This window comes from Rhodococcus sp. BP-261, from assembly GCF_019835205.1.
Taxonomy (GTDB): domain Bacteria; phylum Actinomycetota; class Actinomycetes; order Mycobacteriales; family Mycobacteriaceae; genus Rhodococcoides; species Rhodococcoides kyotonensis_B.
Genome location: NZ_JABUCO010000004.1, coordinates 285,911 through 343,581, shown reverse-complemented (window position 1 = coordinate 343,581; position 57,671 = coordinate 285,911). Strand labels below are relative to the sequence as shown.

Annotated in this window: 50 protein-coding genes and 3 tRNA genes (2 of these 53 running past the window's edge); 17 read left to right on the top strand and 36 right to left on the bottom strand. The window is 64.7% G+C overall.

Annotation, left to right across the window (positions count from 1 at the left end; all coding sequences use genetic code 11):
* Nucleotides 1-1,240, top strand: the 3' portion of a protein-coding gene (locus tag HQ354_RS07340) for an acyl-CoA carboxylase subunit beta (RefSeq protein WP_068430012.1). The gene continues 305 nt to the left of window position 1, outside the view; 1,240 of the gene's 1,545 nt are visible here — the last part of the coding sequence; the start codon falls outside the window, past its left edge; the stop codon is at nt 1,238-1,240.
* 150 nt (nt 1,241-1,390) lie between these two features.
* Here HQ354_RS07340 and HQ354_RS07335 read toward each other — a convergent pair whose 3' ends face one another.
* The 7 genes from HQ354_RS07335 to HQ354_RS07305 all read right to left on the bottom strand — a co-directional run bounded on the left by HQ354_RS07335 (nt 1,391) and on the right by HQ354_RS07305 (nt 15,287).
* Nucleotides 1,391-2,506 (bottom strand): hypothetical protein, encoded by a 1,116-nt coding sequence (locus HQ354_RS07335; RefSeq protein ID WP_222634345.1) that lies wholly within the window; start codon nt 2,504-2,506, stop codon nt 1,391-1,393.
* Between the two features lie 150 nt (nt 2,507-2,656).
* Nucleotides 2,657-5,968, bottom strand: coding sequence for an arabinosyltransferase domain-containing protein (locus tag HQ354_RS07330; RefSeq protein WP_167678840.1), 3,312 nt, complete (start codon nt 5,966-5,968; stop codon nt 2,657-2,659).
* A 72-nt stretch (nt 5,969-6,040) separates the two neighbouring features.
* Nucleotides 6,041-9,253 (bottom strand): arabinosyltransferase domain-containing protein, encoded by a 3,213-nt coding sequence (locus HQ354_RS07325; RefSeq protein WP_167678842.1) that lies wholly within the window; start codon nt 9,251-9,253, stop codon nt 6,041-6,043.
* A 48-nt stretch (nt 9,254-9,301) separates the two neighbouring features.
* A complete protein-coding gene (locus HQ354_RS07320; protein WP_167678844.1) occupies nt 9,302-11,086 on the bottom strand; it encodes a glycosyl transferase in 1,785 nt (594 codons plus the stop codon).
* Nucleotides 11,087-11,121: 35 nt separating this feature from the next.
* Nucleotides 11,122-13,074 (bottom strand): galactan 5-O-arabinofuranosyltransferase, encoded by a 1,953-nt coding sequence (locus HQ354_RS07315; RefSeq protein WP_222634346.1) that lies wholly within the window; start codon nt 13,072-13,074, stop codon nt 11,122-11,124.
* Nucleotides 13,075-13,839 (bottom strand): decaprenylphospho-beta-D-erythro-pentofuranosid-2-ulose 2-reductase, encoded by a 765-nt coding sequence (locus HQ354_RS07310; RefSeq protein WP_114331132.1) that lies wholly within the window; start codon nt 13,837-13,839, stop codon nt 13,075-13,077.
* The gene (locus HQ354_RS07305; protein ID WP_068430031.1) at nt 13,836-15,287 is read right to left on the bottom strand and encodes an FAD-binding oxidoreductase; all 1,452 of its coding nucleotides are present in this window, start codon (nt 15,285-15,287) and stop codon (nt 13,836-13,838) included. Before HQ354_RS07305 ends, HQ354_RS07310 begins: the two co-directional genes overlap by 4 nt.
* A 74-nt stretch (nt 15,288-15,361) precedes the next feature.
* Between HQ354_RS07305 and HQ354_RS07300 the strand changes: the two genes are divergently transcribed.
* On the top strand, nt 15,362-15,847 hold the full coding sequence (locus tag HQ354_RS07300; RefSeq protein ID WP_084423913.1) for a GtrA family protein: 486 nt from the start codon (nt 15,362-15,364) through the stop codon (nt 15,845-15,847).
* Nucleotides 15,848-16,009: 162 nt separating this feature from the next.
* Here HQ354_RS07300 and HQ354_RS07295 read toward each other — a convergent pair whose 3' ends face one another.
* Genes HQ354_RS07295 through HQ354_RS07275 form a run of 6 tightly spaced genes read right to left on the bottom strand, consistent with a single transcriptional unit; the run spans nt 16,010 to nt 19,845 of the window.
* Nucleotides 16,010-16,597 carry a dTDP-4-dehydrorhamnose 3,5-epimerase family protein gene (locus HQ354_RS07295; protein ID WP_167679321.1) on the bottom strand — a complete coding sequence of 196 codons (588 nt, stop codon included), beginning with the start codon at nt 16,595-16,597 and terminating at the stop codon, nt 16,010-16,012.
* 3 nt (nt 16,598-16,600) lie between these two features.
* Nucleotides 16,601-17,470, bottom strand: coding sequence for a glucose-1-phosphate thymidylyltransferase RfbA (gene rfbA, locus HQ354_RS07290; protein WP_222634347.1), 870 nt, complete (start codon nt 17,468-17,470; stop codon nt 16,601-16,603).
* A gap of 44 nt (nt 17,471-17,514) precedes the next feature.
* Nucleotides 17,515-17,880, bottom strand: a complete 366-nt coding sequence (locus HQ354_RS07285; RefSeq protein WP_308115138.1) for a hypothetical protein — start codon at nt 17,878-17,880, stop codon at nt 17,515-17,517.
* Nucleotides 17,865-18,110: a hypothetical protein gene (locus HQ354_RS25510; protein ID WP_261768525.1), complete on the bottom strand. Its 246-nt coding sequence runs from the start codon at nt 18,108-18,110 to the stop codon at nt 17,865-17,867. Before HQ354_RS25510 ends, HQ354_RS07285 begins: the two co-directional genes overlap by 16 nt.
* 18 nt (nt 18,111-18,128) lie before the next feature.
* Entirely contained in the window at nt 18,129-19,073 is a 945-nt protein-coding gene (locus HQ354_RS07280) for a hypothetical protein (RefSeq protein WP_261768524.1), read from the bottom strand.
* Between the two features lies 1 nt (nt 19,074).
* On the bottom strand, nt 19,075-19,845 hold the full coding sequence (locus HQ354_RS07275; protein WP_261768523.1) for a hypothetical protein: 771 nt from the start codon (nt 19,843-19,845) through the stop codon (nt 19,075-19,077).
* A gap of 77 nt (nt 19,846-19,922) precedes the next feature.
* Here HQ354_RS07275 and rfbB point away from each other — a divergent pair, with 77 nt between their 5' ends.
* On the top strand, nt 19,923-20,927 hold the full coding sequence (rfbB, locus tag HQ354_RS07270) for a dTDP-glucose 4,6-dehydratase (protein ID WP_222634348.1): 1,005 nt from the start codon (nt 19,923-19,925) through the stop codon (nt 20,925-20,927).
* On the opposite strand, the gene HQ354_RS07265 is transcribed toward rfbB, so the two are convergent.
* From HQ354_RS07265 to HQ354_RS07245, 5 genes are read right to left on the bottom strand one after another with little or no spacing between them, the layout of a single operon-like run.
* A complete protein-coding gene (locus HQ354_RS07265) occupies nt 20,924-21,754 on the bottom strand; it encodes a glycosyltransferase family A protein (protein WP_222634349.1) in 831 nt (276 codons plus the stop codon). The genes rfbB and HQ354_RS07265 overlap by 4 nt on opposite strands.
* On the bottom strand, nt 21,751-22,173 hold the full coding sequence (locus HQ354_RS07260) for a GtrA family protein (RefSeq protein ID WP_222634430.1): 423 nt from the start codon (nt 22,171-22,173) through the stop codon (nt 21,751-21,753). Before HQ354_RS07260 ends, HQ354_RS07265 begins: the two co-directional genes overlap by 4 nt.
* A 17-nt stretch (nt 22,174-22,190) precedes the next feature.
* Nucleotides 22,191-23,123 carry an NAD(P)-dependent oxidoreductase gene (locus HQ354_RS07255; RefSeq protein ID WP_222634350.1) on the bottom strand — a complete coding sequence of 311 codons (933 nt, stop codon included), beginning with the start codon at nt 23,121-23,123 and terminating at the stop codon, nt 22,191-22,193.
* A complete protein-coding gene (locus HQ354_RS07250; RefSeq protein ID WP_207890836.1) occupies nt 23,120-24,151 on the bottom strand; it encodes a glycosyltransferase in 1,032 nt (343 codons plus the stop codon). The genes HQ354_RS07255 and HQ354_RS07250 overlap by 4 nt, the downstream gene beginning before the upstream one ends.
* Before the next feature lie 14 nt (nt 24,152-24,165).
* The gene (locus HQ354_RS07245) at nt 24,166-26,457 is read right to left on the bottom strand and encodes a hypothetical protein (protein ID WP_222634351.1); all 2,292 of its coding nucleotides are present in this window, start codon (nt 26,455-26,457) and stop codon (nt 24,166-24,168) included.
* A 185-nt stretch (nt 26,458-26,642) separates the two neighbouring features.
* Between HQ354_RS07245 and HQ354_RS07240 the strand changes: the two genes are divergently transcribed.
* Complete coding sequence (locus tag HQ354_RS07240; protein WP_222634352.1) at nt 26,643-28,514, top strand: glycosyltransferase; 1,872 nt, start codon at nt 26,643-26,645, stop codon at nt 28,512-28,514.
* A 38-nt stretch (nt 28,515-28,552) separates the two neighbouring features.
* On the opposite strand, the gene HQ354_RS07235 is transcribed toward HQ354_RS07240, so the two are convergent.
* The 5 genes from HQ354_RS07235 to HQ354_RS07215 form a co-directional block, all read right to left on the bottom strand.
* Nucleotides 28,553-29,425: a TylF/MycF/NovP-related O-methyltransferase gene (locus HQ354_RS07235; protein ID WP_068423342.1), complete on the bottom strand. Its 873-nt coding sequence runs from the start codon at nt 29,423-29,425 to the stop codon at nt 28,553-28,555.
* 84 nt (nt 29,426-29,509) lie between these two features.
* Entirely contained in the window at nt 29,510-30,424 is a 915-nt protein-coding gene (locus HQ354_RS07230) for a glycosyltransferase (RefSeq protein WP_371828790.1), read from the bottom strand.
* Nucleotides 30,417-31,220 carry an ABC transporter ATP-binding protein gene (locus tag HQ354_RS07225; protein WP_068423344.1) on the bottom strand — a complete coding sequence of 268 codons (804 nt, stop codon included), beginning with the start codon at nt 31,218-31,220 and terminating at the stop codon, nt 30,417-30,419. The genes HQ354_RS07230 and HQ354_RS07225 overlap by 8 nt, the downstream gene beginning before the upstream one ends.
* A 9-nt stretch (nt 31,221-31,229) precedes the next feature.
* The gene (locus HQ354_RS07220; RefSeq protein ID WP_068423346.1) at nt 31,230-32,105 is read right to left on the bottom strand and encodes an ABC transporter permease; all 876 of its coding nucleotides are present in this window, start codon (nt 32,103-32,105) and stop codon (nt 31,230-31,232) included.
* Nucleotides 32,106-32,155: 50 nt separating this feature from the next.
* Nucleotides 32,156-32,740, bottom strand: coding sequence for a bacterial proteasome activator family protein (locus tag HQ354_RS07215; protein ID WP_068423348.1), 585 nt, complete (start codon nt 32,738-32,740; stop codon nt 32,156-32,158).
* A 168-nt stretch (nt 32,741-32,908) separates the two neighbouring features.
* On the opposite strand from HQ354_RS07215, the gene HQ354_RS07210 reads away from it, so the two are divergent.
* Nucleotides 32,909-34,111 carry a cysteine desulfurase-like protein gene (locus tag HQ354_RS07210; RefSeq protein WP_222634353.1) on the top strand — a complete coding sequence of 401 codons (1,203 nt, stop codon included), beginning with the start codon at nt 32,909-32,911 and terminating at the stop codon, nt 34,109-34,111.
* A gap of 55 nt (nt 34,112-34,166) precedes the next feature.
* Here the strand turns inward: HQ354_RS07210 and HQ354_RS07205 are convergent, their stop codons facing one another.
* Entirely contained in the window at nt 34,167-35,138 is a 972-nt protein-coding gene (locus HQ354_RS07205; RefSeq protein ID WP_068423351.1) for an NAD(P)H-quinone oxidoreductase, read from the bottom strand.
* Between the two features lie 83 nt (nt 35,139-35,221).
* Entirely contained in the window at nt 35,222-36,256 is a 1,035-nt protein-coding gene (mgrA, locus tag HQ354_RS07200) for an L-glyceraldehyde 3-phosphate reductase (RefSeq protein WP_222634354.1), read from the bottom strand.
* Between the two features lie 84 nt (nt 36,257-36,340).
* On the opposite strand from mgrA, the gene HQ354_RS07195 reads away from it, so the two are divergent.
* Both HQ354_RS07195 and HQ354_RS07190 read left to right on the top strand, forming a co-directional pair.
* On the top strand, nt 36,341-36,838 hold the full coding sequence (locus tag HQ354_RS07195) for a MarR family winged helix-turn-helix transcriptional regulator (RefSeq protein WP_371828791.1): 498 nt from the start codon (nt 36,341-36,343) through the stop codon (nt 36,836-36,838).
* A 52-nt stretch (nt 36,839-36,890) separates the two neighbouring features.
* Nucleotides 36,891-36,977, top strand: a tRNA-Ser gene (locus tag HQ354_RS07190).
* A gap of 21 nt (nt 36,978-36,998) precedes the next feature.
* Here the strand turns inward: HQ354_RS07190 and HQ354_RS07185 are convergent.
* Nucleotides 36,999-37,925, bottom strand: coding sequence for a pseudouridine synthase (locus tag HQ354_RS07185; protein WP_308115137.1), 927 nt, complete (start codon nt 37,923-37,925; stop codon nt 36,999-37,001).
* 75 nt (nt 37,926-38,000) lie between these two features.
* Nucleotides 38,001-38,333 (bottom strand): excalibur calcium-binding domain-containing protein, encoded by a 333-nt coding sequence (locus tag HQ354_RS07180; RefSeq protein ID WP_222634355.1) that lies wholly within the window; start codon nt 38,331-38,333, stop codon nt 38,001-38,003.
* A 124-nt stretch (nt 38,334-38,457) separates the two neighbouring features.
* Here HQ354_RS07180 and HQ354_RS07175 point away from each other — a divergent pair, with 124 nt between their 5' ends.
* From HQ354_RS07175 to HQ354_RS07160, 4 genes are all read left to right on the top strand, one after another.
* On the top strand, nt 38,458-38,661 hold the full coding sequence (locus HQ354_RS07175; protein ID WP_068423357.1) for a DUF3072 domain-containing protein: 204 nt from the start codon (nt 38,458-38,460) through the stop codon (nt 38,659-38,661).
* Nucleotides 38,662-38,723: 62 nt separating this feature from the next.
* Nucleotides 38,724-40,106, top strand: coding sequence for a DUF2252 domain-containing protein (locus HQ354_RS07170; protein WP_068423359.1), 1,383 nt, complete (start codon nt 38,724-38,726; stop codon nt 40,104-40,106).
* A gap of 2 nt (nt 40,107-40,108) precedes the next feature.
* On the top strand, nt 40,109-40,726 hold the full coding sequence (locus tag HQ354_RS07165) for a hypothetical protein (protein WP_068423361.1): 618 nt from the start codon (nt 40,109-40,111) through the stop codon (nt 40,724-40,726).
* A gap of 140 nt (nt 40,727-40,866) precedes the next feature.
* Nucleotides 40,867-41,901, top strand: coding sequence for an alpha/beta hydrolase family protein (locus tag HQ354_RS07160; protein WP_222634432.1), 1,035 nt, complete (start codon nt 40,867-40,869; stop codon nt 41,899-41,901).
* Here the strand turns inward: HQ354_RS07160 and hisC are convergent.
* A complete protein-coding gene (gene hisC / locus HQ354_RS07155; protein ID WP_068423468.1) occupies nt 41,898-42,959 on the bottom strand; it encodes a histidinol-phosphate transaminase in 1,062 nt (353 codons plus the stop codon). The genes HQ354_RS07160 and hisC overlap by 4 nt on opposite strands.
* A gap of 91 nt (nt 42,960-43,050) precedes the next feature.
* Here hisC and HQ354_RS07150 point away from each other — a divergent pair, with 91 nt between their 5' ends.
* The 3 genes from HQ354_RS07150 (at nt 43,051) to HQ354_RS07140 (ending at nt 44,117) form a co-directional block, all read left to right on the top strand.
* Nucleotides 43,051-43,800, top strand: coding sequence for a dienelactone hydrolase family protein (locus HQ354_RS07150; RefSeq protein ID WP_068423362.1), 750 nt, complete (start codon nt 43,051-43,053; stop codon nt 43,798-43,800).
* A gap of 91 nt (nt 43,801-43,891) precedes the next feature.
* A tRNA-Ser gene (locus HQ354_RS07145) sits at nt 43,892-43,981 on the top strand.
* Between the two features lie 63 nt (nt 43,982-44,044).
* Nucleotides 44,045-44,117, top strand: a tRNA-Arg gene (locus HQ354_RS07140).
* Nucleotides 44,118-45,792: 1,675 nt separating this feature from the next.
* On the opposite strand, the gene HQ354_RS25875 is transcribed toward HQ354_RS07140, so the two are convergent.
* Genes HQ354_RS25875 through HQ354_RS07115 form a run of 6 tightly spaced genes read right to left on the bottom strand, consistent with a single transcriptional unit; the run spans nt 45,793 to nt 50,467 of the window.
* The gene (locus HQ354_RS25875) at nt 45,793-46,401 is read right to left on the bottom strand and encodes a hypothetical protein (RefSeq protein ID WP_374107307.1); all 609 of its coding nucleotides are present in this window, start codon (nt 46,399-46,401) and stop codon (nt 45,793-45,795) included.
* Complete coding sequence (locus HQ354_RS25870; RefSeq protein ID WP_308115136.1) at nt 46,286-46,987, bottom strand: NAD(P)-binding protein; 702 nt, start codon at nt 46,985-46,987, stop codon at nt 46,286-46,288. The genes HQ354_RS25875 and HQ354_RS25870 overlap by 116 nt, the downstream gene beginning before the upstream one ends.
* Nucleotides 46,984-47,733 carry an ABC transporter ATP-binding protein gene (locus tag HQ354_RS07130; RefSeq protein ID WP_068423365.1) on the bottom strand — a complete coding sequence of 250 codons (750 nt, stop codon included), beginning with the start codon at nt 47,731-47,733 and terminating at the stop codon, nt 46,984-46,986. The genes HQ354_RS25870 and HQ354_RS07130 overlap by 4 nt, the downstream gene beginning before the upstream one ends.
* A 33-nt stretch (nt 47,734-47,766) precedes the next feature.
* Nucleotides 47,767-48,561, bottom strand: coding sequence for an ABC transporter permease (locus tag HQ354_RS07125; RefSeq protein ID WP_068423366.1), 795 nt, complete (start codon nt 48,559-48,561; stop codon nt 47,767-47,769).
* Nucleotides 48,558-49,397: an ABC transporter permease gene (locus tag HQ354_RS07120; RefSeq protein ID WP_084423619.1), complete on the bottom strand. Its 840-nt coding sequence runs from the start codon at nt 49,395-49,397 to the stop codon at nt 48,558-48,560. Before HQ354_RS07120 ends, HQ354_RS07125 begins: the two co-directional genes overlap by 4 nt.
* On the bottom strand, nt 49,394-50,467 hold the full coding sequence (locus tag HQ354_RS07115; RefSeq protein WP_068423367.1) for an ABC transporter substrate-binding protein: 1,074 nt from the start codon (nt 50,465-50,467) through the stop codon (nt 49,394-49,396). The genes HQ354_RS07120 and HQ354_RS07115 overlap by 4 nt, the downstream gene beginning before the upstream one ends.
* A gap of 109 nt (nt 50,468-50,576) precedes the next feature.
* Between HQ354_RS07115 and HQ354_RS07110 the strand changes: the two genes are divergently transcribed.
* Complete coding sequence (locus HQ354_RS07110) at nt 50,577-52,313, top strand: GAF domain-containing protein (protein ID WP_068423368.1); 1,737 nt, start codon at nt 50,577-50,579, stop codon at nt 52,311-52,313.
* A gap of 8 nt (nt 52,314-52,321) precedes the next feature.
* Here HQ354_RS07110 and HQ354_RS07105 read toward each other — a convergent pair whose 3' ends face one another.
* Nucleotides 52,322-53,224 carry a LysR family transcriptional regulator gene (locus HQ354_RS07105; protein WP_068423369.1) on the bottom strand — a complete coding sequence of 301 codons (903 nt, stop codon included), beginning with the start codon at nt 53,222-53,224 and terminating at the stop codon, nt 52,322-52,324.
* A 49-nt stretch (nt 53,225-53,273) separates the two neighbouring features.
* Nucleotides 53,274-54,983, bottom strand: a complete 1,710-nt coding sequence (locus HQ354_RS07100) for a helix-turn-helix domain-containing protein (RefSeq protein WP_167674242.1) — start codon at nt 54,981-54,983, stop codon at nt 53,274-53,276.
* Between the two features lie 285 nt (nt 54,984-55,268).
* Between HQ354_RS07100 and HQ354_RS07095 the strand changes: the two genes are divergently transcribed.
* Both HQ354_RS07095 and HQ354_RS07090 read left to right on the top strand, forming a co-directional pair.
* Complete coding sequence (locus tag HQ354_RS07095) at nt 55,269-56,747, top strand: aldehyde dehydrogenase (RefSeq protein WP_261768551.1); 1,479 nt, start codon at nt 55,269-55,271, stop codon at nt 56,745-56,747.
* A 38-nt stretch (nt 56,748-56,785) separates the two neighbouring features.
* Nucleotides 56,786-57,671, top strand: partial view of an MFS transporter gene (locus HQ354_RS07090; protein WP_222634358.1) — the 5' portion only. Its footprint extends 497 nt past the window's final position; the window shows 886 of its 1,383 coding nt (coding positions 1-886); it begins with the start codon at nt 56,786-56,788; the stop codon falls past the right edge of the window.

Here is a 57,671-nt window from a genome sequence, read left to right as displayed (position 1 = left end):
GTTCGGCCGCAAGGTCGCCGGGCTGATGGACTTCGCGATCAAGGTCGGCTGCCCCGTCGTCGGCATCAACGACTCCGGTGGCGCGCGCGTGCAGGACGCCGTCACGTCACTCGCGTGGTACGCCGAGCTGGGCCGTCGTCACGAGCCGTTGTCGGGCATGTGCCCGCAGATCTCGGTCATCCTGGGCAAGTGCGCAGGCGGTGCCGTCTACGCGCCGATCAACACCGACATCGTCGTCGCCACCGAAGAGGCGTACATGTTCGTCACCGGACCGGACATCATCAAGTCCGTCACCGGTGAGGACGTCAGCCTCGACGAACTCGGCAGTGCACGCAAGCAGGCGCAGTACGGCAACGTGCACCACGTCGCGCGTGACGAGAAGGCCGCGTTCGACTGGGTGCGTAACTACCTGAGCTACATGCCGTCGAGCTGCCAGGAAGATCCGCCCGTCGTGAACCCGGGTCTCGAGCCCGAGATCACCGAGTCCGATCTGTCGCTCGACCGGATCATGCCCGACGCCGACAACGCCGGCTACGACATGCACGACATCATCCTGCGCCTGTTCGACGACGGCGAGTTCCACGAACTGTCGTCGGAAATCGCGCCGAATGTCATCACCGGTCTGACGCGGGTGGACGGCAAGTCCGTCGGTGTCGTCGCCAATCAGCCGATGTACCTGTCGGGTGCGCTCGACGCCGACAGTGCCGACAAGGCAGCGCGTTTCGTGCGCATCTGCAACGCGTACAACATTCCGCTGGTGTTCCTCGTCGACACACCCGGCTTCCTGCCCGGCGTCGACCAGGAGAAGGTCGGCGTCATCAAGCGCGGTGGCCGATTCCTGTTCTCGTACATCGAAGCATCCGTCCCGAAGATCACCGTCGTGGTCCGCAAGGCATACGGCGGCGGCTACGCGGTGATGGGCTGCAAGCAGCTCGGTGCCGACATAAACTTCGCCTGGCCGACGGCCCGTATCGCGGTCATGGGCGCCGAGGGTGCCGTCAACATCATCGGACGCAAGCAGCTCGCCGCGGCAGGCGAGAACGCCCCCGCCGTGCGTCAGCAGCTCATCAACTTCTACAACGAGCACGTCGCCACCCCCTGGGTCGCGGCCGAGCGTGGCTACATCGACGCCGTCATCGAGCCGTCGCAGACCCGCCTCGAGCTCCGTAAGGCGTTGAAGCTGTTGACGGAGAAGAAGGTGTTCAAGAACCCGCGGAAGCATCACCTGTTTCCGATCTAGTGTCCCGGCCTTTTCGGCATCGATGGCCCGCAGCATCCGATAGACGGTTGCCGCGGGCCATTCATGTTGGTGGCCGACTCGGGCCTGTTGGCATCGATGGCCCGCAGCATCCGTTGGACGGTTGCCGCGGGCCAACGATGCGGTCGGTGGTCAGGGCTTCACGACGATCCGCGGTCTTGGCCGGCTCCGCGCGAGTTCGTAGTGAGACCTCAAGTCCGCCAACACTTTCTCAGGGTTGTCACGAATCTCGCTGGGCAGTGTGGACAGCAGGAGAAGACCTTGATTCTGTATATGCGTTCGCCGTTCCATAGTCTTCGCGTGGTCGGGAGGGGAGAGGTGGTGAGCGTAGGAGTCGACTTCCCACACCCAACCGACCTCGTCGAGGAAGTTGTCGAAGCATCCGATGAACACGCCGGATTCGGTGTACACGTTGCAGTTGTGCAGCATCGGTGGGAGCCCGCTGCGGGCGTAGAGCTTCTGTGCTTCGGCTTCCGCGACCGAATGCGCGTCGTCGCGTAACTCGTTCACTACTCGTCGGCTTATAGCGCCGTATTGTCTTGGCCCATCGCGCAGTTCGCGGTCGATGTCGGCGATCGTGACTTCGCCGCGTTGGAGAACCTCGGCAAACAACTGAGTGCACAACTTGTCGCTGGTCACTGCACGCGTTGTGTCGACCAGGCACCGAACCAATGGCGCGACGCGGAGGCTACCTTTGATGGTCGGGTCGGGTAATCGGCCCGTGCGCTCCACGCGCACAAAAGATTTGGAGGCGCGTCGTAGGTCCGACGGGATCAGCACATGCACCTCGCTGGGCGTGGCGCCCGTCCCGTAACCGTGCGCGCCGAGGCCGACGCGACCGGTGATCATGCTCGTAGGACCGCAGTACTCCAGTGCGGCGATCGACCGCTGAAGAGGCGTCGGGTACCCGTTGTGCAGTAGATAGACGCTCGGCAGCGCGTGCTGCCAAGGCCCGCCGGGCGCGCACCGGGCGGTGAGGGTGCTGTCAGAGACCTTCGCTTCCCGAAGCATTGCCCGGGTGACGACGCCGTGAGTGCTGAGATCGTGCAGTTGAGACGGTGACCATTTCGGTTTCTTCATGCGCTCACCCTCGACGTTCGCGCCGACATGAAGATCGGTATCCCGCAGGTCGCGAATTGGGTTGTGGATAGCGGAGTCCTGTGGACAACTATGGTCGTGTCGGCGATGGGCGAGGACAGTCGACGCGCCGTTGTGGTGCCGATCTGGTGCGGTCGCACCGGTTGGCATCGATGGCCCGCCACAGTCGTTAGACGGTTGCCACGGACCATCGATGCCGAAAAGGTGCGCTGAAGCAACGGCATCGATGGCCCGCCACAACCGTTAGACAGTTGCCGTGGTCCATCGATGCCGGAAGGGCTCAGCGGGAACCCGCAGAACCTACCTGTCGAACACGCGCAGGTTCCCGGGCGTCCAGAAGCCCGATCTCGTGGCTTCGGCGGTGTCGATGGTCGCCGGGACGGCCTGGGGGTAGTACGGGTCGTAACGCTCCAAGGAGCCCCAGTCGCGCGCCCAGTCCCGGTTGAGGTAGGTGGGCACGGTCACGGGCTGGGCGAGGAGTTCGCTCCATCCCAGCGGGCCACCGTTGTCCGCGGACTGCCAGGTGTCGGTGGAGCTGACGGCCAGCGGGCGGTCGGGGAGGATGCGGTATCCGGGCACCTCGGCGACGCCGTACTGGTGGTCGAAGGGACGCTGGCACGGGAACTGCAGTCCGACGGCCCAGTCGAGCAGCACGGGCTGTTCGCTGCCGATGACGGAGTTCAGCGTCTCCAGCTGCGGAACGCGCGGCGGGGTGAACGCGAACCATTGGTCACCGGTCAGGTTCGGGTCGTTGGCGACGATGCGAACGGCGTCGGCGTCGCCCGGCAGATCGGCGATCGGGATGCGCAGGTTGCGCCACGACGGGGCGGGGCCGATGTCGCGGGGCAGGTAGGTGCCCTTGACGTCGACGGTGCCGTCGGGCTGGCGAGTGCCGTATTCGACGAGCAGCGACTGGCCGTAGGTCATCGCGCCGGTGTCGTCGTACGACAGGATGCGGCCTGCGGCCGAGATGACGATCAGCGGTGCAGAGTCCGAACGCTCCGGCAGCGCATACCAACTCGACGTAGCCGACGCAGGCTCCTGGATGCCCGGCTGGTAGGAGCCGAGGACCGGGGTGGTGGCGGGGTCGAGTCCGAACGGCAGTGCCGCGGTGGAACCGTTGACGCCACGGGCGCCGACGCCTCCTCCGGTGCCCGAGCTCTGGCCTTCCTCGAATGCGGGTCCGACGCTCTGCTGATCCGTATTGCCTTGTCCCGGTTTGACTTCCACGGCGTCGGCGCTGAGGTCCGTCGGCACACCGTTCGGTGTGAAGTTCGACGGCGTCGATCCTCCCAACGGTCCGGTCTCGGGGTCGAAGTCGTCCGGAATCGGTTGCAGCACGCCGGCATTGGCGTCGGATTCGACGAGGACGTCGTTCGCGAGTCCGCACGTGTTTCCGGTCAGTGCCTGGATGTTCGAGCGCGCCAGCGAGTAGGCCGGGTATTGCGACACGGCGCCCTTGACGAGTGACAGCACTTCGAACAGCACCATCAGTCCTGCGATCACGGTCAACGGTGCTGCCGCGAACTTCTTGATGCGTCGTCCGCGTTCGGTACCTGCGCGCGGCTGCGGCGGGGCATAGCCCTCACGCAGATACTGCCATGCGGCGAGTGCCAGCGCGAGCGCGAAGAGCACGAGAAACAGTGTGTTGGACTGGTTTCCGCTCAGCGACACCGTCTTGTCGAACCACGGCACACCGTAGCTGGAGACGTACCACCATCCGTTGATGCCCGAGAACGACAGTGCGAGAACGAACATCAGGCCGGCGAGGAAGATCGTCCTGTTCCGGCGCGAACGCAGTGCGCTCGCGGAGACGGCAACGGCCGTCAGGGCTGCAAGGCTGCCTGCGATGCCCGCGTACGAACCGAAGTGGTGGGTCCACTTGGTCGGGTTGAACATCATGAAGAAGATCGTTCCGAAGACGACGCCCATCAGACGCCACGCGGGCCCGTTGGAGATGCCGGGAACGCGGCGGCGACGCAGCAGCACGAACAGCGTCGTGAAGAGACACAGGATCATGGCGAGGAACGCGAAGCGGCGTGCCACGGAACCGTCGACGGTCTGGACGAACAGGTAGTAGTAGCGCAGGAAGTCCTGGTACCACGCCTCGCTCGGACCGATGGCGGTACGCACCCGCGTCGACTCCATGACCGTCGCGAACGTCTGGTCGGCGAAGACGACGACGAGTACGAGGAAGCCGGCGGCAGCCAGCGGCGCCAGCAGCGGCAACGTTCCGACGAGACGATGACGACGCACCACGATGCGGGCCATCGGGCGGGCACCTGCGAGCAGGGCAGCCACACACATCAGACCGGTGGGCGCCGACGCGAGCGTGAAGGCGCCGATCAGGAACGCGGCCGCGGCGGGCAGCAGCCGCCCGGTGGCGATGGCGCGCTCGATCGAGCACCACGTGAGCAGCGCACCGACGGCAACGATGGGTTCGGGTCGCAGGCCGTTGTTGTAGGGCAGCCAGAAGGCGAGGAAGACCAGGCCACCGGTCCACAGTGCGACGTTGGACTTCCGCACTGCCCGGCCCAAGCGCGGGACGACCTCGCGGCTGATGACCATCCAGCAGAGCACGCCTGCGATCAGCGCGGGCAGACGCATCCACGGGCTTGCCGTCGAGATCTTCGCGAAGACGGCCAGGACGTCGTAGTACCAGCCGAAGGGTGCCTCGGGGACACCGAACCAGCGGAAGTAGTTGGCCATGTAGCCCGACTTCTCGGCAGCGCGGGCCATCGTCAGCAGGTAACCGTCGTCGGAGGTGTTCGCGCCGACGAAGTGCCAGCCGACGAGCACGCCGACGACGGTGACATCGACGCCGGTGAACTTCCACCAGTGCGACGGGAAGAACCTGCGGTGACCGCGGCCGTCGATGCCGTCGAGACGTCCGAGCGCGACCATCGCGGAGATCGTGCAGACGACGGCGACGATCATGGCCAGGAGCTTGAGAAGGGTCGGTGTCGACGAGAACCGCGAGTCGACGTCGATCGTGACCGACATGCCCGCCGGTGCTGCGCCCTGGAGGTCGGTGAAGACGCCGACGACCTGAGGTCGCAGATCGCCGTCGAGGCGTCCGGCGCGTGGGTTGCCCGCGTCGTCCGACAACCCGGTGAATTCGGCCGTGGTGGAGTCGATGTCCGAGTTGATCTCGATGGACCCGCAGGCTGCGCCCTCGACGTCGGCGCGAGGTGCCGACGCGACGACGACGTTGCGGTCGAGAACATCGACCGACCCTTCGCTGACGCGCACGAACAAGCTGTTCAGCGCCGCGCCCTCACCCTGCGCAGGGGCCGTCGCGAGCAGCAGTCCTCCCTGCGGCGGCAGCTGAGCGACGGCGCTACACGGAACGGTCGCGGTGAAGGAAATCGGCGCCTGGGAGACTAGCGGCGCGTCGACGTCCTGAATCGATCCGTTCTGCGGCCACGAGATGGTCGACGTCGTCTGCACGACGGGCAGGAACGGCGTCATGATCGCCAACAGCGCGCCGAGCAGACCCGTGACTATCGCGACCAGCCGCGTCGTGCGGACTTGGGATCGCAGATCGACCGCCGAGCCCTTCTTCGACGGAGCAGGGGGCACAGCGGATGTATCTGTCACGACGTCGGGCACGATTGACGATGTTATGCGACCGTGATCGGTTCATCGCACCCGCGTCGAAAAGAAACCGGCAAGAATCCCGTTTCATCCGACTCTGATGGGTCCCTCCGACTCCCATCCGCTGCGGGTGACCGTGTCGACCGTCAGCTCGGCCGGCGCCGCGGATGAATCGATCGGCGTGAACCGCTCGAGCGAACCCCAGTCGCGGTCCAGGTCGTCGCGTAGATAGGTCGGTACGACCTGCGCAGACAGGACGAGCTGCTGCCATCCGAGCGGTCCGCCGCCGTACGCGTCCATGACGGGGCTGTGGGCTGCCGCACCACTGCGGTCGGGCAGGATCCGGTACTCGGGCAGTTCGGCGACGCCGTCCTTGTGACCGAACGGACGCTGGCACGGGAAACCGAGCGCGACGGTCCAGTCGAGCATCACCGGGACATCGGGTCCGATGACGTCGACGAGCGGGGTCGTGCGCGGAATGCGCGGCGGCGTCACCGCGAGCCACTGGTCGGGCGAGATGTCGGAGTCGGTGGCGACGAGGCGGATGCGGTCGGCGTCACGTGGGATGTCGGCCAGCGGCACCCGCAGGTTGCGCCACGACGGCTGCGGTCCGATGTCGATCGGCGTGATGCGTCCGAGAACCTGGTCTCCCGACGCGTACTCCACCTCGAGCGGCTGGCCCGACGCGACGATGCCGTCGGAGTCGACCGAGCGAATGCGTCCTGCCGCGCTGATGGCGACGAAGTCGTTGGCAGGGTCGTCGGGCAGGGCGAACCACCCGGTCTCGAGAGTCGCGGGTTCCGCCGTGTCGGCGCCGTAGCTGCCCAGAACCGGGGTGCGCGACGCGTCGAGCCCGAACGGCAGGGCGACGGAGCTTCCGTTGATACCGGTGGCCTCCGTGGTGCCGCCTTCGGTGCCGGAAGCCCCGGACGCGGATGCCGTCTGCTGGTCGGTGTCCGCGTCGTCGCCGAATCCGCGGGTGCTCTGCTGCGAGACGTCTTCCTCGTCGGCGGTCAGGTCGGTCGGGACGCCGTCGGGTGTGAATCCGGTGGTTCCCGGCCCGGCGAGGGAGTCCGCGACGGACGAATCGATCGGCGTGAGCATCGAGGAATTCGGATCTCGTTCGACGAGAACATCATTGGCGAGCGAGCACGAGTTCCCGGCCAGTGCGTTCAGGTTCGAACGGGCCACGGAGTACGCCGGATATTGGGCCACGATGCCCTTGGCGAACGACAACAGCTCGAACAGCACGATGAATGCGGACATCACCGTCAGCGCGGACACGCCGAAGCGCGCGGATCGGGCCGGCGCGCGATAGGGCGCGCGGAGATGCTGCCACCCGGCGTACAGGAGCGCGAGCACGGTGAGTCCGAGAAAGACCGTCGAGAAGCCTTTGCCGAGGATCATGGGCGGCTTGTCGAACCACGGGATGCCGTAGCTCGAGACGTACCACCAGCCGTTCGAGCCGGTGAACGCGAGCGCGGTCAGGAACAGGACCGCCGCGGTGAACAGCGTGCGGTTGCGCGCGTTCTCCCGCGTCACGGAGGCGACTGCGACCGCGGCGACGGCTGCGAGCGATGCGGCGAGGCCCGCGTAGACACCGAAGTGGTGCGTCCACTTGGTCGGGGTGAACATCATGAGCGCCAACGCGCCGATCACGATGCCGACGATGCGACGCGACGGGCCGAGCGCCACACCGGGAATGCGGCCGTTGCGACGCAGCATGACGACGATCGTCGTGATGACGCACAGCACCATCGCGAAGACCGCGAATCGGCGAGCGAGCGAGCCGTCGGGCGTGATCTCCATGAGCGAATCCCAGCGGGTGCGCTCGTCGAACCAGGGGACGTTCGGGCCGACGGCCGCACGCGCTTTCGTCGCCTCGAGAACCGTCGTCACCGTTTGATCGGCGAAGACGGCAGCGATGATGACGGTGCCCGACGCGAGAATCGGGGCGAGAACGGCGGCGTACCCGACCATGCGTGCTCGTGCGATGACGACGCGAACGAGGGGGCGTCCGCCGGCGAGAAGGGCGGCGACGCAGATGAGTCCCGTCGGCCCGGCGGCCAACGAGAACGCGGCGATGAGGACGGCGACGGCGGCAGGGAGGAGTCGGCCGGTGGCGATGGCACGCTCGATCGAGCACCACGTCAGCAGCGCGCCGAGAGCGATGACCGGCTCGGGACGTAGGCCGTTGTTGTAGGGGAGCCAGAACGCGAGGAACACCAGTCCCGCCGTCCAGATGGCGACCTTGTCGAAGCGGACGGCGCGACCGAGACGCGGGATCACCTCACGGCTGATGACCGCCCAACACAGCACCGCGGCGACGAGCGCGGGCAGGCGCATCCACGGGCTGGCCGTCGATACCTTCGCGAACGCGGCGAGCATGTCGTAGTACGGCATGCCGAACGGCGCTTCGGGGACGCCGAACCAGCGGTAGTAGTTGGCCATGTACCCGGCGTGCTCGGAGACGCGGGCCATGGTGAGGAGGTAGCCGTCGTCGGACGTGTTCGCGCCGATGAAGTGCCACACCACCAGCACGCCGACGACGATCCCGTCCACCACGGTGACGCGCAGCCAATGCGCGGGGAAGAAACGGCGTCCTCGACGGCCGTCGAGCAGGTCCAACCGATGCAGCGCGATCAGGGACACGATCGTGCCGAGCACCGCGACGGCCATCGCGAGCTTCTTCAGCAACGTCGGGGTCGACGAGAACCGTGAGTCGATCTGCACGTCCACGCTCAGACCTGCGGGCGCGGCGCCGTCGAGTTCGGAGAAGATACCGACCGTCTGGGGGCGTTGGTCACCCTCGATCGTGGTCGTGACGTCGGTGCCCGCGGCCGACGCGGTGCTCACGACGTCCGTCGAGCTGATGTCCACCGACGAGCACGACGCCAGCTCGGCGTCGGTCAACGACAGCAGTACCTGTTCGCGCAACACCGCCTGCAGGCCGCCCTCGGTGCGGGTCACGACGAGTCCGACGCCCTGGGCGTCGGGCGCGCCCGGTGCGGTCGTGGACAGAACGACCGTGTCGGGAGCTGCACCGGAGATCACGTCGCACGGGATGGACGCGTCGATCGACAGCGGCGAGTACGACACCAGCGGCGCCTCGACGGAGTTCAGCGTTCCGTTCTGCGGCCAGCTGATCGACGCCGAATCCTGAGTGACCGGCAGCAGTGGCGTCACGATCGCCGCGAGGACGGCGATGACACCGGAGACGACAGCGACCAGTCCCGCCGAGATACGTGACGTCGATTTTGCGGAAGGCGGTTTCGGTGCGGTGGCTGCTGCGGTGGACACGATTGTCGATGCTAGGGCACGGTCCTGTGGGCCCCTGTTTCTCGCAGGTCAGGGAGTGTTCACCAACGGGCGCACGTCCCACACCCAGACGCCGCCGTGAAATTCGCCTTCCGAACCAAGGAGTTGGTCGACGGTTCCGCGCAGCGCGGTGGCGTTCTTTCCCGGCGGCAGGACGACGACGTCGGCGTTCCAGAAGCGCAGATCGTCGACGGCCTGTGCCCGTTGGTCGGGAGTGATGTCCGGGACCGTGCCGGAGTTCTGCACGGATCCGAGCAGCAGAGCGGTCGGACGATCGACGGCACCGTACTTCGCCTTCTTGTCGGCCGCGTCGCTCGGCCCGACGAAATAGCCTGCGGCGAGCGGGAATTGCATGTCGGCTTGGATCTGCCAGCGCAGCGGACGTGCGTCCTCGGGGCGCGGCAGCGGCACGGTGACGACCGAGCCGTCGGACACGTAGTTCTTCCACTCGTCGCCCGCGAAGAACTGAGGCGTCGGCGACCGATCGACGGCCTGCAGCGGCGTCGGTACGAGCGGAATCAGGGCCAGCGCCAACGCGATCGACCACAGCGCAGGAACCGGACGCAATCCGCGTCCGAATGCCTTGTCGGTGGCGACGACGATCAGCAACGCGAGCGCGGGCACGGCGGCCAGCGCAAAACGAGTTTCGAGCACCGACTCGACGAGATGCACGTCGGCCAGCCACGTCCACGGCAATTCGATTCCGGTGTCGCGCTTGCCGATGTACAGCTCGGATCCGAGGGACAGAACGCTCACGACGACGACCGTCACGGCCGCGGCGCGCACTCGGGCCTCGCGCCACATCCACAGGGTGGCGATCAGACCCAGGACGAGCAGCGGCCAGCCGAAGTAGGCGTTCTCCTCGGTGGCGTTGATGCTGACGTCCTGGCCAGGTGTAGCCGTGCCGCCGATGGATTGAGCCGGGAACTGGAACAGAGCTTTGACGTCGTTGCCCATGTTGCCGTGTTCGAGGAACGAGTAGCTCTGCGGCCCGAAGAACTGCCAGTACAACGGAATCGCGACGAGCAGCAGCGTCAGGATCGCGGCCAACGGAAGGCTTTTCGACGCGTTCTTCACCGCAGGAACGAAGCTTCGCGGGCTGCCGAGGTAGTAGGCGAAGGCGAACACGCCGAACGCGATCGCGAAGATCAGCAGCGGCTCCTCGCCCAACATGATCTGCAGCGCGACGACGAGGCCGAGCGTGATGGTACTGCGGCGGGTGGGGCCGTCCTGTGCGATGCCGATGACGAGCGATGCGATCACCGGCAGCAGGAACAGGACGACGAAGTTCGGGTGACCGTTGGCGTGCGACACCATCCCTGGGGCGAATCCGCAGAGCGCTCCTCCGAGTGCCGACGCTCCCTTCGAGGCGCCGACGCGTCGCGAGAACAGCCAGTACCACGCGTACGCGGTGCCGCCGAGGCCCGCGGTGAGGGCGATGGCCCACGTGACGGTCGGGCCGAACAGCAACGTCACGGGTGCGAGCGGAATCGACAGCCCGAACATCGCCGTGTTGGCCATCAGGTTCACGCCGAGCGGGTAGTTCTGCAGATCGCTCGACATCGGATTGTCGAGGTGCGCGACGGCATGCGCTGCGACGGCGAAGAACCATTCCCACATGGCCTGGTCCTGGCCGCTGTTGTACAGGTACCCGCTCGACAGGTTTCGCCACTGACCTTGCAGGACGAACAGGGCGCCGACGGTGAACGCTACGGCGGCCGCGAGGTCGGCGCGGTCGAGCCGTCGTCGCGCCCCGGTCTTCTGTTCCTGCGTCGTCCCCGAAGGCCCGAGAACGGTCTGGTCGGTGGTTGTCATCGAATCGAACGTTACGTGAACGTTATGTGTTTTGCCTACGAAACCCTCGTGACCAGCGCAAACGGTCCGATGTCGGTGACGGTGAACCGCGAATCCTCGAACAGCGACTCGTCGAACGTGACGGTGTAGCGCCGTACGTTGGGGTCGTTCGGGTAGACGTCCTCGGCGAGGCGCAGCGTGTAACCGTCTGCGCCGCGGCGGAACAGGAAGGCGTCGGGAGCTGTCCATTCGCTGCTGTCCATCGCTGCGACGAGCTCGTCGGGCGACCCCAGCTCCGCCCAGTCCTCGATGGCTGCGGCCCGCTGATCGAACTGAGCCAGCGGATTCGCGTAGTGCGACGTCAAACCCTGGAAGCCGAAGTACGGGTAGTAGCTGAGGAACGACGTGTCTGCCGTCAGCACGATCGTCTCGTCGCGAGGCTTGCCGAGTTGCTCACCGATGGCCTTGTCGACGTCGCCGTAGTACGACACCGCGCTCGGTGGCCGCTTGTCGGCGCGCACCCCGTCACCGTCGGTGTCCTGGTAGGCGACGGTGATCTCGGTCTGAAGCACCTGCGGGATGTTCTGGGCGAACGCCAACGCCCCCACGGCCGCGACGACGACCGCTGCGGCCTTGAACCGCACCGGCTCGTTGATCGCCTGGTAGATCGCCTTCGAGCCCTCGATGAAACCGAAAACGCCTGCGGCGCCGAGCAATACGATCAGTACCGCTTCGAGTCTGAAACTCAGCAGCGTCGTTCCCGCGACGGTCGCGGCCATGGACAGCAGCGTCCACAGATACACCGCGACGACGCCGATGGTCAGTGCCTGTGCCCGTCGCGACGTGGCGGTCCGCACGGCGAGCCACAGTGTTCCGATCATCGTGAGCGCGCCGAGGAGCGAGAACTCGAACATCGGGAACGGCAATGTCGCACCGGTTTCCGGTAGATAGTGCAGTGCGGTCCCGGACGTCGCCGGTGTACCGGTCAGCGCATCGATCAGATACGGCAGCCACACCGTCAGCGCGACGAGCCCGGAGATCGCCGCGATCACGGCGAGCCTGACGACGACGGGTATCGCTGCGCGCCACGTTTTCTCGGCGCGAATGCCCAGGAACGCCGAGACGATTGCCATCAGTACGACGGCGAACGCGGCCATCCCGAGGTAGAGGGTGTAGAACGTCGCAGCGAGACCGAGGAACAGGCCGGTCCCGACGACGGCGCCCCAGCCCCAGTTCTTGCCCGCCTTTGTCGGCATCGATGGACCGCTGTTGCCGTCTATCGGATGCCGCGGACCATCGATGCCGACGAAGCCGGCAGTCACCGGCCGATTCAGCGCACCCCACGCGAGCAGGAAGGCCGGCGCGATCAGGAGAGCGATGACGGCACTGTAGGCCTCGGGAGATGCATAGGCGACGACGAGAGCCGTCGTGACTGCAGAGACCGCGACGGCCAGGTCCGCGCGAACCAGTTGGCGCCACAGTGTGTAGGCGACGACGGCAGTGACGGCGAGGAAGCCGATTGCGAACGGCTTGAACACTTCCCAGCCGTCCATGCCGAGCAGGTTGCCGACGCGTCCGCCGATCCAGAACCATCCGGCCGGGTAGAACGGCGGAATGTCCGCGTACGTCATGTCGCGCAGCGCAGCCGAATCCGTCAACCGCGTCAGGTATTCGGTGCGAAACTCCTGGTCGACGCTGATGCCGAACAGATAGAGTTTCGTTGCCGCCAAAGGCATTCCGAGCGTGACCGTCACGAAGCCGGACAGGCCCACCCACGTGAGCCCGCGTGCCAGCCATGCACGAGTGCCGCGTCGGTACAGCACGATGGCCGCACCGAGCAGGGCGGCACACACGACCTGCCCCAGCGTCGTGAGTGCCCGTGTGACGTTGGACGAGTTGAACGCCGGCCACTCGACGAGCGAGAAGGCGTACAGCCCGACCGTCGCAACGACTGTCGCGACGAGAGCGGCCAGTACGCCGTCGACGGCGGTCCCGAGCGCTCGCTTCATCTAGATGGGCAGCTTGCGGAAGATGGGCCGCGGGACGTGCCGCAGGATCATCATCACGAAGCGGAACGGTCCGGGTGCCCAGACCAGGTCCTTGCCCTTCTGCGACGCGGCGACTGCCAGCGCGGCGATGTCTTCCTTGTCGACGGTCAGCGGTGCTTCCTTGACGTGGGCGCTGAACTTGGTGCGCACCATGCCCGGGCGGATGACGGTGACGCGAGGACCGAACGGGCGCAACGCTTCTCCGAGTCCGAGGTAGAAGCCGTCGAGACCCGCCTTGGTGGAGCCGTAGACGAAGTTCGAGCGACGCACGCGCTCACCGGCGACCGACGACATGACGATGATGCGTCCCGACGCCTGTGCCTTCATCTTCTCGCCGAGCAGCACGCCGACGGAGACGGACGCGGTGTAGTTGATGTTGGCCGTCAACACCGCCTTGCGCTGGTCCTGCCACAGTTCCTCGGCGTCGAAGTCGACGGCGAATGCCACGATGGCGACGTCGACGTCACCCTTGGACCAGGCTTCGTCGATGACCTTCGGGTGCGACGCGGTGTCGAGAGCATCGAAGTCGATGACGTCGACTGCCTTGGCGCCCTTGGTCGTCAACTGTGCGACGGCACTGTCGCGCAGCGGGTCGTTCGGCAGAGCCGCAAGGATGACGCGGGCGGGCGATTTCGCCAGGTACTCCTCGGTGATGGCGAGACCGATCTCGCTGGTGCCACCGAGTACGAGAATGGTCTGCGGATTACCCACAGCGTCGATCGTCACAGCAATTCCAACCTTCTGGCCATATCGGAGGCGAAAACGCCTGTGGGGTCGACGGATCGGCGGACCTTGATCCACTCGTCGATCCGCGGGTACATCGCGTGGAAAGTCTCGGCGGTGGTCCGCGAGTCCTTCGCCGTGTAGAGGCGTCCGCCGAATTCGAGGACGCGCTTGTCGAGTTCGCGCACGAATTCGTTCAGCCCCGGCTTGATCGGGAAGTCGACGCAGATGTTCCAACCCGGAATCGGGAAGCTCAGTGGCGCTTTGTTTCCCGGGCCGAACAGCTTGAAGACGTTCAGGAACGAGTAGTGACCCGAACGCTGAATGTCGACGATGATCTTCTTGAACTCCTCGACGGCCTCCGGCGGCACCACGAATTGGTACTGCAGGAATCCCTTGGATCCGTAGGCGCGGTTCCACTCACCGAACATGTCGAGTGGGTGGTAGAACGCCGTGAGGTTCTGCACCTTGTTCCGGTAGTTGCCCGCCTTGCGGTACCAGACCTCGCCGACGGCGGAGAACGTGTACTTGTTCGCCAGACCGTTCGGGAAGATGTCCGGGAACGTGACGAGGGGCTTGGCGTTGAACCGCAGCGGATCCTTCTGCAGCTTCTCGGGCAGCTGATCCAGTCGAGCCAATGATCCACGTGAAACCGCAGCGCGACCCAGCTTCGGGGGAGCGGCGACGGCGTCGAACCAGGCGCTCGAGTAGTCGTAGTTGTTCTCGCTGCCATCGGTGTGGAGCGCGATGGTCTCGTCGAGAGTCTGCGTGACGTCGCCGTCGGCGATGAAGTACGCGGTCTCCGTCGGCGTCATCTCGATGGTGGCGCGCAGGATGATTCCGGTCAGACCGTTTCCGCCGATCGTGGCCCAGAACAGCTTGGAGTTGCGGCCGGCGGGGGTGAGGTGACGAATTTCTCCGTCGGCGGTCAGCAGTTCCATCGAGCGCACGTGGTTGCCGAAGCTTCCGGCGCTGTGATGGTTCTTACCGTGGATGTCGCAGCCGATGGCGCCACCGATGGTGACCTGACGCGTACCCGGCAGCACCGGAACCCACAGGCCGAACGGCAGGGCCGCACGCATCAGAGCGTCGAGGCTCACACCGCCGTCGACGTCGACGATGCGTGTCGTCGCGTCGATGCTGTGAATGCCGTTCAGCGCGGTCATGTCGACGACGAGGCCGCCGGAGTTCTGAGCGTTGTCACCGTACGACCGGCCAAGGCCACGTGCGATGACGCCGCGGCGAAGGTGGGACGGCTTGCTGTCGTTCTGCTCTGCGACCTGCTTGACGGCCTTCGCGATGAGCTCGGGGTCCGAGGTGGAGAGCACCTCACCCGTCGAGGGCGCCGTGCGTCCCCATCCGGTGAGTGTGCGGGTGTGCGTGGGTAGCGGCGCAGTGTTCCCGGCCTGGGGTTCCAGGGGGAAGAGTGCGTCGTCGGCTGTCGTGGACATCGGTGTAGAGGGTACCCGCTTCGACGGGTCGCTCCGCAGGCTGCGCTGAGGCTCAGGGGTGAGGGCTAGTCTCTGTGGTCGTGTCCACCCAAGACGACCGGCCGACCGGCGACGAGCATCACGCGCCTCTCCCCGTCGAACTGCCACTGACCGAGAACATCGCCGACGAGGCGCTCGACCTGAAGACTCAGATCATCCGATTCCTGGCGACGGGTGTGCTGTCGGCTGTTTTCGACTTCTCGATCACGATCGCGCTGCAGTACGGACTCGGCCTGCAGCTGTCCATCGCCAAGGCGGTCGGATTCGTGGTGGGAACAACCGTCGCCTACCTGATCAATCGGCGCTGGACGTTCAAGGCGGAACCGTCGAGAGCTCGGTTCATCGCGGTCGTCCTGCTCTACGCAGCCACGTTCGGGGTGCAGAACCTGCTGTACACGGTGTTCGGCCACCTGTGGCCCGAGGAAATCCTGTACAGCGCGGCCGCGTTCGTGATCGCCCAGGGCACCGCGACGGTCATCAATTTCGTCGTGCAGCGTGCGGTGATCTTCAAGATCCGCTGATCCGCGCAGGTTGCAGCAATTGCGCAGGTTGCAACGTGCGCGTGTGCTGGAAGGTGCGCGGTCGGGGGTGGGGCGCTCGGGAATGCGGGGCGGGCGGCTGGTGCGCGCAGGTTGCAGCGGCTGCGCATGTTGCAACGTGCGCGTGCGCTGGAAGGTGCGCGGTCAGCCGTCGTATTTGGGTAGGTATCCGGCGGTGATGGCGTCGGCGAGCGAGGGTGCGGCTTTGTCCTTGTCCGACAGTTGGTAATCGAGGGGTTGTCCGTCGCGGCTGTGGGTGGGCCAGGTGATCGCCAGGTCCGGATCGAGGGGATTCAGGTCGCGGTCGAGGGACGGGGTGTACTCGATCGAGCACAGGTACATCACCGTCGAGCCGTCTTCGAGGGACAAGATCGCATGCCCGAGACCTTCGGGCAGATACACCGCACGCCGGTCGACGTCGTCGATGAGCACACTGTCCCACTGCCCGAACGTGGGCGAACCAACCCGCAGGTCGACGATCACATCGAGGAACGCGCCCTTCACGGCGGTGACGTATTTCGCCTGCCCAGGCGGGGTGTCGGTGAAATGGATACCGCGCAGCACCCCGGCCGCGGACACCGAACAGTTCGCCTGCTGTAGCTCGAGCGGCCGCCCGATCGCCTCCTCGAACGCGGTGGATTTGAACCATTCGAAGAACACGCCACGATCGTCACCGAACTGGCGAGGGGTGAACTCGTAGGCGCCGGCGATCTTCAACTCGCGAAAACTCACGTCTTATTTCCCTCGGTCGAGCAGTTCGAGCAGGTACTGCCCGTAGCCGGATTTGACGAGCTTCTCCGCCCGCTCACGCAGTTCGTCATCGGTGATGAACCCGCGACGCCACGACACCTCCTCGGGGGCGCCGATCTTCATGCCCTGGCGTTCTTCGATGGTACGGACGAAGTTCGACGCGTCGAGCAGGGAATCGAAGGTGCCGGTATCGAGCCAGGCGGTGCCGCGGGGCAGGACTTCGACGCACAGTTTCCCGGCATCGAGGTAGTGGCGGTTGATGTCGGTGATCTCGTACTCCCCGCGCTCGGAGGGCTGCAGATCGCGGGCGATGGTGATGACGTCGTTGTCGTAGAAGTACAGGCCCGGCACCGAGAAGTTCGACTTCGGGACCTTCGGCTTCTCTTCCAGCGAGATCGCTCTGCCGGCGTCGTCGAATTCGATGACACCGTAGGCGGTGGGGTCCTTGACCTCGTAAGCGAAGACGGCGCCGCCGTCGATGGAATCGAAGCGCGACAGCTGCGAACCCAAGCCGGGGCCGTAGAAAATGTTGTCCCCCAGGACGAGGGCGGCGCTGTCGCTGCCGATGTGGTCCGCGCCGAGTACGAAGGCTTGCGCGAGACCGTTCGGCTCGTGCTGGACCTGGTAGGTGAGGTTGATGCCGAACTGGGAACCATCGCCGAGCAGACGTTGGAACTGGTCCGCGTCCTGCGCGGTGGTGATGATCAGAATGTCGCGGATGTTCGCCAGGATCAACGTCGAGAGCGGGTAGTAGATCATCGGCTTGTCGTAGACAGGCACCAACTGCTTACTGATCCCCATCGTGATCGGATGAAGGCGCGAACCGGTACCACCGGCCAGAATGATTCCCCGCATGACGTGCATCCTCCCAGATCAGGACTGCAGCTGCTCGCCCGCTATCACTGCCACGGGATGCGATACGGCTGGTCGTCCGGTTCGATCGGCCAATTCGCGGGCCAGTCGACCATCGGATCGGCTCGAAGTTCGGAAACCTCCGGAGGTATCGGCCGGGCGTCGATTTCGATGCGGTCCCACGTGGTGTCACCGGCCGCGACGTGTGCTGCATATCTCCTCAGCTCACCGGACGCACGAGGGGATCGAGACAGCCGGTCCAACAACAGCGCGGTGACGGCGGTACGCGGCCGCGGCGCACCCACGTCGACGCTGTCGGCGTGACGACGTGCGTTCTCCAGCCGGCCGACCGCGTCGAGAACTCGGTTGTACGCAATCCCCGCGACAGGCTCGTCGATCATGCGTCCTGCCACGGAGCTGTGCCTTCACCGACGGAGAATCTGTCGTCGGGCGTGAAGATCACCGGAGTGATGTCAGCCGTCCTGGCGGTATCGACGGCCATCTTTCCCCTGTCGAGAGCTTGGTTGAACGGTTCGAGGTGGTGGTCTATTCGTCGGCTGATCTGCCCCTCCGGATCGGTAATCGCGTCGAGAAAACGACCGAACTGGTCGACGGCGTCCTCGATTCTGCGTACGAGGTCCATCGTCAAGTCCATTGTCTTTTAAACGATCTCGACAATGCTCGCCACTTGCCAGGCTGTCCCGACGAACGGAACCTTCTTGAGCGCGACCTTCATCGCGGATCGACCGGAGCCCAGATCGACTTCAGCTTCGAGCATCTCGGCGAGCTTTCCGACGACGGTTCGGACGCCGTTCTTGATCTGTTCGGTGATGATTTCCGACAGTGCGTGAATCGTTCGTCCGCACGGGCCTTCCCAGTACATCGCTGCGACTTGCCGTTGTGAGTAGTCCGAAAACGCTTGTGCCGCGAGACCGTCCCAATACGGGTCGACGCGTCGCACACCGTTCTCGAGCGATTCGGCGGCGGCTTCCATGGCGCTGCCCGCAATGTCGAATACTTCACCCAATCGTCTGATCTCGTTCCAATTACCGCTCAGTGGCAGCGTCACTTCGTTCAGCGGACTCCACCCGCTCAGTTCGAAGATCGTGCTGTCCACTTCTCCGAGCCACCCGGCGGCGTCGTCGATCACCTCACGGGTTTCGTCGACGGCCGGATTCGGTGGGGGATAGTCGATTCCGGAGGGTTCGCCGTAGTCGACCGGGGTGGGGTAGTCCTCGACGGCACCGACCGCAGGACTTTCGGAGGTGCCTGGTTGGGGTACCGGAACCGGAATCAAGTCGGTGTGGGCATTGAGGGCGTCGTAGTTCTTCTCTTCCAGGTCGACGTAGAGCCAGGCGGCCTTCCGAAGTTCGTCGCCGATGTAGCAGCAGTTGGCGGACAGGTGGACGTGCCGCGATCGCGTGTACTCCTGGTAGTGCGCGATGAAGGGTGCGAGGCGTTGAAGGACTTGACCGGGGATGGTCTCGCTGAGTCCTGCGTGCTCATTGATGTAGTAGTGGCTTGCCAGAGTCTGTTGCCCGATGCGGTCCGCGAGTCTGCCCATTCCGGCGACTTCGGACGGCCGTGCGGCGAACACTTCGTCCACGTCAGCTCCTTCTGATCGACGAAATGATGTCGTCGATTTGCGAATCGCGCAGTGCGTTGTCCACACCGCGATCGGCCTGCACCAGGAAGAGCGCAGTCGCGGCGGTCGCATGACCCGGAGTCGCGACCACGTCGAATGTTGCTGCTGGAGGGGTACAGTCCTCCGCTTCTTGCGGAATGTTCTCCACATTCGCCCGGTAGCGAACCGCCGGCTGCCCTCCGAGATCGAAAGCCTGGGGACCGTCGATCGTCACCGAGGGGGCGGACACGCCCGTTCCGTCCGCGTAGATCGACAGGGCTTTCTCGACCTCGGTTCGCGCCGTCATGTCGAGATCGTCTGCCGGGCGCCCGGTCATTCCCGTCATCGCCAGCGCGGAGTATTCGCCGTCGTGACACTCGCGCCGCTCGTAGAACCCCACAGCGCCATAGATCATCGACGATCCGTCCTCGGATTCCCACCCGGCGAAACCGTCGTACCAGTTGTCCCAATCCGCCGGTATGTCGTATGTCAGCCCGAACTTGGTGGCGATGGGCTGCGGCTGCCCGTCGGGGACGTCGATTTTCGGCGGCGGGAATTCCATCGACGGAAACCCCGACGGCAACGGTGGAGCTGTCGTTCGGACGACCGAACCTGCGGGCCGCGGCGTCGTCGTACCCGCCACGCCCTCGTATCTTCCCGGCACTTCCGGCGCCAGTTTCGGTATCCCCCACAGCACCAGGTTGAATACCGCCAGGCTTCCTGCCAGCAGCAGAAGCCGTTTACGCAATCCCATATGCACTCCCCCCGAAGTCGCGCCGAACGCTAACACGACGTCCCGACAAACTCGCTGGGACAGGTAGGGTCATGCCCATGAAACTGCTCGTGACCGGGGGCGCTGGGTTCATCGGTGCAAATTTCGTCCACCAAACCGTCGCCGAGCGGCCTGACGCCGAAGTAACGGTGCTCGACGCTTTGACGTACGCCGGAAATCGGGAATCGCTCGCGTCGATCGCAGACAAGATCGAGTTCGTGGAAGGCGACATCGCCGACCAGAAGCTCGTCGAAAGTCTGGTGAAGAACACCGATCTGGTCGTGCACTTCGCCGCCGAGTCGCACAACGACAACAGCCTCGCCAACCCGTGGCCGTTCGTACACACCAACGTCATCGGCACGACGACGCTTCTGCAGTCGGTCCGCGAGCACGACGTCCGCTACCACCACATCTCCACCGACGAGGTCTACGGCGACCTCGAGCTGGACGACCCGGCACGGTTCACCGAGTCGACGCCGTACAACCCGTCGAGTCCGTACTCGTCGACGAAGGCGTCGAGCGATCTCCTGGTCCGTGCCTGGGCGCGGAGCTTCGGAGTCCGGGCCACGATCTCCAACTGCTCCAACAACTACGGTCCGTACCAGCATGTCGAGAAGTTCATTCCCCGTCAGATCACCAACATCCTGTCGGGCCGTCGACCCAAGCTGTACGGCGAAGGCAAGAACGTCCGCGACTGGATCCACGTAGACGACCACAACAGCGCGGTCTGGACCATCATCGACAAGGGCGTGATCGGCGAGACCTACCTGATCGGCGCCGACGGCGAGAAGAACAACCGTGAGGTCCTGGAGACCATCCTCGAGGAGACCGGCCAGGCCGGCGATGCCTTCGATTTCGTCACCGATCGCCCGGGCCACGACCTCCGCTATGCGATCGACTCGACCAAGCTCAGGACCGAATTGGGTTGGACGCCACAGTATGTGAACTTCCGCAGCGGCCTGAAGGCGACCGTCGACTGGTATCGCGAGAACGAGCAGTGGTGGCGCCCGCAGAAGGACGCGACCGAATCGGCGTACGCGCAGACCGAGTCGGTTCTGTCCTAGCGGGACATGCGATTTCGCAGTAGCAGGTAGACGCCACGTCGCATGAACGACGTGGCGAGCGCCTTCGCGTTCCCGAGCCGTACGTCGGCGGCGGACAGCAGGCCCGGATGAGCTGCGCTCAGGCTCCGGTGGAAGTCCGCGGCCTGGCGGGCCTGTTCCGTCGCGAGTTCGACGCTCCACTGGCCGGAATTGATCCGAAACGTCGCCAGCGGCTGCGGTATCGCGACGACGTCGCCGTGCAGTGCGACGCCGATGAAGGTGGCCTGGTCGATCAGATAGGGATGAGCGTTGTCCCACAGCCCGATTCGTTCGAGAACCTCGCGCTTCATCATGACGCAGCCCGGTTCGCCGAAGATGTTGGCGCCTGCACGAACTGCGGCGCGCGCAGCGTCTCGTCCGGAGGTCAACCCTGACAGTCCGTCGAGCCCGCGGGCGGCGATGAACGTCTTGCCGTAGGCGTCGATCAACGTGCGTTGCGACGCGACCAGCACGGCCGAGGGGTGCTCGTCGAACGCTGCCACCTGCGCGGCGAGCGACGTCGACAGGATGGTGTCGTCACCGCACACGAGCTTGATCAGTTCCCCGCTTGCCTCGGCGGTGACGCGATCCCAGTTCCGCTTGGCGCCGCCGCCTGCTTCTGTCGTCAGCACCCGGATGCGTGGGTCGTCGTACTTCTCGACGACGGTCATCGTCCCGTCGGTCGACGAGTGGTCTGCGATGATCAATTCGAAGTCCGTGAACGTCTGTCCCAGAATCGATTCGATCGTCTCACCGATGTACTCGGCATTGTTGTACGCCGGAACGACGACGGATACACGTGGGCTCATGTTGTTGTCTTTCTGCGAAACGAGAAGTCGCGGTAGCCGAAGAAACTGGCGACAGCCATGATCGCCGTGATGACCAATTGCGAAGGGATGGGCGGGAAGTGCAGGAACGACACGGCGACGGTCATCAGCGAGATGTTCGCCAGGAATGCCCCGAAGTTGACGACGAAGAACCGCCACAGGTCACGTAGGACGTGGCCGCGTACCCGGAACACCAGGTAGCGGTACATCGCGAACGCACAGAGCACGTTGCACAGATAGCCGAGCACGATCGCGGCGTGATACCCGAAGCGCTCGCCGATCAGCAACTGCCACAGGATGAACCACGCGGTGCCGAGCGTTGTGTTGACGCCGCCCACGAGCAGGAACGCGAAGGCTTGGTTCTTGATGATCCGCATCAGCGGCCCAGGGGTGCCGCTCATTCCGGCCGGAGGGGCGCTCACCGGCTGACCCCGAGTGCGCGACGCGTCGCCTCCAGTGTCGACGCGATGCCCGCGGGCAACGTGCGATGGGTCCGTCGGTCGATCTCCGGCCACACCGTCGACCGCAGTCGCAGGTCGCGCCCCTGGAACGCGGCCAGCGGTGATGCGGCGAGGACCACGTTGGGGCGTCGTCGAAACACTGTTCGGCACGCGCCGAGAATGGAACCGATGGTGACGGCGTGACCCGATGCGAAGATCTTGACCGTTGGGGGTTCACGGCGCGACTTCGTCAATGCGAGTGCGTCGGCAACCATTTCGGCCGCGTCGGACACGAACAGGTAATCGCGCAGCGTATCCATCGGGACGTAGATCGACACCGGAGATGCCATCAGATATCCGCGGCACAGATGCGAGATCAGCCCCTGCGGCTTCGCGAGGTTCTGCCCGGGTCCGTACAGGTTGGCGAAGCGGCCCATGACGACATTGACGTCGGTCGTGTCGCCGAATCGCCGTGTGATGTCCTCGGATTCGAGCTTCGCACGGCCGTAGTCGCCCAGCGGCGCGGGCGGGCTGTCCTCGTGGTGTGGCGCACCGGACGCGCCTGCGTACACCCCGCCCGCCGACGAGGCGAGGAACAGTGTGCCCTCGCGAGTCCTGTTGCCGATCGACTGGGTCAACGCGCGAATGAGGTCGTTCTCGGCGTCGAACTCGGCGAGGGTCGTTCCGTTGACTCCTGCGCCCGCGGCCCACACGATATTCCAGGGTCCACCGTCGTCGAAGGATTCGAAGAATGCCGAACATTGTTGTTGCAGAGCTTCTTTCGCCGATTCATGATTCGACCACGGTACGGCCGACGTCTGGACGGCGTGGCCGCGTCGACGAAGCTCCCGCGAGACCGCCGATCCCAGCAGTCCGCCGCTGCCGACGACCCACGTGTATGTCGTTGTCACGCGGGCGAATCGGGGTCGGAGGCGCGTTCGGTGCGGCCGAGCGGCCCGTCTGCGGGGTCCGCCACGATCAGGTACGGCGGCTTGCCCATCGCTGTCTTGACGTTGACGCCGACGTACTCGGCGACGATGCCCAGGGAGAACAGCGTCGCGCCGAAACCGAACAGCAGCACCACCATCGTCGACGCCCACCCGCGGACGACGGTGTTGGCGTCGAACAGTACGTAGGACGCGAGAACGTACGCCACCAGTACGAGACCGAGCAGTGCGAACGCTATTCCGATGAAGCTGACGAGTCGCAGTCCCTTGGTGCCGCTCGAGAGCACCATGCGCCAGAAGTGGGACAGCAGCGTGCGCAGGCGATATCCCGATCGTCGGTCGACTTCCTCGCGCAAGGTGACGGGACTCGTCGTGACCTCGCCGGCGATCCAGCTGAGCGCCACGTCGAGATACGCCTCCGATCCGGCGTAGGCGGCGACGGAGCGACCGACCTCGCCAAGGACCAGACGAAAGCTCTGATAGTCGACGGTGTTGTCCGCGGCGAGCGCTTTGGCGATGACCCACTTCGATCCGCGCGATGCGGCGTTGCGCCACAAACCATGGGGCGCAACGTTCGTCGGCTTGGCGTACACCAACGAGGACTGGCGATCCAGTGCCGTGTCGAGCAATCCACCGATCTCGGCGGGGTCGTGTTGGCCGTCCTCGTCCATCGTGACGATCCATTCACCACCACTCGACGCCATACCCGCCAACGTCGCGGGATGCTGCCCGAAGTTCCGGCTCAGCCAGACGCCGCGAACGACGTCGTGTTTGCGGACGAGTTCGCGGATCACATCGGCGGAACCGTCGGGTCCGTGGTCGAACACGAGCAGCACTTCCTCGACGACCATCGGCCGCCCACCGGGAGTCTGCGTCGGCTGGGTCAGCGGGAGGATCTCGTCGACGAGTGCACGCAGCGTCCGCTCGCCCTGATAGACGGGCACCACGATCGAGATGCGGTGCGGGTCGCGGGATGAATCGGACGGGGGCATCACGGGGTATGAGCCTATCTGCTCGGACTCGTCGTACTGGGTTTCGACGAGGTCGGTTCGTGGATTTCTTCGAGGACCGTCGCCCCACGACGATCCGTGCGTCGTCGCCTCACGTCCAGAACCACCAGTAGACCGAGAACGACGATGCCGCCCGCCATACCGGCGAAGCCGATCCGTTGACCGGGTGGACGGAAGTCGATCTTCAGGTCGGCGTCGGATGTTCCAGGTGGTAGGTCGACGTACAGGAAGATGTCGCCGATGCCTTTCGTCTGCAGTGGTTCACCGTTCAGCGTCGCCGTATAGCCGGGCCAGGCGAGTCGCGCGAACACGACGCTGCCACCGTTCGGGGAGGTGACGCGAACCTCTTCGGAATCCGCGGCCGACGAGACCGACGTCGCGGTGACGCCGACGGTCGCCGAGATGCGGCCCTGGTCGCTCGGAAGCGGTCCCGCGATGCGCTCCAACACGTACGTCTGGCGAGCCGAGTCGGCGGTGGGCGGCGTGACCCACTTCCACCCAGGCGGCGCGGGCTGGTCGTCGATCAGCGGGTACTGGTTCTTCTGCAGTACGACGCGGTCGAGCCGCATCAGATCGGCATAGGTCTTGCCGGTGTAGGCGTCGACCTGGAAAAGGCGCCGATAGGCGTCCGGGCAGGTGGATCCTTCGTGCTCGAAGCAGAGCAGGTTGGCGAAGTCGAGATAGCCGACGGGTGTGTAGGCGTTGACGTAGTCCAGGTCCAGCACCTTGGCCGAATTGCCGTACACCTGTGAATGCCACGGCAGCCGAGGGTCGTCGGGTTCCGAGGCGCTGGTCTCGGTCAACTCACGATTGCCGAGCTGCAGCGTCGACCCCTCCCACTTCGGAAACTCCGATCGCGCCTCCGACTGGGACGCGGGCAGCCACCACTTGTCGAACGGCGGGTCGTAGCTCGCGACCTGGTACATCGCGACGGGCGCGATCGTGACCAGCAACAACGCGGCCGTCGCCCTGGACCCATACCGCCGAGCCAGGAAAAGCGCGAGCCCGCCGACGACAGCGATGAGCATCCCGGACACGAGGTGACGGCCGAACAGCTCCGGCCCCGACGAGCCGGCGCGCAGCACCAGAATCAGGACCAGCAACGACGCCGCCAGAATTCTGGGTCGCAGCCGCGTCAGCGTGCCGTAGCGGCTGAGGATCGTCGTCACGAGTATCAATGCCAGGATGGCGACGAACGGGAGGATTCGCGCCGGCCAGCGGATCGGGCCGATGTCGCTGGGGCCGGCGGTGAAGACCAGCACGAACACGAGCAGGATCAGTGGGGCCGTGAATTCGCGCAGAGCGGCGGGAACGCGTTGCCACGCGACGAACGCCAGCGCCGGAACGAGGAACCACGCGATGTACGTGACGGGAGACGCTGTCGTCTCACCAGTCCAGGACTCGATGCTCGTCACCGACGACGGGATGCTCGCGGTCAGCGTCTCCGACCAGGGTGCCGTCAGAAAATTGTCGTTGAAGGCGCCTTCGACGCCGCTGCGCCAGGTGACGGCAGACGTCAGCACTCCGGGCAGGAAGGTGATCGCGCCGCACGCCGCGGCCGCGATTCCGACCGTCGCCACTCGTGCGGCCGGCTGCCAGCGACGCTGGAACACCCACTCGCCGATCGCCAGCGAGCCGATCATCACGCCTGCCATGACCGCGGCGTGCACGTAACCGACGCTGATCGCGAGGTAGAGGAAGACGAACGGCAGGATCGGGCCGGAGCGGCCGCGTGCGTAGGAAATGGAACTTGCCCAGGCCTGCATGATCCAGGCGGTGCCCATCAACGCGGTGATCCACGAGGTGTTCTCGAAGAACAGCGTGAATCCGACGAACGGCGCGCTCGCACCCGCGACGGCCGCCCACGCGGGACGCGCCCCGTACGCGAGTCCGACGCGGTACACGCCCCAGGCCAGAACGATCGAAAATCCGAGCTTCACCGACGTCGCCAGCACGACGAGGTTGTCGACGGACGGCGAGATGTAGTTGATCGCCATCTGTACCGGGTTCCACAACCCGCCCTGGCCTTCGACGGGATAGTTGCCTGCCATCCACTGATCGAGAACCAGCGACGGGAAGTGGCCGTCGCGCAGTATCCGACCCAGTTGCAGCCAGTTGGGGACGGCACCCGATTCGGTGTCGTCGATGTAGAAGAACCGCGGATCGACGGCGAGGATCAGCAGATAACCCAGTACGACGACGGCCGCGACCGCGGCACCCCAGGCCAGGCGTTCGGTTCTGCTTCCGAGCCCAGGATCGTGTCCGTGCTGCATCGTGCTGGTCGTCACTGTTCGCTCCGTATGTGATCAAGGGCTGTACGACTGTATCGTCCGTGCACCTCGTCAGCCGAAAGACCAGGCCGTACCGTGCGTCGGGACGGTCTTCCACAGGACTGTGCGACCATGGTCTCCGGCGAGGTTGCCTGGCAGGACGGCTTTGCAAGAAAATCGACGAAGATGGGGTTTCTCGAGGTATGGACGGCACTGCTCTGAATCGTCTCGGTGCACCATTCGGTGGGTCCGCGGCAAGCGCGGTAGGACTCACGGCGCAGCGAACGCTGTTCGACGGCCCGTCCCCGCTGGTCAGCGCCGATATGTATGCCACCGTGGCGAAGGGCAACGCCGAACGTTCGCGGTACGTCGCGAAGCTCGCCAAGCGCACCGTCGTCGAGACCAACAGCTACTTCGGACGCTTCCCGGCCAGTTACTGGCAGCGATGGACCGAGGTGACCGAGGCGCGGTTCGTCGCGACCGTCACCGGTTCGGGCCGCGTCGACGTCGTCGCCACCGACTACAAGGGCAAGAAGCGCACCGTGGCGAGCACGACGGTCGACACCGACGGCCAGCCCAGCCGCCTCGTTCTGACGGCCAAGGTCAAACAGTTCCTCGACGGCGGCGCGCTGTTCGTCCGCTTCACGACGACGTCCGGCGAGCTGTCGGTCGAGGATGCCGAGTGGACCGTCGACGCACCCGAGAAGATGCGTCCGACATCCGTCGTCATCTGCACGTTCAACCGCGCCGACGACTGCGCCAACACCGTCGCCGCCATGGCCGACGATCCCATCGCGCTGCACGGTGTCGACAATGTCTACGTCGTCGACCAGGGCACCGACCAGGTGCAGACGCGTCCGCTGTTCCAGCGCGTGCAGGCCGAGCTCGGCGACAAGCTCGTCTACATCACCCAGCCCAACCTCGGCGGTGCAGGCGGATTCACGCGCGGCTTGTACGAGGTGCAGGGCACGGGCGGCGATCCGGCCAACGTCGTGTTCATGGACGACGACGTGCTGTGCGAGCCCGAGGCCATCGTCCGGATGAACTCGTTCGCCAACAAGACCGTCGAACCGGCGATCGTGGGCGCGCAGATGCTCTACCTGCTGCACCCCGACCGCGTCCACGTCGGCGCCGAGGTCGCGAATCTGCAGCGGCTCGAGGCCGGCCTGCACGTCAAGAATGCGATCGCCGACAAGAGTGCGCTGAAGAAGAAGCAGGACATGCGCGTCGACGCCGGTTACAACGGCTGGTGGTCGTGCCTCATCCCGTCGGAGATCGTGTCGCAGATCGGCTACCCGCTGCCGCTGTTCTTCCAGTGGGACGACATCGAATACGGATACCGTGCTCGCGCAAACGGATTCGCGACGGTGACGCTTCCCGGCGCGGCTGTCTGGCACGCGGATTTCGCGTGGAAGGACTGGGACGAGTGGCACCGCTACTTCAACCTGCGCAACGGCATGATCACCGCGGCCCTGCACGGCGGACTCGACGGTAGGCAGCTCGCGCGTCAGCTCGGCACCGACCTGTTCCGCTACCTCGTGTCGATGCAGTACGGCATGGCGTTCACGCTGATCAAGGCGGTCGAGGACTTCCTCGTCGGTCCGAGCAAGCTTGCCGACGGCGGTATGGACGCGGCGGCCGCGATCCGACGCGAGCGCTCGGCGTACGACGAGACGAAGCGTTACGACGCCAACGCCGTCCCCGGAGTCCGCCCGGCCGACATGTTCATCACGCCTGCCGGTCCGCACCCGAAGAAGAGCCTCGAGTGGGCCGTGTTGGCCAAGCGCGTGCTGAACCAGTGGCGTGGCCGGGTCGTGCCCGGCCCGGTGGCGATCAGCGCCGATGACGCCCATTGGTGGCACGTGTCGCTGTTCGCGCATGCCGTCGTGACCGACCGTTCGCAGGAAGGCGTGCGAGTGCGCAAGCGCGACAAGGCTGCTGCGATCGACCTGGCCAAGCGTGGCGTGACGGCGTTGCGCCGGCTACGGACCGAGACGGACAACGTCTCGGAGACCTACCGAGTGTCGATGTCGGACCTGACGAGCCGGGACAACTGGACGCGCCTGTACAGCTGAGGCGGCTGCTCCGCACGTGCGCGCGAATGTACAGCCCGCTATACATTTCTGCTCACATGCGCCGAAGGCGCCTTCCTGATCCGAACCACCACCTGCTCGTTGTCCGCGGTGTAGCCCAGGTAGTCGAACTCGGTACCCGTACGGCCCACGAACTCCGTCCACGCGCGGTACTCGTGGTTCCGCCAGCCGGGGAAGTTGAAGTACTCGTCGAACACGATGACGGTGCCGACGGCCAAGCGATCCGCCACCAGATCGAGCACGGTGACCGTCGACGAGTACAGATCCGCGTCGAGGTGCAGGAACGCCAGATCCTCGGTGTGCGACTTCAGAAACCCGGGCAGAGACTCCTCGAACAGACCGGGCACGATCTCGGCACCCGGAACCGTCGGCTCGCCTTCCTGCTCGAACAGTCCCTTCGGGAAACCGGTACGCCACGTCTCGGGTAGGCCGGAGAACACGTCGAACCCGGCGACGATCGAAACATCCGTGTTCGACGCCAATTCCTCCGCGATGATCTCGAGCGTCGTCCCGCTGGCGACGCCGAACTCCAACGCCATGCCCTTCACGGTCACCTCGCCGAGTGCAAAGCGGAGCGTCGCGTGCGGCCGGAGGAACGTCGGCGCCTTCGGCATCATCTCCTCGGCGAACTCGGCGCTCTGCGCGGCCGCTTCGACGTCGGAGGCATACGGAATGTCCCGACGCATCCGCATCTCGAGGCCGCGGATGAAGGCGTGCAGATCGTCGATCTCGCGGCGTTGACGTTCGAGGATGTCGAGAAGCTTCGCCTGTTGATCGTTCGTCTGTTCGGCCAGCTGCGCGGTCTGCTTGTCGAGAACTTCACCCAGCGCGCGTTGGAGTTTCTCGCGCGCGGACTGTCGAATGCGATCGGTCAGCTTCCGCGGTTCCGTCATGCGCACACGGTAGCCGAGAACGGCGCCTTCGGCGCTCGTGAGTAGAAATGTAGCGAGGGGTATACATTCGCACGCACATGCGCGTCAGCGCCTGAAATACTCCCGACGCCCCAGACGCCGCAGACGCAACCACTCCACCAACCCCTTCGGATTGTGAGTCGTCACGAGGAAGAACCAGCCGAACCGAATCCATTCCTGCGGCAGCAGTTTCCGCATTCCGGGCTGCGACATGAGGTAACCGCGGTTGCGGTAGGTGAAGTACCGCTTGGTCTCGTCGTCGGGATACTGCGTGTGCATCCGCCCGCCGAGGATCGGCTTGAACTCGTCGGCGCCGTTCGGGTGCACGTAGGCCGTCGTCAGGCAGGTGCCGAACTTCAGGCCCGACCGTTGCAGCCGACGATGAATCTCCACCTCGTCGCCGCGCACGAACAATCGAAGGTCCGGCACGCCGACGGCGTCGATCGTCGACGCCTTGAACAGAGCGCCGTTGAACAACGACGCGATTCCTTCGAGCAGATCGTCGTCGGGATCGCGCGGGTCGATCAACTCGGACCGCAGCCGACGCCACTCGACACCTCGCCGCAGCGGGAACGCCAGACGGTCGGGATCGTCGATGTCGCAGACGACGGGAGAGACCTCGTCGAGGCCGTGCTTCGACGCACAGTCGTACAGCGTCTCCAGAACGTGCGGGCCCTCGGGACGGCCGTCGTCGTCGGCGAGGAAAACCCAATCCGCGCCGAGTGACAGCGCGTAGAGGATTCCAAGTGCGAATCCACCGGCTCCACCCAGATTGTGATGGGACCCAAGGTAGGTCGTCGGGATCGACGCCGACTCGACGAGCTCGCGCACCGCATCCTCGTGCGCGTTGTCCACGACGACGAGGTGGTCCAGTGGGCGTGTCTGCTTGGTGATGACGTCGAGCGACAGAGCCAGGAGCTCCCGACGCTTGTGCGTCACGATCACGCCGACGATCTTGTCCGGCGCCACGACGTCAGGCACTTTTGTCGTCCCGTTCGAGCTCTTTCAAGATCGTCGCGACGTGGTCACCGGCGTCGTCGCCCTCGTACGCCCGGACGACTTCTTCGATGCCGCCTTCCTGACGGACCTGGCCGTGGTCGATCCACATCGCGCGGTCGCACAGCTGGGCGAGGAATTCGTTCGAGTGGCTCGCGAAGACGAGGATGCCGGAACGCTTGACCAGCTCCTGCAGGCGGATGCGCGCCTTCTTCATGAATTCGGCGTCGACGGCTCCGATGCCCTCGTCGAGCAGCAGGATCTCCGGATCGATACTGGTGACGACGCCCATCGCGACGCGCACGCGCATACCCGTCGAATAGGTTCTGAGCGGCATGTCGAGGTAGTCGCCGAGCTCGGTGAAGTCGGCGATCTCGTCCATCTTCGCGAGCATCTGCTTGCGCGTCTGCCCGAGGAACAGCCCGCGAATGATGATGTTCTCGTAACCGGAGATCTCGGGATCCATGCCGACGCCGAGGTCGAAGACGGGGGCGACGCGGCCCTTGACCGACGCCGAGCCGCGCGTCGGCTCGTAGATGCCGGACAGCAGTCGCAGCAGCGTCGACTTGCCTGCTCCGTTGTGCCCGACGAGGCCGACGCGGTCGCCTTCCTTCAGATTCATCGTGATGTCCCGAAGGGCTTCGACGACGACGACGTCGGAGCTGTTGCGGTCGATTGCTCCACCGGCCTTGCCGAGGAACGCCTTCTTCAGCGACCTGGTCTTGGCGTCGAAGATCGGGAAGTCGACGCAGGCTTCGTGCGTCGTGATGCTCACTGACATGAAAGTCCCCTAAACCCAGTAGGGCACGCGGGCCCGGTACTTCTTGAGAGCGACGATCGTCAGCAACCAGCCGACGGCCGTGCAGCCGAGCACGATGTACCAGTGGTACGCCTCCTGCGGCTCCCCGATCATCGGGGCGCGAAGGATGTCCAGGTAGTGGAACAGCGGGTTGATCTCGACGAGGCGGGCACGCTCGGCCGCCTGCCCGCCCTGGTTCAGCAGACCCTGCGTCGTCCAGACGATCGGCGTCATGAAGAACAGCAGCGTGACCATCGACGCGAGGATCGGTGCGATGTCGCGGTAGCGCGTCGCGATGATGCCGAACAGCAGCGCGACCCACACCGCGTTGAGCGCGAGCAGCGCGAACGCCGGGAACGCCGACAGGTCGGTCCAGTGGAACGTGGGCCGGAAGATCGCGATGATGATGACGTAGACGATCAGGTTGTGCGCGAACAGCAGCACCTGACGCCACACCAGCCGGTACACATGGACCGACAGCGCCGACGGCAGCTGCTTGATCAGGCCTTCGTTGGCCACGAAGACGTCGCCACCTTCGAGGATGGCGGCGCTGATGAAGTTCCAGATGATGAGGCCGACGGCGACGTGCGGCAGGAACGTCTTCAGGTCCATGTCCAGCAGCACCGAGTACAGCAGTCCCATTGCCGTGGCCTGGACGGCGGTGGCGATGGTGATCCAGAACGGACCGATGACCGACCGACGGTAGCGCTGTTTGATGTCCTGCCATCCGAGGTGCAGCCACAGCTCGCGCTGACGGAACCCTGTCTTCAGGTCGCCGAACGCGCGTTTGAGGGTCTGCGAGTCCGAAACGGGAACGGGCACGCGCTCTCCTGCTTCGTTCTCGGGGTTCTTCGCTGGGGCTGACACGACGGTCGACCTTACCCGCCCAGCGAACCACGGGTCATTCCGCTGGTCGGCTACAGGTACTGGCCGGTACCGCCGCCACTAGGACCGCCTGCACCGGGGTTGATGCTCACCCCCGGCGGCAGTGCGCCCTGCCGCATCTGTTCGAGCTGAGCGCGCGCTGCCATCTGCTGCGCGAACAGTGCCGTCTGGATTCCGTGGAACAGTCCTTCGAGCCAGCCGACGAGCTGGGCCTGCGCGATCCTGAGTTCCGCATCCGACGGAATGGCGTCCTCGCCGAAGGGGAGTGCCAGACGCTCGAGCTCGTCGCGCAGATCGGGAGCCAGGCCCTGTTCGAGCTCGCGGATCGACGACTGGTGGATCTCCTTCAGCCGAGCCCGGCTGGCGTCGTCGAGAGGAGCTGCGCGGACCTCTTCGAGCAGCTGCTTGATCATCGTGCCGATGCGCATGACCTTCGCCGGCTGCTCGACCATCTCGGAGAGCGGTTGTTCGTCGTTCGACGGCGCTTCGGTTCCCGCCGCCCTGGCGGCGGCAGCGGTTGCCTCCTCGCGGCTCAATGCGAGAGGCTGTCCGTTCGGGCCGATCACGACGACGTGGTCGCCGTTGTCGGAATTCGGGAACGAGTCCGATTGCGTCATACAGCCATCCTTACGCGTCACGAGGGATTGCGCGACGAGCGGGGCCGATTATCCTGTTCAGGGGCTCAGGACATGGAGGGAAGACAAGCGTGCTCGAAGGAAATGCCGTCCTGTCGAACGAGGGGCGTGGCACACGCGCCCGCGTTGTCAACGCCTAGAGTGTCCGGCATGGGGTACGACGTCGCACGAGTCAGGGGATCGATTCCCTCGTTGGGCGACGGTTGGATCCACCTCGATCCGCAGAACGGTATGCAGATACCCGACCGTGTGTCGACGGCAGTGTCCACGGCGTTTCGCGGAAGCGCGCCGACTCACACCTCCGGCCACATGTCGTCGAGGCGCAGCGCGGGACTTCTCGACGCCGCCCGAGCTGCCATCGCGGACCTCGTCGGCGCCGACCCGGCCGGCGTCGTGTTGGGTCCGGACCGCGCGACGATGCTCGCCTGGCTCGCCGAATCGCTGTCGTCTCGGCTCGGGCTGGGGACCGGTCTGGTGTTGTCTCGGCTCGACGAGGAAGCGAACGTCGCGCCGTGGTTACGCATCGCCAATCGTTACGGCGCACAGGTCCGCTGGGCCGAGGTCGAGATCGACACGTGTGAACTCCCGAGCTGGCAGTTCGAGGAACTGATCACCTCCACCACCCGTCTCGTCGCGATGACGGCCGCGTCGCCGATCGTCGGATCCGCGCCCGACGTCCGCGTGGCCGCCGACCGTGTCCACGCCGTCGGCGGACTCATCGTCGTCGACGCGGCAGGCGCGGCACCGTACGCGCACGTCGACATCGACGAACTCGCCGCCGACGTCGTCGCGGTCAGTGCAGCTGCGTGGGGCGGGCCCAAGGTCGGCGCCCTCGTGTTCCGTGATCCCGGTCTGCTCGATCGCATTCCGTCGATGTCGCTCAACCCGTTCGCGAAAGGCGCAGAGCGACTGGAGGTTTCGGGTCACCAGTACGCGTTGCTGGCCGGCGTCGTGTCGTCGATCGACTATCTCGCCAACCTCGACGAAGCGGCGACGGGGACGCGTCGGGAACGCCTGCAGCTGTCCATCGGATCGCTGCAGGACTACCACGACCGCCTGTTCGACTACCTGCTTCGCGCGCTCGGCAAGCTCGACCACGTCATGGTTCTCGGCGACGCGCCCAGCCGGATCCCGACGCTCAGCTTCACCGTCGCCGACACCTCCGCCGAGAAGGTCGCCGAGCATCTCGCGCAGAACCGCATCGGAACGGTCAGCGGCATCCACAGTGGGAGTCGCCTGCTCGACGCCCTCGGCGTCAACGACGAAGGCGGTGCCGTCACCATCGGCCTCGCGCCGTACACGACGCGGCACGAGATCGATCAACTCGTAAAAAGCCTGGCTCAGCTTCGCTGAGCGCGAGCCCGTGCGCGAAAATACATAGAGGGCTATGCATTTTCGCGCACATGGGTCAGCTCACCCGCAGAATCACCTTGCCGATGGCATCCGCGTCGAGAAGCCGATGTGCTTCCGCTGCTTCGGTGATCGGCAGTTCGGCATGCACGATCGGTGCGACGCGTCCCTCCTCGATCATCGGCCACAGACGCTCGGTCATGTCGGCGACGATGTCGGCTTTGCTCGACGGCCCGGTCACCGGTCGGCCGCGGAGTCCGGCCGCGTGGATGGTCCCACGCTTGGCGATCAGGGCGCCGAAGTTCAGTTCACCCTTGACACCGCCCTGCATTCCGATCGTGATCAGCTTTCCGTCCTTGGCGAGCGCATTCACGTTGCGCTCCAGGTATTTTGCGCCCATGTTGTCGAGGATGAGGTCGGCGCCATCGGGTAGCTCCTCGACGAAATCCTGGTTCTTGTAGTCGATCAGGATGTCTGCGCCGAGGGACGCGCAGAAGTCGAGTTTCTCCTTCGACCCAGCCGTCACTGCCACCGTCGCGCCCAGGGCTTTGGCGACTTGGATTGCGTGCGTTCCGATTCCGCTTCCACCGCCGTGGATCAGCACCGTGTGGCCGGATCGCATACCGCCGAACTGCACGAGATTCGACCACACCGTCGACGCCACTTCCGGAAGCGCCGCTGCCGCATGCAGATCCAGGCCTGCCGGAATCGGAAAGAGCTGGACCGACGGGACCGCGACTTTCTCGGCGTAGCCGCCGCCTGCCAGCAGAGCGCACACGCGGTCGCCGACTTTCCAGTCGTGTACGCCCTCGCCCAATTCCGATATCACGCCGGAACATTCGAGACCGAGAATTTCGCTCGCGCCGGGGGGAGGCGGGTACTTGCCCTGACGCTGCATCAGGTCGGCGCGGTTGACTGCGGTGGCGGCGACGTCGACGACGACCTGTCCTGGTTCAGGCGTCGGATCGGGGACCTCGGTCCACTGCATGACGTCGGGGGAACCGAACTCTGTCAGTGTTATCGCATGCATGCGTCCACCCTATGCGGCTACGCCACCCGTGCGCGGATAGTTGGCCCAGAGTCCAACTATCCGCGCACGGGCGCCGCAGGCGCCTAAATGTCCCACAAATTGATCCCAAAATCCTTGGCGTGCTGATCGATTCGGCTCAGCTCGTCGTCCGAGAAGTCCAGGTTCTGCAACGCGCCGATGTTGTTCTCCAGCTGCTGCACGCTGGATGCGCCGACCAGCACCGACGTGACGCGTGGATCACGCAATGCCCAGCTCAGCGCCAGCTGCGCCAACGACTGGCCGCGCGACGACGCGATGTCGTTCAACGCGTTCAGTTCCCCGACGTGCTCGTCGGTGAACCAGTCCGGGTTCAACGATTTGCCCTGTGTCGCGCGGGAGCCGTCGGGAATGCCGTACAGGTACTTGTCGGTCAGCATTCCCTGCGCGAGCGGTGAGAACGCGATGGCGCCTGCTCCGACCTGTTCGAGTGTGTCGAGAAGGCCGTCCTCGATCCACCGGTTCACCATCGAGTAGCTGGGTTGGTGGATCAGCAGCGGAACACCGGCCTTCTCGAGCAACGACGCCATCGTCGCGGTGCCTTCCGGCGTGTACGAACTGATGCCGACGTGAAGCGCCTTGCCCTGCTCGACGGCGCTGACCAATGCGCCCGCGGTCTCTTCCAACGGCGTGTCGTGATCGGGCCGGTGGCTGTAGAAGATGTCGACGTAGTCGAGGCCCATGCGCTGCAGTGACTGATCGAGCGACGACAGCAGATACTTCCGCGACCCGCCGAATCCGTACGGACCCGGCCACATGTCCCAGCCCGCCTTGCTGGAGATGCTCAGCTCGTCGCGGTACCCGGCGAAGTCCTCGGAGTGGATGCGGCCGAAGTTCTTCTCCGCACTGCCGTATGGCGGACCGTAGTTGTTGGCGAGGTCGAAGTGCGTGACACCCAGATCGAATGCGCGACGCAGCACGGCTCGTTGCGTGGCGAGTGGAGTGTCGTCGCCGAAGTTGTGCCACAGGCCCAGCGAGATCGCCGGAAGCTTAAGCCCGCTCCTGCCGACGTGTCGATACTGCATCGACTCGTAACGGTCGTCAGCGGCCATGTACGGGGGATCGATGTGTGGTTGGGACATTCCACGACAGTAGGCGTAACCGTCGGATTCGGACATCCCCGTGGCGTGCTACTCATCGGTAGCTTCGTTGCTTAATATGGTCGCGTGACGGCCGAACGATCCTTTGGTCCCGGGGGGGACCCGCAGTGGTTGGATGCTGCGGAAATGAGAGCGTGGCGCGCCTATATCGACGGCGGCCAACGATTGCAGGGGGTACTGAACAAGGATTTGCAGGATGGGCATGACCTGACGATGGCGGAATACCGCATCTTGGTGATGTTGTCCGAATCGGCGGACGGGTCGTTGCGTATGAGCGACCTCGCCGACGGTGTTCTCTCCTCCCGCAGCAGGCTCACCCATCAGATTCGGAGGATGGAGGCCGACGGCATGGTCGGCCGCAGCACGTGCGTCGACGACGGCAGGGGCGTCCTGGCCGTCATCACCACCGAGGGTCGACGACGGCTCGCCGACGCGGCACCGACGCATGTGGCCAGCGTCCGGAGGCATCTGGTGGATCTGCTGACGCCTCATCAACTCGCGGTGTTGGGGGACATCTTCGAGAAGGTCGACGCGGCGATGTCGAGCTCCGGCGCCGAGGGGTGATTGGCTCCCTACTCGCGGAGCGTTTAGTATCTCCCACGTAGTAGCGAGGCCAGGAAGCGTGGCAGAGCGGCCCAATGCACTCGCCTTGAAAGCGAGAGACGTCTAACCGCGTCCGGGGGTTCAAATCCCTCCGCTTCCGCGGGCGAAATCCCCCTTCGATTCAGGAGGGGGATTCGTTCGTTTCGTCCCAAGCCTGCAGAGTGCGGCCGGTCTCGAATCGCCGCGTCGCACCCGAGACCGGATCCACGAACTCGAGTTCCGACGCGAGCAACTGAAGCGGATCGGTGAAGTCGTCGATCGCGCGTCCCGTGGGTTCCGGGTACAGGTCGTCGCCGACGATCGGGGTGCCGAGCGAGTTCATGTGCAGCCGTAGCTGGTGGGTGCGCCCGGTGTGCGGATGCAATTGGTAGCGGCCCAGCCCTTCTCGAACGTCCAGCAGTTCGACGACGGTCTTCGCATTCGGTTCACCGTCGGCCTCGCGAGCGTCGAAAGTGCCCTTCTCCGTGACGATTCGGCTCTCGATTGTCACAGGAAAGTCGTGATTCGACGACGCAGCAACAGCCTCGTACGTCTTACGGACCTTGCGGTCCTGGAACAGCGACTGATACGCCCCACGAGCCTTCGGGTCGGCGACGAACAGCACCAATCCCGCTGTGACGCGGTCCAATCGGTGTGCGGGCACCAAGAACGGCAGCGCGAGGTCTCGACGCAGCCGCACCAACGCGCTTTCCAGCACGTGGCCGCCGCGCGGAATGGTCGAGAGGAAATGCGGCTTGTCGACGACCACGATCGTCTCGTCGCGATGCACGACGGAAATGTCGAACGGCACCGGCGTCTCGTCCGGGAGGTCGCGGTGGAACCACACGGCCTCGCCGGGAATATAGGGAGCGTCGACCGAGAGGGGCCCGAACATGTCGACGATCTCGCCTGCCGCGAACATCTCGTCGAGGCGTGCCCCTGATATCCGACCTTGGCTGTCCGACAAGAATGTGCGGACCGTAGTCCAGTGCCCGTCCTCCGGCATCCGCACTCTAGCCGGGTCCAGCCCATGCCGCTTCGGCAGCGGCGGTTGCTGGCGTCGTCTCACGTAGGCGACGGTATCGAGTCCGCGCTTGTGCAGGCAAAGTGGCTTTTCGGCCTGCACAAGCGCGGGTCCGAGGGGCTACTCGCAGCCGATGCCGTCGTTGTCGCGGTCGAGGTGCGGGCCGTAGCCGTACTCGTCGCGGTAGACGGGAGCCGCGCCGGCGTCACGAGCCTCGGTGCAGTTCTTGTACTGGAATGCGCTCGGGGCGGGTGCCGGCCGAGGTGCGGGCGCAGCCTGAGGCGCGGGCGGCGGCACGAAGGCAGGGGGCGGCGGGCAGAACTGCGCCGATCCCGAGCTGCACAGGAAATCCGTGATCGGATCTGCGGCTGCGACGGCGGGCGTGGTGACCATGGCGGCCGCAAGGACGACGCCACCGAGTCCGGCGCGCACCAGCAGGTTCTTGCTCTTCATTGTCGTGCTCCTGACGAAAAGGGGGTAAGGGTCTGATTTTCGGGCCAGAAGATTGAACAGTCAATCGGATTCATCTCCGCGAATGAACGGGTTTAGGCGGGGCACCGATGGCGTATACGAACATATGAGCGAAAACACCCAGGTCAGTCAGAACCCCGAGAAGGATCCCGACAAGTGGGTCACCGGCGGTGAGCCGGCCACCGGCCCGCAGGAGAGCTACCTCAACACGCTGGCGCAGGAGGCCGACGAGGAAGTGCCCGAGGGCCTGACCAAGGCGGAGGCGTCGGAAATGATCGACAAGCTGCAGGACGAGACCGGCCGCGGCTGACTTCCAAAAATCCACCCGTAGCGGATGACGACGAGCGGCCGGACGGGCGTCACGATCGATCGATGACCCTGACGCTCGATCGCGATGCCCGGCGTAAACGGGGCAAGACTGCGCGACGCGCGACGCCCCTCGAATCTCTCGCCGAGCATCGCGCCGTCCGTCGTGACCCGGTGGCGCTGCTCGAACAGCAGGCGGCGACGCGTGTGCCGGACCTCGTTCCGATTCGATACGGCCGAATGGCTGCGGCGGAGTTCCCGTTCTTCCGCGGGGCCGCGCTGGTGATGGCCGACGATCTGTCTCGCGCCCCGAATTCCGGCATCGAGACTCAGCTGTGCGGCGACGCGCATCTGAGCAACTTCGGCGTCTATGCGACGCCGGAGCGTCGAATGGCGTTCGACATCAACGATTTCGACGAGACCCATCCCGGCCCGTTCGAATGGGATGTGAAGCGACTCGCAGCGAGTCTCGCGATCGCGGCCGAGTCGCGCGGGTTCTCGGGCAAGCAACGTCGGCGCATCGTTCGGTCGTCGGCATGTACGTACCGCGAAACCATCAGGCGGCAAGCCGAACTCGGCAATCTCGCTGTGTGGTACTCCAACGTCGAGGTGACCGACGAGCTCGAGTCCGTGCAGGGCGAGCTCGATCCCGTGCAGCGCAAACGAACCCAGCAGATGGTGCGAAAAGCGCGTTCACGAGACAACATTCAAGCCCTGGCAAAGCTGACCGAGGTGGTCGACGGCAGAAGGCGCATCATCGCCGACCCACCGCTCGTCGTTCCGATCGAGGACATGAACGACGACCCGGCAGCGATCTATCGTGAACTCGAAACTCGTTTACAGGCATACCGTTCCACGTTTCAGCAGGACAAGCAGGTGCTGTTCGACTCGTTTCGCCTCGTACAGTTCGCCCGCAAGGTCGTCGGCGTCGGCAGTGTCGGGACGCGGGCCTGGATCCTGCTCATGGTGGGCGCCGACGAGACCGACCCGCTGTTCCTTCAGGCGAAGGAAGCGCAGCAGTCCGTCATCGCGCGCTACTGGCCCGGGCCGGCGTACGACAACGAGGGCCGACGCGTCGTCGACGGGCAGCGGTTGATGCAGGCGTCGAGTGACATCTTTCTCGGATGGCAACGTGGCGCCGACCCCGACGGCGCGACGCGTGACTTCTATCTCCGTCAGTTGCGCGACGGCAAGGGATCGGCCGTCATCGAGGCCATGGAGCCGAGCGGCATGGAACTGTACGGACAGTTGTGTGGGAAGGTGCTGGCCTACGCGCACGCCAGGTCAGGGGACCGGGTCGAGATCGCGGGTTACCTGGGATCGAGCACCAGGTTCGAGGACGCGATCACCGATTTCGCAGAGGTCTACGCGGTGCAGAACGCAGCCGATCACGCGGCACTCGTGACGGCCATCGACAACGGCCGGGTCGTCGCACATGCAGGAATCTGAGCATGCTGCGACGCGAATCCTGGGGATTCGTCATCGGCTCTGTGCTGTTCGCACTTGCTGCGGTGCCCGGCTACGCGCAGTGGGTCGGCGTCGACAGCGACAACGTCACGTACTTCGTCGGTTCGCTCTTCTTCACCGCAGCCGGGTTCATCGCTCTGCGACTGAGCGGCAGGCCGGTGCCGGGGGAGGAATCGAGGAGGGTCGAACTGTTCGATTGGTGGGCAGCGGCGATCCAGTTCGTCGGCACGCTGCTCTTCAACGTCAGCACCGGCATCGCGATGGTGAGCGGTCTGACGGCGGAACAGGCGGACAAATGGGTGTGGCGTCCGGACGTCTTCGGGTCGGCGGCCTTCCTCATCGCGAGCGGACTCGCAGTCCTCGCGACGACCGAGACCGATGCCCTGTGGGACCCTGCCGCGCGGAACTGGCGGACGACGTGGCTGAACATGATCGGGTCGGTCGCCTTCGGTGTGTCGGCGATCGCGGCGTTCGTGGATCCGTCGACAGGGGAGCTCTCGAACGCAGCGATAGCCAACTTCGGAACATTCGTGGGAGCTGTGTGTTTCCTGGTCGCGGCCCTGCTCATGAGGCCTTCTGTAGATATCCCAAAGATCGCGTGAAACTTTTGTACGACGGTTGTCGCGACTATCCTGGCCGCAGTTACGGCTTGCGGCGCCCCCAACCTACCGGCGGGTAAGGTGCGAGACCGATGTTCGTGCCAGCGCCGCTCGCGGCGCGGCGGGGGAGGATGGATCAGTCGATGCACCGTCGTGTCCTGGCAGCGCTGGGAGTCAGTATCGCGTTGTCGTTGTCGGTAACCGGGGTCGTGTCGGCCCAGCCGCTGCCCGGCACCGGAAGCTCCGACGGCGCTCCTCCGTTCGTGGGTGCGTCACCGATCACGAGCGCGCGGATCGACCGCGTCGACATGATCACCGACCGTCGTGCGGCGGTCTTCGTCGAATCGCCCGCGATGAACAAGATCATCCAGGTGCAGGTGCTCCTGCCGGCTCGGCAGAACTCGTCGCGGCCGACGCTCTACATGCTCGACGGCGTCAGCGCGGGCAAGGAGTCCAACTACGCCGAAAGCACGTGGACTCAGAAGACGGACATCGTCGACTTCTTCGCCGACAAGGATGTCAACGTGGTTCTGCCGGTGGGCGGCTCCAGTAGCTACTACACCGACTGGAACATGCCCGACCCGATTCTCGGGGTCAACATGTGGGAGACGTTCCTGACGTCGGAGCTCCCGCCACTGATCGACGCCCGTTTCGACGGCAACGGCACCAATGCGATCGCAGGCGTGTCCATGGGCGCACAAGCGGCGATGGACCTCATCACCCGCCACCCGAATCTGTACACCGGCGTCGCGGGGCTCAGTGGCTGCTACGACAACTCGCAGCCCAACCTGAAGGACGCCGTCCGCGCGACGGTCGCGATGAACGGTGGCAACGCCACCAACATGTGGGGCGAGAACGTCGACCCGAAGTGGGTCGAGCACGATCCGTCACGCAACGCGGAAGCATTGCGCGGCAAGGACATCTACGTCTCCGCCGGCACCGGCCTTCCCGGTCCGTACGAAATGGGTCCGGGCGGAAAGGGTTTGCAGGACGCGGCGCAGGGTGGACCGCTCGAAGCCGCCTCGCTGTACTGCACCACGTTGTTCGACACGCGGTTGCGTTACCTCGACATCCCGGCGACGGTCACGTACCGCCCGTACGGAATCCACCAGTGGCCGTACTGGCAGGACGACCTGCGTGAGGCATGGCCGACGCTGAAGACGGCTCTCGGCCTCTAACGGGCCGCTGCGGCAGCGTATTTCAAGAATGCGTCGTTCTCGTGCGGATCACCGATGGTGATCCGCACCCCGTCGTTTCCGTAGGCACGCAGGATGACTCCCGCCTCGGCCGCTGCCGCCGCGAACGCTCCGGAGCGGTCGCCGAGCGGCATGAACACGAAGTTCGCGTCGGAATGCGCGACGTCGTACCCCATCTCGATCAGCGCAGTTCGCACACGCTCGCGCTCCACGACGAGTGTGTCGGTCCGTGCCAGCAGTTCGTCCTTGGCTGCAAGCGATGCCAGAGCTGCTTGTTGGGCAACGGAATTGACCGCGAAGGCGATGCGTACCTTGCCGAGCGCGGTGATGATCGACGGGTCGCCGACGGCATATCCGACGCGCAGGCCTGCGAGTCCGTACGCCTTGGAGAAGGTTCGAAGAACGAGAACATTGCGACGTCCGCGCGCGAGTTCGACGCCGTCGGTGTACTCGCCTTCGGGGTTCTCGCGGGCGTACTCGAAGTAGGCCTCGTCGAGGACGACGAGGACGTGGGCGGGCACGGCATCGAGGAACTTCTCGAGCGCGGATCGCGTGACGACGGTTCCGCTGGGGTTGTTGGGATTGCAGACGAACACGACGCGGGTGCGGTCGGTGATCGCGGCGAGCATGGCGTCGAGATCATGGACGTGGTTCTCGTCGAGTGGCACCTCGACGGGCGTCGCACCTGCGACGCGGGCGATGATCGGGTACGCCTCGAACGACCGCCACGCGAAGACGACCTCGTCGCCCGGGTTGCAGGTGATCTGCACGACCTCCTGGCACAGTGCGACGGAGCCGTTTCCAGCGGCGACGTTCTCCGGCTCGACGTTCAGCATCCTCGCGAGTTCCGCGACGAGGGCGGTCGACAGGATGTCCGGGTAGCGATTCACGTGCGCCACGGCGTCGGCGATCGCGTCTCGGACGCTCGGCAGTGGGCCCTGCGTGGTCTCGTTGCTGGCCAGCTTGATCGCACCGGGAAAGTTCCGTCCCGGGACGTAGGCGGGAATGGCGTCGAGGTCGGTGCGAATGCGGGCGGTCACGGCACACATTATGCGCTCACACCGGTGAGTACGTTTCAGTGTGTCCGTCGGTAATGGCCCGGGGCGAGCGCGTCGGCACTATTTTGGTCCTATGTCGGGAATATTCACGGATGTCGCTGTACTGCGGGTCGATGTGGATACCGGGGAGGACGGCGAAGAGCCCCCTCGAGCGCCGGACGATCCACAGACGGTGCCCTTGACCGCCATCTCGCCCGAGGGCAGTGTGCGGGGCGGCATCGTCGTTCTCCACGAATCGCGCGAGGTGCCCGACAGTCTCATCGATCTGCTGCGTGCCTTGGCCCTCGAAGGATGGCTGGCGGTTGCGCCCGACCTTTTCCATCGTGACGGAGCCGACGGCGAGGTGTTCGGCGAGAACCTGTTCGCGGACTTCGACGCCACATTCGACTGGCTCACGTCGCGAGGCGTCTACCCGGATTGCGTCGGCGTCATCGGATTCGACGACGCGGGCACCGCCGCGCTCATCGTCGCGACCAACCGTCGCATCGGCGCGGCGGTCAGCGTCGCTGCCGCGGGGATCGTCGAACCGCTCAATGCCGACGCGGTGGCTCTGGTCGAGGCCGCCCCGGCGTTGCAGGCGCCGTGGCTGGGCTTGTACGGCGAGAACGACCCCAAGACACCACCCGAGCACATCGAGACTCTTCGCGAGGCGGCGACGCGGGCCTCGGTGGCGACGAACATCGTCAGCTACAGCGGACTGCGTCATCGCGCCGACGCGGTCAAGGGGCAGCCGGGTAGCGCCGAGTATTCCGACCCCGCCTCCGACGCCCTCGTCGAAGCCCAGGCGCGGATCTTCGACTGGTTCGACTCTTTCCTGAGGTGAAGGTGAACGGCAGGTTGACCAGGCGTTTTGCGTTCGTGGCGTAAGCATGTGTAATCTTTCACCCCGGCGGTCCGAGAGGGCCGGCAGCCTAGGAGGCGTGCCAGAGCGGCCGAATGGGAGTCACTGCTAATGACTTGACCCTTCACCGGGTCCGGAGGTTCAAATCCTCTCGCCTCCGCCACGCTGATTCGCAAGAGTCAGCATGTAGTACGGTTGGTTCGCAAGAATCAGCACAACAGAAGATGCGCCCGTAGCTCAACGGATAGAGCACTTGACTACGGATCAAGAGGTTAGGGGTTCGAATCCCTTCGGGCGCACAAGAAACAGCCCCTGAACCGCGGTTATCCGCGTTCAGGGGCTGTTTGCTTTGCTAACAGCCCATCACTTACTCGTCACAATCGACCTTGCGGTGAAGGAAAGTGATGAGTGGTTTGGACCGCTGCGGTCGGTGGTGGACCGTTTTGAGGGATTGGAACTTGACTCCCGTGGACGGAGTTCGAGTGGCCGGTCGCGTCCGTTGGGGTGTCGGCTGGGTCTGTGTGGAGTTATGACTCTGGAACCAAAGTGATGAATCTGCGTTCGGCCTAGTCGCGCCCATGCGAACCTCGTCCGGACCACGGCGTTTCCCGGGGCGGTTCGAGCTTGAGGTGGCCAAGGCATCGATGCCGCATGAACATCGGCGACCGGTGCGATTTCACCGCAGGAGTACACCCTGTCGTGGTCACCGTGTGCTACGCCCGCGACGACACGCTGGTGTTGGTTCAGAACCATGCGTACGAACCGGCGCTGTTGGTTCCTCGTCCATGAAGACATGCTCGTACCGAGCTCGACGCACCGCCGGTCGAGACGGGAACGGTCTGACCGCCGCGTCGGCGATATTCGCCATTCATGTCGGTTGCCGCCGGTAGCGCGACCGCGGTGGCACCGACACGTCCGCCTGCGTAGTACGGCTACGACTGGGCGCTGTTGGTCGACTGGTGTAGCGCAGCCGAATTGGTCTTGCTCCCAGCCATTCCGGCGGCTCTGGCCGAGTTCCTAATCGACACTCCGCCCGGGCGAACCGTGCAGCGACGTCTTGTCTCGGCGATCAACCGCCAGCACGTCGACGCGGGACGCGTCGTCCTGGCCGAACGAGGTCGATTCGGCTCGCTCTCGACTCCGCCCGGACAGAACGGATCACTTTCCGCGCCGAACGCCTCCACGGCTCTGCTCGCAGGACAACTGCAGCACAACAGGATTCCTGACATGAGGAAGGAGCCGCAAACGACCTGGGCCGGTGGCGGTTCCGATTGATCAGTGGGGACACGTGCCGTTCCCGCCCGACCCGATGAGGCGCAAGCTGTCGCCGCGGTCGTCCACGCGTATCTCACCGACGAACCGCCTTCGGAAGGCACGGAGACCCGATCACGGTCGTATCGACGACGAGAGCCAACAAGGCCTTACGAAAGCGCCTGTCGTCGAGCCGGTTCTGGTCAACCACGATCCGCGATACTACGAACGCGGTGTGTAGGCGCGCAGTCTGGCGTATGTGGCCATGGCGGATGTCCCTGATCTCGTCGACGGCGTCGAGGACCGGATCGAGCAGCTTCTAATACGCGCCCTCCACCTCCTGGACGACAACGACTCCGAGGCGGCGTGAACCACGTGCTCTATCCCGGCGCCGCGGCGACGGTCGTCAGGACATCCTGACAGCATCGTCCGTAACCAAGTTGGTCGGGCTGGCAACCTGAAAACATTCGGAGTCTCCCCCATGCGCCACGGCCCATCCCGATATTGCACACAGGGGCGCGCGCCGCGAATCCGCCCCGTCGAGCAGGTGCGAGTAGGGCCCAAACCTCATGCTCTTCAGAAAAAGGTTCCACATGCCGATTCGTCCTTCCATTCGAGCATTGCCTGCAATGAAGCAGATGGAGACGTAGATCACTATTATATAAGCCCCAAGCCGTAAGGTGCGCTTTAGGACTCCGGCGAGGTGCCCGTAGTGCACCGGCATCAGTGGCCGGGGCCGTACAAACCGAACCGCAGGTCCGGGTCACCTGGGGTCCAGGTGCAGTCGAATTGAGATCGCGCTCCCATCGACTTCACCCTGCTGAGCAGTTGGCGTCCGAGTTCGAGCTGACCGGGCTCCCACTTGGCCAGTGCTTCGGCGATGTCTCCGGCGCTGGAGAGCGCGTCGAACAGGGCCCAGGCGTTGGCGGCGGCTTTGGCCGTTCCGGCCGCTGCGTGCGGACGGGCGTCGCCGGCGGCGGCGCCGATCATGGCTACCCGCCCGCACGCCATCTTGTCGGCCCCGGCGTCATACACCGCTTGGAGGTAGGGCTGCTCGGTCCGCAGGACCACTTCGGCGGCGGCGGGGGCTAGAAGATCGGATGCCGCCGAGCGCATCTCGTCGATATAGCGATCCTGGACCGCACCGGGATGTAGTGACACCTTCGCCGCGAAGCCGCGTTTGTCGGTCATGAGTTCGTCGAGCTCGTGTCCTTCCTCAACGTTGCGGTACCAGACGTAATTCAGCAGCCGCTCGCCCACTGCGAGTCCACCGTCTCCGGAGGGGATGGGGTAGACGTTGATATGGGTGTGAGGTGCAACGCTGTATGTGATTGCGTCGTGGAGCAATTCGAACGTCCCGGCGGACACTTCCGATTCGGGAACAGCACCGCGCTACCCGACGTAGCCTGAGTACTCGAGCTCGGAGTTCGGCGAGATACGTCGGCGGCTCGGTGAGGTGATGCCGTCCGCGAAGACCACGAGTTCCGCGCGTCGGCGGGCGCCCGACGCGAATCGAACCTCCACATCGTCTGCATTCTCGTCGAACCCTGATGCGTACTCGCCCAAGTGGTAGTGATCGGAACCGAAATCTGACAGCAGCGCGCAGATAGAAAGTCCCCCAGGAGGTGTAACTCCACCGAGCTTCGTCGCGGTGAACGATCGTGTCGTTCGAGTCGAGGTACTGCACGTATCTCGTTGTGGTGCTGACCTGTTCGGGTTGCATCGAGCTGCATTCGGCGAACCATCGGATCGTGTCCGGCTGGAGGACTATTCCGCCGCCGCGACCGTCGAGGCTCGTGGGTGTACGTTCGTACACCGATACCTCGAATCCCAGTCGGCGCAGCAGGAGTGCAGCGGTCAAACCTCCGATCGAACCACCGACCACGATGGCGCGATTTCCTGACCAATCCTTGCTCATACTGCCTCCACCTGCCCGCGCTCGAGCGCTTCGAAACGCGCGAGGACCTCTGCCTGCAGAACCGCGACTGCAGGGTCGGAAGCTTTGCGTGGGCGGGGTAGATCGACGTCGATGATCTCGTGAATTCGTCCGCCGGGAGCGAGAACGATGATGCGATCGGACAATTGAACGGCTTCGGTGACGTCATGGGTGACGAACATGACGGTACGACGAGATTCCAACCAGATCCGTTCCAGATGCTCGCGCAGCGTCCGCGATGTCATCGCATCGAGGTGGGAAAAGGGCTCGTCCATGAGCAGAACATCCGGTTCGACGGCGAACGCGCGGGCGATTCCGATGCGCTGTTGTTGCCCACCGGACAGCTGTGAGGGGTAGCGATCGGCGCAGTGGCTCAGCCCAACCAGATCGAGATAGTGGCGGGCGCGATCTTCCCAGCCTTCGCGCTCGTGTTGCACGAAGCCGAGATTGGCCATCACGGTGCGCCACGGCAGAAGCCGAGGATCCTGGAAGACGTAGCCGACGCGGGCGTCGCGGCCTCCGGAACGCAGGTCGACCGATCCGGAGGTGTGCGTCTCGATACCCGAGACGATGTTGAGCAACGTCGTCTTGCCGCTGCCCGACGGCCCGACGACCGAGACGAACGTCTCGCCGGAGATGGTCAGATCGATGCCGTCGATGACGCGGGTGCTGTTGCCCTGACGGTCGTGGAAGTCTTTGACTAGTTCTTTGATTTCGATGGAAGCCATTGCAGTTCACTTACTCTCGTGTAGTTGAGGTCGTTACGCCGTGCGCCAGCGGGAGACGTACCGTTCGATCGGTCCGAGCACCAGCAGGTCGGCGATCACCAGCAGCAGAATGAATACCAGGACCCACGCGAAGAAGCCGTCGAGCTGGTTGGCGTCGTACCAATACCGCGAGCGCCACCCGACACCCGATGTGGCGCCGAACCATTCGGCCAGCAACAATCCGTTCCAGGCGCTCATGATGGCGAATCGGACCGCGGCGACCGTCGAGCCGGCGACGGCAGGCGCCACGATGTGGCGCAGAACCCCGGCCCGCGGAACACCGAATGCGCGGGACATCAAAATCAGATCGGCGGGGACCGCACGGGTGGCCTTGGCAATGTTGACTACCACGAACGGTAGTCCGGACAGGAACACCGTCACCACCGATGTCAGCCAACCGAATCCGAACCACATCGTCGTCAACAAGGCCCAGATGACGGCCGGAATGGCCAGGGCGGCGGCGTTCAGGTCGGACAAAGCGAGGTCGGCGAGTTTCGACATCCCCATGAGGACGCCGATTGCCGTGCCCACCACCAACGCGAGTACCAGACCCAGCAGAAAGCGGTTCATGCTGATGGCCAGGTTGTGCCAGAGTTCGCCTATCGCAGCCTCGGAGACGAGGCGGTCGACGCTCTGAGCCGGGGACGGAACTCGATTCCCGACGACGACGGCGACCTGCCACACGGCCAGGATGCTGAGCACCGCTACGGTCGTGGCGACGACCGACGATCCTTGGCTTCGGGCGTGGCGTCGCCAGCCTGGAATCGTCGATGCGGTAGTCGTACTCATGCGAGTTCCTTTCGCCATGCGAAGAATCGAGTTTCCAGAATTGCGAGTCCGCGCTCGATCACGATCATGGTGAGGACGAACAGTGCGGTCCACGCGAGCATGTCCGCGATGTGAAACTCCTGATAGGCCTTGCGAATCATGAAACCGACGCCGTCGCTGGCACCGAACACTTCCGTGAGCGCTTCGACCTTCCACGCCATCGCGAATCCGTAGCGCACCCCAGCAAAGACGAAGGTGGCGAGAGCGGGCAGATAGAGGTGACGAAGCACGTCCCGCTTGTGGCGTTCGAAAGCCTGACACATCGCCAGCAGGTTGCCGTCGACCGAGCGAACGCCTTCCGCGACGTTCATCGCGATGAATGGCAATGCCACCAAGGCGGATACGACGATGGGGCCGCCGGCACCGACGCCGAAGATGAGCAGGCCGAACACGGCGTACGTCAGACCGGGCATGTTACCCAGTACGAACAGCGGTAGCGAGAAGTAGGACGCCATGAACTTGCTGCGGCCCATAACGAATCCGACGAGCAAGCCTCCCACCATGGCAATCAGGAAACCAGCGGCGATCTTCGAGATACTTGATGCGAAGTTGGTGAACGCTTCTCCCGACAACACGATGTCGACGATCTGTGCCGCAACGGCGCCGGGCCGCGGGAGGATCGGATCGTCGACCCGTGCCGCGATCAGCGCCCAGACCCCGACCGCGACGATCAGCGTGACGCCCGAGACGACCCAGCGGCGGGGTCCGTTCTGTCGGGTGCGTGTGCGCACTCCCCACCGGGAATGGCCTACCTGCGTACCTTGTTGCCGTTCCGGGGGCGCGATGATCTGCGTCATCGACTGACCTCTTCGCTCGGCAGAAACGTCGGTTCGCTGATGTCGTCGCCAATGATGTCCGTGGACCGCATCAGGTCGAAGACCGAGCTTTCGTCCTCTGCCCACTGTTGGTCGAATCGAACCGAGTCGACGATCCAGTCATGTTCGTTCACATACTGTTTCATGAAATCGATGTCCTCGTTTGTCGATACGGCGAAATGCTGTGGGTAGCGTTCGATGATCTCGTCCCGATGGCTTCGCCACTCGGCGAGTCCGCGATTCCACAGGTCGAGAAACGCCGACACCTCTTCGGAGTTGTCCTTCACCCAATCGGCCCGAGCGACAAAGACATTGCCCATCGGACCATCGTGCCCTGGGGCATCCAGCTCGGCGAAGAGGTTCGCGGAAGACTTACCGTCGTAGAGCGGCTTGACCGATCCGTCCCGCAATTCGCGTGCAGAGAGGTCCGGGTAGCAGACGCAGGCGTCGATCTCGCCACGTGCCAACAGGTTCGACAGGTTCTGGATATCGGCGACGACGATCTCGAAGTCGCTGTCGCCGTCGGCGGCGTCGACCAAGTTCAGCTCGTGCATCTGCTTGATCAAGGCGCTCCACACCAAGGTTCCGGACACGGTGGTGAACACGCCGATTCTTTTACCCCGCAGATCCTCCACCGACTGCGCGGTATCGTCCTCGCGGATCAAGATGCGGCTGCGCTCGGCGTTGTAGCGACCGATGATGACCGTCTCTCGCTGGGTCTGTTCCTCGAGGTAGGGAACCTCGAACGAGGCCGTCGAGATGATGTCGGCGTGTCCGCCGGCGAACAGGCCGAACTCGTCCCATGTGGCACTGGTGTCGATGGTGTATCCGGTGTCGTCCTGCCACTCGTCGACAATTCCCGTCTCGTTCATGTAGTCCCAGATCGGGTCCGGGGCGAAGGTGAATCGAATTTCACCGTCGACCGCGGCCCGCGACGAGGGCGGGCCGCCCAGTCCCGCCGAGCATCCCGTCGTGACGACGGACGCCGCAACAGTGGCCAGTGCAACAGCTACGACGATGCGCCATGCTCCGGTGCGTGGGGGTAACCGCACGGGTGCCTCCTTGCTTCGAGCGTGTGACCGGTGTCACCGCGTTCTTTCACAGTGCGCGGATCGGTGAAATCAGACAATGTGTCTGCGACACACTCTTAGGCTAAGTCCCATGTTCGCGGAAACACCTCGGTCCGACGCGCAACTGCAACGATGGTTGGACGCTCTGGCAGACATCGGAGAAGCCGTCGGCGGGGACGAGCCAGTGGCCGCCCTGCTCGAGCGCGTCGCGTTCACTGCATGTGACTTGCTCGGATACGACTTCTGCGCGGTATTCTTGCCCGAAGCCGGCGGGCGCGCGCTGACCATCGTCGGGTCGCACGGACTGTCTGCTGACTACATCGATCAGGTCAACGCCAACCGGCCTATCCTGCTCGACGTGCGGGGTGCGGACGAAGCGCCGACGAGCATTGCGTTCCGCACCGGCGAGGTCGTCGCGATCGAAGACATCGCGATCGAGGACATCGACGAGGCCCCGAGTATCGGGCCGTGGGGCGGCGTCGCCTACGAACAAGGGTACCGCGCGCTGATCTCTGTCCCGCTTCGACGAAGTGGGCGGGTAATCGGCGCCTTGAACGGGTACCACGCTAACCCGCACCGATTCGAGCAAGCCGAGGTCAGCCTGGTGAACGCGATGGCGACACAAGTGGCTGTCGCGCTGGGAACAGCGCAGCTGCGAGTGAGCGAACAGGACACGATCCACGAACTGCGGCGGGCAGAGGAAGTGCACGACCTCCTGACGGCAATAGCTCTACGCGGAGAAGGAACGTCGGGGGTCGCCTCCACACTGGCGGACCTGCTCGGCCGCGATGTCGCAATCGACGACGTCTACGGGATGCGCCTCAGCGGGAGCGAGACTGTCTCGACTGCCGATGTCTCAGATCTCGAACTTCGCGACGGCGGTGTAATGCGCGGGCCGGACGACACGACGGTTACCGGAGTTCTGCTCGACGGGCAGGTGGTCGCGTACATTCGTGTCGACACGAAGCGGACTGTGCTGTCCCACCTCGACATACGAGCCATAGAACACGCAGCGGTGGTGACCGCTCTCGAACTGTTGCGCGCTCGCACCGCAGCGGAAGTCGAACAGAGAATGCGTGGCTCTCTGCTGGCCGACCTGTTGAATTCCAACGGCCAAGTCATGGCCGAATTGCTCACCCGGGCACGCCGATTGGGGTGGGACCTGTCCGGCAACCATCACCTGATCGCCCTACGAGGTACCGAGCGGTCGCACCCGACGACCGACGAACTCCTCGCTGCGGCAGACCGCTTCGTGGCGCGCGAGTCGCCTCGGCCGCTGGCAGCGTCGTACCGCGGTGACTTCGTAATCGTCTGGCCGGAGTCAGCAGGCGACGTCGCGACGTTCGCGTCTCGGGTGCTCGCCTCCATCGCCGGAAGCGGTGGATCTCGCCGAGTACACGGGGGAGTAACCGCAGCCGAACCGTCGGAGCGGCTGCCCGCCCTGTTCCGCACCTTGCGCGGTGCGCTGGATCTGAGCGACGGCACCGGCGTCGTCGATCTTCGCGAGATCGACATAGACCACCTGTTACTGAAACTGGACGATTCGACGGCACTGTGCGCATTCGCGCGAGCCACCCTAGGGGCTGCGATCGACTACGACCATGAGCACGGCACCGACCTTCTGCGGACAGTACGTGTACTGCTGGATCAGGATCTGGACCGGCGAGCGGTGGCGACGGAACTGCACCTGCATCCCAACACAGTCGCGCAACGCGTCCGACGGTTCGAGAGTCTGACCGGAACGAAGCTCGGTCGCCCGCGAGATCTGTTGCGGATCACCTCGGCACTGACGGTGGCCCGTATTGCCGGACTGGCGTCACAGCTCTGATCATATTCTTAGTAGACCCACTGCTCGGACAGGAACTGCGGGGCGAGCGCGAGTACAGCTTGGGCTGCACGTGAAGGGGGAGTGCCTGCTCGCCAGGCGGCGGACAAAGTCCACAGGAGATCGGAGCCAGTGAGCGCGACCGAGGTCAGACGCAAATGGGAGGACCGTGTCAGATCGGGCACGATGGCGGTTCCCAACCCGGCAGCCACGAAATCCGGGATCGTCGTCAGGTCCGCGACCTGCACTGCGATATTGCGTACCTGTCCAAGTCGTCGAAACTCGTCATCGACCAGCGTGCGGATACCGAAGCCCCTCGGCATTTCCACAAAAGGGTCCGACGCGATATCCGACAGGCGCACGGACGCACGATCACTCAGCGGATGGCCGGGAGAAAGAAGCACTCTCAGCGGCAACGTCCGTAGCGGACGTGACTCGACTCCGACGAAGTCCGAGGGGCGGACGATGCTGACGAAACCCACGTCGAGCGTCGCGTCCCGAATCTTGTCGAGCAAACCGGACGATCCGCTCGGTGAGGTCTCGAGGTAGAAGTTCACGTGCGGATGCAGCTGTGAGAATTGCCGGGCGAGTCCCGGTGTGTCGAGCGCCGTCATGCCGCTGAGGGTGCCGACACGTAAGGCGCCGCGAAGTCCGGTGTCGGTTTCGCGGACGACGGCGCGCGCACGGTCGAGCACGACGAGCGCCGCCTTGGCTTCGGGAAGAAAGGCCCGCCCGGCTTCGGTCAACCGCACTTGCTTGCCGGTGCGGTCCAGGAGTTGCGTTGCCAGGTCCTTCTCCAACGCACGGACACTGGCAGACACGGTAGATTGAACGACGGACATCCTCCCGGCGGCGCGAGTGAAGTTGAGTTCTTCGGCCACGCCGACGAAGTATTCAAGTTGTCGTTCATCCACAATAGCTACGATCGCATTTTTCGATCGTGTTATCCATAAAACGGCAGGATCACGCCGTCACCGTCGAGTCGCCCACGTCGCCCACCGTCAACGCAGCCGCGATTTCCATCGCGTGGTCGGGTCGAGACAGATCCATCCCGGTGAGAGATTGGATCCGCCGGAGCCGTTGCCCGATCGTATTGGGATGAACGTGCAGCGTGCGCGCGGTGTCGGCGACGGCCAGCCCGCACGCAAAGAACGATCGCAGCGTGCGCAGCAGGTCGGTCTTTCTCGCGGCATCGTAGGACCGAACCGGGCCGAGAGTGCGGTCGGCGAAGGCCAGAAGCTGTTCGGCGTCGTCGAGCTGGAGCAGCAGCCCCATCAAACCGAGATCCGCGAGCGCTACGGTCACGTCCGACCTCCCCATCAGCGCCAGCATGCTCAACGCGCCGGTGGCGGAACGGTGCAGACGCGCGTACCCGTCCAGCGCGACGCTGTGTCCGGCGTTTACGGCCGTCGCGGCCGCCCCCGATCCGCGCGGTGCGACGAAGTTCCGAATCTTTTCGGCAGTCGCGGCGACCGCGACCGCGGACTGTCCGATGTTCGGTACCAGAACCACGATACGGTCGCGATGAAGCGCGGTTAGAGGTCGCGGGGAGACCGTCTCGGCCCATGCATGTACGCGCCTGACAGCCTGCTGCAATCTCTCGTCGGTGTGCGCTGAGTCCGACTTGTTCAGCGCCACCACCACCATGAAATGAGCAAGCGTCAAATCGTGCCCGAGCCGCGCGGCGCGTTCGACGACGGTCTGGGCGGCGTCCCCGACGCCGCCGAGCACATCATTGACCAGATCGCCGTGCAATCGCCACTGCACCTCGTCGGCTGTCCGGCTCCGCAGGACCTCCAGTGAGGTCACCAATGCGGCATGTTCGACGGCACGTTCGTCGACCGATGACAACGCGGTTCTGCCGGGGGAAATCCACATTCTTGCCACTTCGGACTCGGCGAGACGTACTGAATGGCAGCTGAACTCGTGCTGCAGGTCCTCCCCGCTCGCGTAGGCTGCACGCGCCCGATCGTCGGGAAAGGCAGCGGTCCTGCTCGACTGACCGATGACGCCCCCGTTCAAGTCCTCGATCAGGACGGCACGCGAGATCAGGATCGACAGCGCAGTCGCGATACCCGGGACACCACCGCCGCGCAGCGCGATCTCGGTGAGCCTGCGGTGGATGTCCTCCGACTTCTCGAGTAGATCGCGCTGCTGGTGGAGCTCCTTATTGAGGCCGACGAGTTCCTGCATGCGCGCTGCCTCTTCCGACCTCAAGCGTGAGGTGGTCAGCGCGATCGCAGCGTGGTCCGCCAGCATGGTCAGCAGCTCGATCTCGTGCGGGGCGAAATCGTGGACCGAGCGGCGGTAGCAATTGAGCGTCCCGATCGCCACGTCCTCCGACTCCATCAGGGGCACCGAGATCATCGAGCGGTAGCCCTGCTCCTTCGCGACGCCTCCCCATGGCGCGAACTGCGGTTCGGCCTCGATATCGGCGATGGCCACCGGCAGCCCGGTCCGAAATGCGGTGCTCGAGGGCGCCTCGACGGACGGAGGTTGGTCCAGTCGAACGGGGCGATGCGCGTTGACCTGCGCGATGTAGCCCGCTGACAGTCCGCTAGCCCCTTCGATCGTCAACGTCCGGTGGGCGGAATCCGGAATCAGAACACCACAGAATTCGTAGTCCATCAGCGCCGCTGCGGTCTGCGCGATCAGATCCAAGACTTTGGGCACCGGCTGTCCGGTGGCCACCGTTTTCGTGATCGTGCGAACGCTCGTGAGCCAACGACGAACCTCCGGCAACTCGTAAGCAGACGACGAGTCCGACCTGTGCGCAGATGTCCCCGAACCCTTGACCATCGCTTTGGCACCTCGTTTTGTCTGAATCGACATTGTCAAGCAATAACTATGTCTGTCACCACATAGTAACTGTGTGACCTGAATCGCAGAATGTTTTACAAGTCATTGACTTCAAACGACACCGCGCAGACGAAACGAGACCCCATGACCGAGTACTCGATGTACATCGACGGCAAGGACATCCAAGCCGACAGCGGACGGCACCTGACGATCGTGAATCCGGCGACAGGATCTCCGATCGCAAAGGTGCCCGACGGTGTCGGCGTCGATGTCGACCGGGCGGTAGCGGCGGCACGCTCGGCGTTCGAAACCGGGCCGTGGCCGAGGATGAGTCGCACCGACCGCGCGAAGGCTCTGTTACGTGCCGCGGATGCACTCGAGGCGGCAAGTGACACTCTCTACACTCTCGAAACTCGGAACAACGGCAGGCCGATCACCGAGACACGTGCGCAGTTGTCGCGTGTGCCGGAGTGGTTTCGCTACAACGCAGGCCTTCTCGCCGCCCAGCGCGACGCAGTGCTACCCAGCGACGGGCCGTACTTGACCTACCAGCGACGTAGCCCGTTGGGTGTGTGCGGCATCATCACTCCGTTCAATCACCCGGCCCTCATCCTCGCGCGAAGCCTCTCCGCGGCACTGGCAACCGGAAACACGGTCGTGGTCAAGCCCTCCGAACTGACGCCGTTGACGACGCTGGCGATCGCACGCATCGTCACGGACGCCGGCATCCCGCAGGGAGTCGTCAACGTGGTGACCGGAGGTAGAGACGCAGGAATCCGGCTGACAGAGCACGAAGACGTCGCGAAGATAACTCTTACCGGTGGTACTGAAGCCGGTCGCTCCGCTGCCGTCGCGACCGCGGGGCGCTTTGCCCGCATCACAGCCGAACTCGGTGGCAAAACTCCTGTCATCGTGTTCGACGACTACGACCCGACAGCCGCGGCCGAGGGCGCAGCGTTCGCAGCCTTCGTCGCCTCTGGCCAATCCTGCGTGGCCGGCGCGCGATTCCTTGTGCAGCGCAGTCGTCACGACGAATTCGTCGCAGCGCTGGTCTCGCGGGCCGAGCGGATCCGCCTCGGCGATCCGGCTGAACCGTCCACCCAGATGGGTCCGATGATCAGTGACCGTCAGCGCCGAAAAGTCCTCGAGTACATCGCCATCGGTACCGGTGAGGGTGCGCGTCTGGCGGCAGGCGGCGGCGTCCCGAGCATGTCCGACGATCTGAAGGAGGGGTTCTACGTGCGCCCGACAGTGCTGGCCGATGTCAACAACTCGATGCGCGTCGCGCAGGAGGAGATTTTCGGCCCGGTCGCCGTCGTCGTGCCCTTCGATAGCGAAGAAGAAGCAATCGAGATGGCCAACGACAACCGATTCGGCCTCGGGGCCGGCGTGTGGACCCGTGACATCGGCAGGGCACATCGCGTCGCCGATGCGATCGAGTCCGGCATGGTGTGGATCAACGACCACCACCGCCTCGAACCGTCGCTGCCCTGGGGTGGGGTCAAGGAATCGGGTGCCGGAAAAGACGCAGGAACGGAGTCTTTCGACGATTTCACGTCGATCAAGACTGTCGTGACGCGTATCGCTAGCGACAACGTCGACTGGTACGGATCCGATACACCCGGCCGCCTTAACTGAGAGAGGTCGACGACCCTCCCTTCACAGAAGGACACACAATGGCATCGAATATCGATAGGCCGGCCGGACCGGGCTGGCGCAAAGAAATAACGAAAGTCCAGTGGTTGGTTCTGTTCGGAACCACAATGGGTTGGGCGCTCGATGGTTTCGCGGGAAGCTTGTACGCCTTGGTGCTCGGTCCGGCAATGACCGAGCTGCTACCGAACTCCGGAATCAGCGTCAATTCTGCGCATATCGGTTTGTACGGCGGCACGACCGTGGCGTTGTTCCTCGCAGGCTGGGCCACCGGCGGAATCCTGTTCGGCGTGTTGGCCGACTATTTCGGACGAGTCCGTGTGCTTTCGATCGGGATTCTGACCTATGCACTGTTCACCGCACTCGCGGCCTTCGCGGACACCTGGTGGCAACTCGGGATTCTGCGTTTCATAGCCGGTCTCGGCTCGGGTGTCGAGGCACCCGTCGGTGCGGCACTGGTCGCCGAGGTCTGGAAGAACAGGTACCGCGCTCGTGCTGGCGGTGTGATGATGTCGGGCTATGCGGGCGGATTCTTCATCGCAGCTCTCGCCTACAGCATGCTGAGCAGCCAAGGCTGGCGGTTCATGCTCGTCCTCGCCGTCGTCCCCGCATTCCTGGTGTGGTTCCTGAGGCGTTACGTCCCAGAGCCGGAGGAGATCAAGACTGTGATCGCCACCCGAAAGGCTCGGAAGAACAACTCGATTCAGCGTCCAGAAGACCAGTTCGTACTGCGGCGGTTACTCTCGCCACCGAACCTGCGCGCAACGTTGATATGCACCGCGCTAGCCACCGGGTCGCTCCTCGCCTTCTGGAGCGTGTCGACCTGGTACCCCCAGATAATCCGGGACATGTCCTCGGCGGACTCATTGTCTGCAGATATCGCCAATCATCGCGTCGCGATCTCGTCGA

Coding starts and splice junctions, on each gene's coding strand:
- HQ354_RS07225 (WP_068423344.1), bottom strand. CDS start 31,220: ATGTCAGTGAGCATCACGACGCACGAAGCCTGCGTCGACTTCCCGATC.
- HQ354_RS07335 (WP_222634345.1), bottom strand. CDS start 2,506: ATGCCAACCGGTGCGACCGCACCAGATCGGCACCACAACGGCGCGTCG.
- HQ354_RS07235 (WP_068423342.1), bottom strand. CDS start 29,425: ATGACGGAACCGCGGAAGCTGACCGATCGCATTCGACAGTCCGCGCGC.
- mgrA (WP_222634354.1), bottom strand. CDS start 36,256: ATGTCCCAACCACACATCGATCCCCCGTACATGGCCGCTGACGACCGT.
- HQ354_RS07125 (WP_068423366.1), bottom strand. CDS start 48,561: ATGAGTACGACTACCGCATCGACGATTCCAGGCTGGCGACGCCACGCC.
- HQ354_RS07215 (WP_068423348.1), bottom strand. CDS start 32,740: ATGACGCAATCGGACTCGTTCCCGAATTCCGACAACGGCGACCACGTC.
- HQ354_RS07315 (WP_222634346.1), bottom strand. CDS start 13,074: ATGAAGCGAGCGCTCGGGACCGCCGTCGACGGCGTACTGGCCGCTCTC.
- HQ354_RS07175 (WP_068423357.1), top strand. CDS start 38,458: ATGAGCGAAAACACCCAGGTCAGTCAGAACCCCGAGAAGGATCCCGAC.
- HQ354_RS25510 (WP_261768525.1), bottom strand. CDS start 18,110: ATGGACCTCGTACGCAGAATCGAGGACGCCGTCGACCAGTTCGGTCGT.
- HQ354_RS07170 (WP_068423359.1), top strand. CDS start 38,724: ATGACCCTGACGCTCGATCGCGATGCCCGGCGTAAACGGGGCAAGACT.
- HQ354_RS07150 (WP_068423362.1), top strand. CDS start 43,051: ATGTCGGGAATATTCACGGATGTCGCTGTACTGCGGGTCGATGTGGAT.
- HQ354_RS07275 (WP_261768523.1), bottom strand. CDS start 19,845: ATGGGATTGCGTAAACGGCTTCTGCTGCTGGCAGGAAGCCTGGCGGTA.
- HQ354_RS07180 (WP_222634355.1), bottom strand. CDS start 38,333: ATGAAGAGCAAGAACCTGCTGGTGCGCGCCGGACTCGGTGGCGTCGTC.
- HQ354_RS07095 (WP_261768551.1), top strand. CDS start 55,269: ATGTACATCGACGGCAAGGACATCCAAGCCGACAGCGGACGGCACCTG.
- HQ354_RS07260 (WP_222634430.1), bottom strand. CDS start 22,173: ATGAGCGGCACCCCTGGGCCGCTGATGCGGATCATCAAGAACCAAGCC.
- HQ354_RS07160 (WP_222634432.1), top strand. CDS start 40,867: ATGCACCGTCGTGTCCTGGCAGCGCTGGGAGTCAGTATCGCGTTGTCG.
- HQ354_RS07265 (WP_222634349.1), bottom strand. CDS start 21,754: ATGAGCCCACGTGTATCCGTCGTCGTTCCGGCGTACAACAATGCCGAG.
- rfbB (WP_222634348.1), top strand. CDS start 19,923: ATGAAACTGCTCGTGACCGGGGGCGCTGGGTTCATCGGTGCAAATTTC.
- HQ354_RS07320 (WP_167678844.1), bottom strand. CDS start 11,086: ATGACAACCACCGACCAGACCGTTCTCGGGCCTTCGGGGACGACGCAG.
- HQ354_RS07240 (WP_222634352.1), top strand. CDS start 26,643: ATGGACGGCACTGCTCTGAATCGTCTCGGTGCACCATTCGGTGGGTCC.
- HQ354_RS07110 (WP_068423368.1), top strand. CDS start 50,577: ATGTTCGCGGAAACACCTCGGTCCGACGCGCAACTGCAACGATGGTTG.
- rfbA (WP_222634347.1), bottom strand. CDS start 17,470: ATGCGGGGAATCATTCTGGCCGGTGGTACCGGTTCGCGCCTTCATCCG.
- HQ354_RS07205 (WP_068423351.1), bottom strand. CDS start 35,138: ATGCATGCGATAACACTGACAGAGTTCGGTTCCCCCGACGTCATGCAG.
- HQ354_RS07120 (WP_084423619.1), bottom strand. CDS start 49,397: ATGACGCAGATCATCGCGCCCCCGGAACGGCAACAAGGTACGCAGGTA.
- HQ354_RS25870 (WP_308115136.1), bottom strand. CDS start 46,987: ATGAGCAAGGATTGGTCAGGAAATCGCGCCATCGTGGTCGGTGGTTCG.
- HQ354_RS07305 (WP_068430031.1), bottom strand. CDS start 15,287: ATGTCCACGACAGCCGACGACGCACTCTTCCCCCTGGAACCCCAGGCC.
- HQ354_RS07210 (WP_222634353.1), top strand. CDS start 32,909: ATGGGGTACGACGTCGCACGAGTCAGGGGATCGATTCCCTCGTTGGGC.
- HQ354_RS07250 (WP_207890836.1), bottom strand. CDS start 24,151: ATGCCCCCGTCCGATTCATCCCGCGACCCGCACCGCATCTCGATCGTG.
- HQ354_RS07165 (WP_068423361.1), top strand. CDS start 40,109: ATGCTGCGACGCGAATCCTGGGGATTCGTCATCGGCTCTGTGCTGTTC.
- HQ354_RS07130 (WP_068423365.1), bottom strand. CDS start 47,733: ATGGCTTCCATCGAAATCAAAGAACTAGTCAAAGACTTCCACGACCGT.